Source organism: Pseudomonas sp. TH49 (assembly GCF_016650625.1).
GTDB classification, from domain to species: Bacteria; Pseudomonadota; Gammaproteobacteria; order Pseudomonadales; family Pseudomonadaceae; genus Aquipseudomonas; species Aquipseudomonas fluorescens_H.
Genome location: NZ_JAEKFL010000002.1, coordinates 56,334 through 112,620, shown reverse-complemented (window position 1 = coordinate 112,620; position 56,287 = coordinate 56,334). Strand labels below are relative to the sequence as shown.

The 56,287-nt window shown below is 56.7% G+C and carries 56 protein-coding genes, 5 tRNA genes and 1 pseudogene (1 of these 62 running past the window's edge); 20 read left to right on the top strand and 42 right to left on the bottom strand.

What is annotated here, in order from left to right; genetic code table 11:
• Positions 1-60: 60 nt before the first annotated feature.
• The 9 genes from JFU48_RS17860 to thrS form a co-directional block, all read right to left on the bottom strand.
• A tRNA-Pro gene (locus tag JFU48_RS17860) sits at positions 61-137 on the bottom strand.
• Between the two features lie 88 nt (positions 138-225).
• Positions 226-582 carry a MerR family transcriptional regulator gene (locus JFU48_RS17855; protein ID WP_003179985.1) on the bottom strand — a complete coding sequence of 119 codons (357 nt, stop codon included), beginning with the start codon at positions 580-582 and terminating at the stop codon, positions 226-228.
• The gene (gene ihfA / locus JFU48_RS17850; RefSeq protein ID WP_002553164.1) at positions 563-865 is read right to left on the bottom strand and encodes an integration host factor subunit alpha; all 303 of its coding nucleotides are present in this window, start codon (positions 863-865) and stop codon (positions 563-565) included. Before ihfA ends, JFU48_RS17855 begins: the two co-directional genes overlap by 20 nt.
• A gap of 3 nt (positions 866-868) precedes the next feature.
• On the bottom strand, positions 869-3,247 hold the full coding sequence (pheT, locus tag JFU48_RS17845; protein ID WP_201137153.1) for a phenylalanine--tRNA ligase subunit beta: 2,379 nt from the start codon (positions 3,245-3,247) through the stop codon (positions 869-871).
• 26 nt (positions 3,248-3,273) lie between these two features.
• A complete protein-coding gene (gene pheS / locus JFU48_RS17840) occupies positions 3,274-4,290 on the bottom strand; it encodes a phenylalanine--tRNA ligase subunit alpha (protein WP_003226365.1) in 1,017 nt (338 codons plus the stop codon).
• A gap of 109 nt (positions 4,291-4,399) precedes the next feature.
• Positions 4,400-4,756, bottom strand: a complete 357-nt coding sequence (gene rplT / locus JFU48_RS17835; protein ID WP_002553161.1) for a 50S ribosomal protein L20 — start codon at positions 4,754-4,756, stop codon at positions 4,400-4,402.
• A gap of 28 nt (positions 4,757-4,784) precedes the next feature.
• Positions 4,785-4,979, bottom strand: coding sequence for a 50S ribosomal protein L35 (rpmI, locus tag JFU48_RS17830; protein WP_002553160.1), 195 nt, complete (start codon positions 4,977-4,979; stop codon positions 4,785-4,787).
• Positions 4,980-5,039: 60 nt separating this feature from the next.
• Positions 5,040-5,591: a translation initiation factor IF-3 gene (infC, locus tag JFU48_RS17825; protein ID WP_170929410.1), complete on the bottom strand. Its 552-nt coding sequence runs from the start codon at positions 5,589-5,591 to the stop codon at positions 5,040-5,042.
• Complete coding sequence (thrS, locus tag JFU48_RS17820; protein ID WP_003226368.1) at positions 5,591-7,513, bottom strand: threonine--tRNA ligase; 1,923 nt, start codon at positions 7,511-7,513, stop codon at positions 5,591-5,593. The genes infC and thrS overlap by 1 nt, the downstream gene beginning before the upstream one ends.
• A gap of 381 nt (positions 7,514-7,894) precedes the next feature.
• Between thrS and JFU48_RS17815 the strand changes: the two genes are divergently transcribed.
• On the top strand, positions 7,895-8,194 hold the full coding sequence (locus tag JFU48_RS17815; RefSeq protein WP_003226370.1) for a hypothetical protein: 300 nt from the start codon (positions 7,895-7,897) through the stop codon (positions 8,192-8,194).
• Positions 8,195-8,486: 292 nt separating this feature from the next.
• The gene (locus JFU48_RS17810; RefSeq protein ID WP_003179963.1) at positions 8,487-8,699 is read left to right on the top strand and encodes a cold-shock protein; all 213 of its coding nucleotides are present in this window, start codon (positions 8,487-8,489) and stop codon (positions 8,697-8,699) included.
• A gap of 72 nt (positions 8,700-8,771) precedes the next feature.
• On the opposite strand, the gene JFU48_RS17805 is transcribed toward JFU48_RS17810, so the two are convergent.
• The gene (locus JFU48_RS17805) at positions 8,772-9,089 is read right to left on the bottom strand and encodes an I78 family peptidase inhibitor (RefSeq protein ID WP_103519852.1); all 318 of its coding nucleotides are present in this window, start codon (positions 9,087-9,089) and stop codon (positions 8,772-8,774) included.
• A gap of 168 nt (positions 9,090-9,257) precedes the next feature.
• A complete protein-coding gene (locus tag JFU48_RS17800) occupies positions 9,258-9,563 on the bottom strand; it encodes a hypothetical protein (RefSeq protein WP_007961247.1) in 306 nt (101 codons plus the stop codon).
• A 132-nt stretch (positions 9,564-9,695) separates the two neighbouring features.
• Here JFU48_RS17800 and JFU48_RS17795 point away from each other — a divergent pair, with 132 nt between their 5' ends.
• Positions 9,696-9,908 carry a hypothetical protein gene (locus tag JFU48_RS17795; protein WP_201137152.1) on the top strand — a complete coding sequence of 71 codons (213 nt, stop codon included), beginning with the start codon at positions 9,696-9,698 and terminating at the stop codon, positions 9,906-9,908.
• A gap of 33 nt (positions 9,909-9,941) precedes the next feature.
• Here the strand turns inward: JFU48_RS17795 and JFU48_RS17790 are convergent, their stop codons facing one another.
• From JFU48_RS17790 to JFU48_RS17755, 8 genes are all read right to left on the bottom strand, one after another.
• Positions 9,942-10,970: a nucleoside hydrolase gene (locus JFU48_RS17790; protein WP_003226378.1), complete on the bottom strand. Its 1,029-nt coding sequence runs from the start codon at positions 10,968-10,970 to the stop codon at positions 9,942-9,944.
• A gap of 45 nt (positions 10,971-11,015) precedes the next feature.
• Complete coding sequence (gene rbsD / locus JFU48_RS17785; RefSeq protein ID WP_201137151.1) at positions 11,016-11,420, bottom strand: D-ribose pyranase; 405 nt, start codon at positions 11,418-11,420, stop codon at positions 11,016-11,018.
• Complete coding sequence (rbsK, locus tag JFU48_RS17780) at positions 11,417-12,334, bottom strand: ribokinase (protein WP_201137150.1); 918 nt, start codon at positions 12,332-12,334, stop codon at positions 11,417-11,419. The genes rbsD and rbsK overlap by 4 nt, the downstream gene beginning before the upstream one ends.
• 24 nt (positions 12,335-12,358) lie before the next feature.
• Positions 12,359-13,378: a LacI family DNA-binding transcriptional regulator gene (locus JFU48_RS17775; protein ID WP_201137149.1), complete on the bottom strand. Its 1,020-nt coding sequence runs from the start codon at positions 13,376-13,378 to the stop codon at positions 12,359-12,361.
• Between the two features lie 3 nt (positions 13,379-13,381).
• Positions 13,382-14,359, bottom strand: a complete 978-nt coding sequence (locus JFU48_RS17770; protein ID WP_003226385.1) for an ABC transporter permease — start codon at positions 14,357-14,359, stop codon at positions 13,382-13,384.
• Positions 14,356-15,909: a sugar ABC transporter ATP-binding protein gene (locus JFU48_RS17765; RefSeq protein WP_103483617.1), complete on the bottom strand. Its 1,554-nt coding sequence runs from the start codon at positions 15,907-15,909 to the stop codon at positions 14,356-14,358. The genes JFU48_RS17770 and JFU48_RS17765 overlap by 4 nt, the downstream gene beginning before the upstream one ends.
• A 57-nt stretch (positions 15,910-15,966) precedes the next feature.
• Positions 15,967-16,923 carry a sugar ABC transporter substrate-binding protein gene (locus tag JFU48_RS17760; protein WP_003226388.1) on the bottom strand — a complete coding sequence of 319 codons (957 nt, stop codon included), beginning with the start codon at positions 16,921-16,923 and terminating at the stop codon, positions 15,967-15,969.
• Positions 16,924-17,125: 202 nt separating this feature from the next.
• Entirely contained in the window at positions 17,126-17,581 is a 456-nt protein-coding gene (locus tag JFU48_RS17755) for a hypothetical protein (protein ID WP_201137148.1), read from the bottom strand.
• 348 nt (positions 17,582-17,929) lie between these two features.
• On the opposite strand from JFU48_RS17755, the gene JFU48_RS17750 reads away from it, so the two are divergent.
• From JFU48_RS17750 to JFU48_RS17740, 3 genes are all read left to right on the top strand, one after another.
• Positions 17,930-19,018 (top strand): asparaginase, encoded by a 1,089-nt coding sequence (locus JFU48_RS17750; protein WP_201137147.1) that lies wholly within the window; start codon positions 17,930-17,932, stop codon positions 19,016-19,018.
• 178 nt (positions 19,019-19,196) lie between these two features.
• Positions 19,197-19,487, top strand: coding sequence for a DUF1654 domain-containing protein (locus JFU48_RS17745; protein ID WP_003226395.1), 291 nt, complete (start codon positions 19,197-19,199; stop codon positions 19,485-19,487).
• A 4-nt stretch (positions 19,488-19,491) separates the two neighbouring features.
• Positions 19,492-20,181 (top strand): endonuclease, encoded by a 690-nt coding sequence (locus tag JFU48_RS17740; RefSeq protein WP_064588319.1) that lies wholly within the window; start codon positions 19,492-19,494, stop codon positions 20,179-20,181.
• A gap of 55 nt (positions 20,182-20,236) precedes the next feature.
• Here the strand turns inward: JFU48_RS17740 and JFU48_RS17735 are convergent, their stop codons facing one another.
• Positions 20,237-21,148, bottom strand: coding sequence for a siderophore-interacting protein (locus tag JFU48_RS17735; RefSeq protein ID WP_201138492.1), 912 nt, complete (start codon positions 21,146-21,148; stop codon positions 20,237-20,239).
• A gap of 86 nt (positions 21,149-21,234) precedes the next feature.
• On the bottom strand, positions 21,235-21,603 hold the full coding sequence (locus JFU48_RS17730; protein WP_201137146.1) for an SPOR domain-containing protein: 369 nt from the start codon (positions 21,601-21,603) through the stop codon (positions 21,235-21,237).
• Positions 21,604-21,853: 250 nt separating this feature from the next.
• On the opposite strand from JFU48_RS17730, the gene csrA reads away from it, so the two are divergent.
• Positions 21,854-22,048 (top strand): carbon storage regulator CsrA, encoded by a 195-nt coding sequence (gene csrA, locus JFU48_RS17725; protein ID WP_003179932.1) that lies wholly within the window; start codon positions 21,854-21,856, stop codon positions 22,046-22,048.
• A gap of 233 nt (positions 22,049-22,281) precedes the next feature.
• On the opposite strand, the gene JFU48_RS17720 is transcribed toward csrA, so the two are convergent.
• Complete coding sequence (locus tag JFU48_RS17720) at positions 22,282-22,737, bottom strand: DUF2214 family protein (protein ID WP_201137145.1); 456 nt, start codon at positions 22,735-22,737, stop codon at positions 22,282-22,284.
• Between the two features lie 626 nt (positions 22,738-23,363).
• Between JFU48_RS17720 and JFU48_RS17715 the strand changes: the two genes are divergently transcribed.
• The 10 genes and pseudogenes from JFU48_RS17715 (at position 23,364) to JFU48_RS29985 (ending at position 33,585) form a co-directional block, all read left to right on the top strand.
• A complete protein-coding gene (locus tag JFU48_RS17715) occupies positions 23,364-24,320 on the top strand; it encodes a tyrosine-type recombinase/integrase (protein WP_201137144.1) in 957 nt (318 codons plus the stop codon).
• A gap of 641 nt (positions 24,321-24,961) precedes the next feature.
• Positions 24,962-25,498, top strand: a complete 537-nt coding sequence (locus tag JFU48_RS17710; RefSeq protein WP_201137143.1) for a KilA-N domain-containing protein — start codon at positions 24,962-24,964, stop codon at positions 25,496-25,498.
• A 13-nt stretch (positions 25,499-25,511) separates the two neighbouring features.
• Positions 25,512-25,898: pseudogene (locus tag JFU48_RS17705) on the top strand (hypothetical protein); the annotation flags it as partial.
• Positions 25,899-26,241: 343 nt separating this feature from the next.
• Complete coding sequence (locus tag JFU48_RS17700; protein ID WP_201137141.1) at positions 26,242-27,081, top strand: hypothetical protein; 840 nt, start codon at positions 26,242-26,244, stop codon at positions 27,079-27,081.
• A 1,783-nt stretch (positions 27,082-28,864) separates the two neighbouring features.
• Positions 28,865-29,410 carry a hypothetical protein gene (locus tag JFU48_RS17695; protein WP_201137140.1) on the top strand — a complete coding sequence of 182 codons (546 nt, stop codon included), beginning with the start codon at positions 28,865-28,867 and terminating at the stop codon, positions 29,408-29,410.
• On the top strand, positions 29,407-29,580 hold the full coding sequence (locus JFU48_RS17690) for a hypothetical protein (protein ID WP_201137139.1): 174 nt from the start codon (positions 29,407-29,409) through the stop codon (positions 29,578-29,580). Before JFU48_RS17695 ends, JFU48_RS17690 begins: the two co-directional genes overlap by 4 nt.
• 518 nt (positions 29,581-30,098) lie before the next feature.
• Complete coding sequence (locus tag JFU48_RS17685; RefSeq protein ID WP_201137138.1) at positions 30,099-30,572, top strand: hypothetical protein; 474 nt, start codon at positions 30,099-30,101, stop codon at positions 30,570-30,572.
• 537 nt (positions 30,573-31,109) lie between these two features.
• A complete protein-coding gene (locus JFU48_RS17680; protein ID WP_201137137.1) occupies positions 31,110-31,664 on the top strand; it encodes a tyrosine-type recombinase/integrase in 555 nt (184 codons plus the stop codon).
• 313 nt (positions 31,665-31,977) lie between these two features.
• The gene (locus JFU48_RS17675; RefSeq protein WP_201137136.1) at positions 31,978-33,303 is read left to right on the top strand and encodes a hypothetical protein; all 1,326 of its coding nucleotides are present in this window, start codon (positions 31,978-31,980) and stop codon (positions 33,301-33,303) included.
• A gap of 63 nt (positions 33,304-33,366) precedes the next feature.
• Positions 33,367-33,585: a hypothetical protein gene (locus JFU48_RS29985; RefSeq protein WP_242486681.1), complete on the top strand. Its 219-nt coding sequence runs from the start codon at positions 33,367-33,369 to the stop codon at positions 33,583-33,585.
• Positions 33,586-33,662: 77 nt separating this feature from the next.
• On the opposite strand, the gene JFU48_RS17670 is transcribed toward JFU48_RS29985, so the two are convergent.
• Positions 33,663-34,256 carry a Swt1 family HEPN domain-containing protein gene (locus JFU48_RS17670; protein ID WP_201137135.1) on the bottom strand — a complete coding sequence of 198 codons (594 nt, stop codon included), beginning with the start codon at positions 34,254-34,256 and terminating at the stop codon, positions 33,663-33,665.
• Between the two features lie 3 nt (positions 34,257-34,259).
• Positions 34,260-34,913 carry a DUF5343 domain-containing protein gene (locus JFU48_RS17665; RefSeq protein ID WP_201137134.1) on the bottom strand — a complete coding sequence of 218 codons (654 nt, stop codon included), beginning with the start codon at positions 34,911-34,913 and terminating at the stop codon, positions 34,260-34,262.
• A gap of 351 nt (positions 34,914-35,264) precedes the next feature.
• On the opposite strand from JFU48_RS17665, the gene JFU48_RS17660 reads away from it, so the two are divergent.
• Together JFU48_RS17660 and JFU48_RS17655 are read left to right on the top strand one after the other, a co-directional pair.
• Positions 35,265-35,954 (top strand): hypothetical protein, encoded by a 690-nt coding sequence (locus tag JFU48_RS17660; RefSeq protein WP_201137133.1) that lies wholly within the window; start codon positions 35,265-35,267, stop codon positions 35,952-35,954.
• A gap of 93 nt (positions 35,955-36,047) precedes the next feature.
• Positions 36,048-36,887 (top strand): hypothetical protein, encoded by an 840-nt coding sequence (locus JFU48_RS17655; protein WP_201137132.1) that lies wholly within the window; start codon positions 36,048-36,050, stop codon positions 36,885-36,887.
• Between the two features lie 138 nt (positions 36,888-37,025).
• Here JFU48_RS17655 and JFU48_RS17650 read toward each other — a convergent pair.
• Positions 37,026-37,102: transfer RNA gene (locus JFU48_RS17650), tRNA-Val, on the bottom strand.
• 184 nt (positions 37,103-37,286) lie between these two features.
• Between JFU48_RS17650 and JFU48_RS17645 the strand changes: the two genes are divergently transcribed.
• The gene (locus JFU48_RS17645; protein WP_003226404.1) at positions 37,287-38,570 is read left to right on the top strand and encodes an NAD(P)/FAD-dependent oxidoreductase; all 1,284 of its coding nucleotides are present in this window, start codon (positions 37,287-37,289) and stop codon (positions 38,568-38,570) included.
• A 147-nt stretch (positions 38,571-38,717) separates the two neighbouring features.
• Here JFU48_RS17645 and JFU48_RS17640 read toward each other — a convergent pair whose 3' ends face one another.
• The 17 genes from JFU48_RS17640 to JFU48_RS17560 form a co-directional block, all read right to left on the bottom strand.
• The gene (locus tag JFU48_RS17640) at positions 38,718-39,689 is read right to left on the bottom strand and encodes an XdhC family protein (RefSeq protein WP_201137131.1); all 972 of its coding nucleotides are present in this window, start codon (positions 39,687-39,689) and stop codon (positions 38,718-38,720) included.
• A 1-nt stretch (position 39,690) separates the two neighbouring features.
• Positions 39,691-40,926 (bottom strand): c-type cytochrome, encoded by a 1,236-nt coding sequence (locus tag JFU48_RS17635; RefSeq protein ID WP_201137130.1) that lies wholly within the window; start codon positions 40,924-40,926, stop codon positions 39,691-39,693.
• A 2-nt stretch (positions 40,927-40,928) separates the two neighbouring features.
• Positions 40,929-41,468, bottom strand: a complete 540-nt coding sequence (locus JFU48_RS17630) for a (2Fe-2S)-binding protein (RefSeq protein ID WP_003226408.1) — start codon at positions 41,466-41,468, stop codon at positions 40,929-40,931.
• A complete protein-coding gene (locus JFU48_RS17625) occupies positions 41,461-44,292 on the bottom strand; it encodes a xanthine dehydrogenase family protein molybdopterin-binding subunit (RefSeq protein WP_139055549.1) in 2,832 nt (943 codons plus the stop codon). The genes JFU48_RS17630 and JFU48_RS17625 overlap by 8 nt, the downstream gene beginning before the upstream one ends.
• A 487-nt stretch (positions 44,293-44,779) precedes the next feature.
• Positions 44,780-44,856: transfer RNA gene (locus JFU48_RS17620), tRNA-Asp, on the bottom strand.
• Between the two features lie 94 nt (positions 44,857-44,950).
• Positions 44,951-45,027 (bottom strand) — tRNA-Asp (locus JFU48_RS17615).
• 55 nt (positions 45,028-45,082) lie between these two features.
• Positions 45,083-45,158 (bottom strand) — tRNA-Val (locus JFU48_RS17610).
• A 216-nt stretch (positions 45,159-45,374) separates the two neighbouring features.
• Positions 45,375-46,151: an SDR family oxidoreductase gene (locus JFU48_RS17605; protein WP_003226413.1), complete on the bottom strand. Its 777-nt coding sequence runs from the start codon at positions 46,149-46,151 to the stop codon at positions 45,375-45,377.
• Positions 46,148-47,359, bottom strand: coding sequence for an O-succinylhomoserine sulfhydrylase (locus tag JFU48_RS17600; protein ID WP_003226414.1), 1,212 nt, complete (start codon positions 47,357-47,359; stop codon positions 46,148-46,150). Before JFU48_RS17600 ends, JFU48_RS17605 begins: the two co-directional genes overlap by 4 nt.
• 80 nt (positions 47,360-47,439) lie before the next feature.
• A complete protein-coding gene (purF, locus tag JFU48_RS17595; protein ID WP_003226416.1) occupies positions 47,440-48,945 on the bottom strand; it encodes an amidophosphoribosyltransferase in 1,506 nt (501 codons plus the stop codon).
• Between the two features lie 41 nt (positions 48,946-48,986).
• Positions 48,987-49,547: a CvpA family protein gene (locus JFU48_RS17590; protein WP_045122548.1), complete on the bottom strand. Its 561-nt coding sequence runs from the start codon at positions 49,545-49,547 to the stop codon at positions 48,987-48,989.
• Between the two features lie 98 nt (positions 49,548-49,645).
• Positions 49,646-50,299: an SPOR domain-containing protein gene (locus tag JFU48_RS17585; protein ID WP_201137129.1), complete on the bottom strand. Its 654-nt coding sequence runs from the start codon at positions 50,297-50,299 to the stop codon at positions 49,646-49,648.
• The gene (gene folC / locus JFU48_RS17580; protein WP_201137128.1) at positions 50,283-51,590 is read right to left on the bottom strand and encodes a bifunctional tetrahydrofolate synthase/dihydrofolate synthase; all 1,308 of its coding nucleotides are present in this window, start codon (positions 51,588-51,590) and stop codon (positions 50,283-50,285) included. The genes JFU48_RS17585 and folC overlap by 17 nt, the downstream gene beginning before the upstream one ends.
• A complete protein-coding gene (accD, locus tag JFU48_RS17575) occupies positions 51,587-52,507 on the bottom strand; it encodes an acetyl-CoA carboxylase, carboxyltransferase subunit beta (RefSeq protein ID WP_027611535.1) in 921 nt (306 codons plus the stop codon). Before accD ends, folC begins: the two co-directional genes overlap by 4 nt.
• 201 nt (positions 52,508-52,708) lie before the next feature.
• Positions 52,709-53,353 (bottom strand): phosphoribosylanthranilate isomerase, encoded by a 645-nt coding sequence (locus JFU48_RS17570; RefSeq protein ID WP_103520452.1) that lies wholly within the window; start codon positions 53,351-53,353, stop codon positions 52,709-52,711.
• Between the two features lie 65 nt (positions 53,354-53,418).
• Complete coding sequence (gene truA, locus JFU48_RS17565) at positions 53,419-54,243, bottom strand: tRNA pseudouridine(38-40) synthase TruA (RefSeq protein WP_171061913.1); 825 nt, start codon at positions 54,241-54,243, stop codon at positions 53,419-53,421.
• Positions 54,244-54,510: 267 nt separating this feature from the next.
• A protein-coding gene (locus tag JFU48_RS17560; RefSeq protein ID WP_201137127.1) for a FimV family protein crosses the window boundary here: on the bottom strand, positions 54,511-56,287 show its 3' portion. The gene runs 866 nt beyond the window's last position; the window shows 1,777 of its 2,643 coding nt (coding positions 867-2,643); the start codon falls outside the window, past its right edge; the stop codon is at positions 54,511-54,513.

The window sequence follows — 56,287 nt, the reverse complement described above, 5'->3', positions numbered from 1 at the left end:
CAGGCACAAAAAAGCCGATCTGGATGATCGGCTTAACTGTCTGACTTTACTCAGGAAATATGGTCGGGACGGAGTGATTCGAACACTCGACCCCTAGCACCCCATGCTAGTGCGCTACCGGACTGCGCTACGCCCCGACTGGTTTGAAACCTGCCCTTCATCTCGAAGAGCGCTCAAGAATATAGCGCAAGCTTTTGAAAACTGGAAGTATTCAAACGCAGCTTTTTATTTCTTGAGAACCACCAGTACATCTTCAAGCTCAGCGATCATCTGGCGGATCATTTGCTTGTATTGGGTGGTGTCGTCTTTGGCTTCATCGCCGGACAAACGCAGACGCGCACCGCCGATGGTGAAACCCTGATCGTAAAGGAGCGCGCGGATCTGCCGGATCATCAGCACATCCTGGCGCTGATAATACCGGCGGTTTCCGCGGCGTTTGACGGGGTTGAGTTGAGGAAACTCCTGCTCCCAGTAGCGCAGCACGTGTGGTTTTACTGCACACAGCTCGCTGACTTCACCAATGGTGAAGTAGCGTTTGCCCGGGATGACGGGTAGTTCGTCGTTATGACTTGGTTCCAGCATAAGCCTCAACTCGGGCCTTCAACTTCTGCCCTGGACGAAAGGTGACCACACGGCGAGCCGTGATCGGGATTTCTTCCCCCGTTTTCGGGTTGCGGCCAGGCCGCTGGCGCTTGTCCCGAAGGTCGAAATTGCCGAAACCGGACAATTTGACCTGCTCGTTGTCTTCAAGAGCGTGCCTGATTTCCTCGAAAAACAGTTCAACCAATTCCTTGGCTTCCCGCTTGTTCAGGCCCAGCTCTTCATACAGACGTTCCGCCATCTCAGCTTTCGTCAAAGCCCCCATACGTCACTTCCTTAACGTGGCGTTCAACCTTTGTTCGAGCGAGGTGAGGATATTTTGCGTCGTCGAATTCACCTCATCGTCATTAAGAGTGCGCGATGGATGCTGCCAGGTCAAGCCAACTGCAAGGCTTTTTCTATCAGGATCAATACCTTTACCCTGATACACGTCAAACAGCCTGAGATCCGTGAGCCATTCGCCTGCATTTTCTCGGATTACGCCCAATACCGCCGAGGCCGCGACGTCTTTGTGCGCGATCAGCGCAAGGTCACGACGCACTTCAGGAAAACGCGACAACTCGTGGAATTGCGGCATTTTTCCGGAAGCGACTTCAGCCAGAACCAGCTCGAAGACGAAGACCGGACGATCCAGACCCAGGGCCTTGGACAGCTCCGGGTGAATCGCACCGATAAAGCCGACTTCACGCCCGTCACGTTCGATGCGCGCGGTTTGCCCCGGGTGCAGCGCCGGGTGTTTGCCCGGAGCGAAAGTGAAGGTATCCAGCGCACCGGCAAAGCCCAGCACCGCTTCAACGTCAGCTTTTACATCGAAGAAATCGACGGTGTCGCGACCTTGCGCCCAACCTTCCGGCAGACGGCTACCGCAAACCACGCCCGACAGCATCGGCTCCTGCTTCAGACCTTCCAGCTGACCGACGAAGCGCAGACCGCTTTCGAACAGACGCACGCGATCCTGCTGGCGGTTCAGGTTGTGCTGCAACGCCTTGACCAGACCCGGCCACAGCGAAGAACGCATGGCAGCCATGTCATTGGAAATCGGGTTGGCCAGCAACAGCGGCTCGACGCCCGGATTGAACAGTTCGAACTGCTTCGGATCGATGAAGCTGTAAGTGATCGCTTCCTGATAACCACGGGCTACCAGCAGACGACGCAGCTCAGGCAATTCGCTGCGCGCTTCAGCCTTGGCCTGTGGCGCCAGACGCGCTTGCGGGTAACGAACCGGCAGACGGTTGTAGCCATACAGGCGAGCCAGCTCTTCGATCAGATCGACTTCCAGGCTGATGTCGAAGCGATGGCTTGGCACTTCTACGCGCCACTGCCCTGCTCCGTCAGTGGAAATATTCAGACCCAAGGCGCTGAGCAGACGCTCGACCTGAGCCGAATCCATTTCCATCCCCAGCATCTGGGTGATGCGCTGCGCACGCAGGGTGATCGGCGCGATCGACGGCAGGTGCTGCTCGCTGACGGTCTCGATGATCGGGCCGGCTTCGCCACCGGTGATTTCCAGCAGCAGGCCAGTGGCGCGCTCCATGGCTTCACGGGCCAGTTGCCAGTCCACGCCGCGCTCGTAACGATGCGAAGCGTCGGTGTGCAGGCCGTAGGAGCGAGCCTTGCCAGCCACAGCGATCTGGTCGAAGAAGGCACTTTCCAGGAAAACGTCGCGAGTGGTTGCGGACACACCGCTGTGCTCGCCACCCATCACGCCGGCAATCGCCAGAGCACGGGTATGGTCGGCAATCACCAGCGTATCGCTACGCAGGCTGACTTCCTGACCGTCGAGCAGCACCAGCTTCTCACCCTCTTCCGCCATGCGTACGCGGATGCCGCCATTGATCTCGGCAAGATCAAAAGCGTGCAGCGGCTGACCCAGCTCGAGCATCACGTAGTTGGTGATGTCGACGGCAGCGTCGATGCTGCGCACATCGGCGCGGCGCAGACGCTCAACCATCCACAACGGGGTTGGTTTGGACAGGTCGACATTGCGGATGACGCGGCCCAGGTAACGCGGGCAAGCGGCAGGCGCCAGCACTTCTACCGAACGCACTTCGTCGTGCGCAGCCGGGATGGTCATGACCACCGGGCGAGCGACCGGCGTGTCGTACAGCGCCCCGACTTCACGGGCCAGACCGGCCAGCGACAGGCAGTCGCCACGATTCGGGGTCAGGTCAACCTCGATGCTGGCGTCTTCCAGATCCAGATACACACGGAAATCTTCGCCCACCGGCGCATCGGCCGGCAGCTCCATCAGACCGTCATTGCCTTCACCGACCTGCAGCTCGGTTTGCGAGCACAACATGCCGTTGGACTCGACGCCGCGCAGCTTGGCCTTCTTTATCTTGAAGTCGCCCGGCAGTTCGGCACCGATCATGGCGAACGGAATCTTCAGGCCCGGACGCACGTTTGGCGCACCGCACACGACCTGGAAGGTTTCCGCGCCATTGCTGACCTGGCATACACGCAGCTTGTCGGCGTCAGGGTGTTGCTCGGTGCTCAGCACCTCGCCCACTACTACGCCGCTGAATACACCGGCGGCCGGGGTCACGCTATCGACCTCCAGACCCGCCATCGACAGACGAGCAACCAGCTCGTCGCGACTTACCTGCGGGCTAACCCAGCCACGCAGCCATTGTTCACTGAATTTCATCCTGCTCTCCTAAGAATTCGTTACGACTAGCGAAATTGCGCGAGGAACCGCAAGTCGTTGTCGAAGAACAGACGCAAGTCGTTCACGCCGTAACGGAGCATCGCCAGACGCTCGACGCCCATGCCGAAGGCAAAACCGGAGAACTCTTCCGGATCGATGCCGGACATGCGCAGCACGTTCGGGTGCACCATGCCGCAGCCCATGACTTCCAGCCAGCCGGTCTGTTTGCAGACGCGGCAGCCTTTACCGCTGCACATCACGCATTCCATGTCGACTTCAGCGGATGGCTCGGTGAACGGGAAGTACGAAGGACGGAAACGTACGGCCAGCTCTTTTTCGAAGAACACCCGCAGGAACTCTTCGATGGTGCCTTTGAGATCGGCGAAATTGATGTCGCGATCGACCAGCAGGCCTTCGACCTGGTGGAACATCGGCGAATGGGTGATATCGGAGTCACTGCGGTACACACGGCCTGGGCAGACAATGCGGATCGGCGGCTGCTTGGACTCCATGGTGCGGACCTGTACCGGCGAGGTATGGGTGCGCAGCAACATGTTCGCATTGAAATAGAAGGTGTCATGCATCGACCGGGCCGGGTGGTGGCCTGGGATGTTGAGCGCTTCAAAGTTGTGGTAGTCGTCTTCGACCTCAGGGCCTTCGGCGATGCCGTAGCCGATGCGGGTGAAGAACTGCTCGACTCGTTCCAGAGTCCGGGTCACCGGATGCAGACCACCGGAGGTCTGACCACGGCCCGGCAACGTCACGTCAATGGATTCGGCAGACAGTTTGGCAGCCAGTTCGGCTTCTTCAAACAGAGCCATGCGCGCATTGAGAACGCCTGTGACACGTTCCTTGGCAACGTTGATCAGGGCGCCGACTTGCGGACGCTCTTCTGCCGGCAAATTCCCCAGGGTCTTCATCACCTGAGTCAATTCACCTTTTTTGCCAAGGTATTGAACCCGGATTTGCTCCAGGGCATTGATATCTTCAGCGCTTTGCACAGCCTCTAGTGCTTGAGAGACCAGCGCATCCAGGTTTTCCATGTACAGACTCCAGATACAAAATAGGGGAAGAGCTTGAAGGCTCTTCCCCTATTTATGACGTTTAACACCTGGCCCCACAGAGGTGAGGCCGGGTGACTGTCGGGGGTACTTAAGCCAAGGTGGCTTTAGCTTTCTCGACAATCGCAGCAAACGCCGCTTTTTCGTTCACTGCCAGATCAGCCAGAACCTTACGGTCGATCTCGATGGACGCTTTTTTCAGGCCAGCAATGAAACGGCTGTAGGACAGACCGTTAACACGAGCACCAGCGTTGATACGAGCGATCCACAGAGCGCGGAACTGACGTTTTTTCTGACGACGGTCACGGTAGGCGTATTGGCCTGCCTTGATTACCGCTTGCTTGGCAACACGGAATACGCGGGAGCGTGCGCCGTAGTAGCCTTTAGCAAGTTTCAGAATTTTTTTGTGACGCTTACGGGCAATGACGCCACGCTTTACACGAGCCATGAGTTACTTCCTCTATTCTTGACTAAAATTAACGAAGGCGCAGCATGCGCTCGACTTTTGCCACGTCAGACGGATGCAGCAAGCTGCTACCGCGCAGTTGACGCTTACGCTTGGTCGACATTTTGGTCAGGATGTGGCTCTTGAAAGCGTGCTTGTGCTTGATACCGTTAGCAGTTTTCAGAAACCGCTTAGCAGCACCACTTTTGGTTTTCATTTTTGGCATGTTCGGATACTCCGCATTCAGTTGATAAACATAATCAGAAGGCCTGCCGTGCCCTGTTGATTACTTCTTCTTTTTCGGGGCGATGACCATGATCAGCTGGCGTCCTTCCATCTTAGGATGCTGTTCGACCGAACCGTACTCGAGCAGGTCAGCTTCAACCCGCTTGAGGAGTTCCATCCCCAGCTCCTGGTGGGCCATCTCACGGCCGCGGAATCGCAAGGATACCTTGGCCCTGTCCCCGTCACTCAGGAAACGTACCAGGTTGCGCAGTTTTACCTGGTAATCCCCTTCCTCCGTCCCTGGACGAAACTTGATTTCTTTTACCTGAATCTGCTTCTGGTTTTTCTTCGCTGCTGCAATCTGCTTCTTCTTTTCGAAGATCGATTTGCCGTAGTCCATCACCCGGCAAACCGGTGGGACTGCGTCAGCAGAGATTTCTACCAGATCAAGCTTTGCTTCTTCAGCAATACGAAGCGCTTCATCAATCGAGACGATGCCAATCTGCTCGCCATCAGCGCCAATTAACCGAACCTCGCGTGCCGAGATATTCTCGTTGATCGGGGCTTTCGGTGCAGCTCGTTTATCTTGTCTCATTTCACGCTTAATAATAATTACTCCGAATCTGGGCGACCACGCCGGGAAACCGCTTGCGCGAGAAACTCAGCGAACTGGGCGACGGGCATCGAGCCCAGGTCAGCACCTTCACGAGTACGCACAGCGACAGTCTGCATCTCGACTTCCTTATCTCCGATAACCAAAAGATAGGGAACCTTGAGCAAAGTATGCTCGCGGATTTTAAAGCCGATCTTTTCATTTCTCAAGTCGGACTTGGCACGAAATCCGCTTTCGTTGAGAGTTTTTTCCACTTCAGCAACAAAATCTGCCTGTTTATCAGTGATATTCATGATCACTGCCTGGGTTGGCGCGAGCCACGCAGGGAATGCACCTTCATAGTGCTCGATCAGAATCCCGACGAAACGCTCGAACGAACCGAGGATCGCCCGGTGCAACATCACTGGGTGCTTGCGACTGTTGTCTTCGGAGACGTATTCGGCGCCAAGACGGACAGGCAGGTTGAAATCGAGCTGCAAAGTACCACATTGCCACACACGACCGAGGCAATCTTTCAGCGAGAATTCGATCTTCGGCCCGTAGAACGCGCCTTCACCTGGCTGCAGATCGTACGGCAGGCCAGCACTGTCAAGGGCTGCAGCCAGTGCCGCTTCGGCGCGATCCCACAACTCGTCGGAACCCACACGCTTTTCCGGACGAGTGGACAGCTTCATCTCGACGTCGGTGAAGCCGAAGTCGCGGTAAACGTCCATGGTCAGCTTGATGAACGCTGCGGATTCGGCCTGCATCTGCTCTTCGGTGCAGAAAATATGGGCGTCATCCTGAGTGAACGCACGCACACGCATGATGCCGTGCAGCGCACCCGACGGCTCGTTACGGTGGCAAGCACCGAACTCGGCCAGACGCATCGGCAGCTCGCGGTAGCTCTTCAGGCCCTGGTTGAATACCTGCACGTGGCACGGGCAGTTCATCGGCTTGATGGCGTAGTCGCGGCTTTCCGACTCGGTGGTGAACATGTTGTCGGCGTAGTTGGCCCAGTGCCCGGATTTCTCCCAGAGGCTGCGATCGACCACTTGCGGGGTCTTGATCTCCAGGTAGCCGTTGTCACGCTGCACCTTGCGCATGTACTGCTCGAGCACTTGATACAGGGTCCAGCCGTTCGGGTGCCAGAACACCATGCCTGGCGCTTCTTCCTGGGTGTGGAACAGGCCCAGGCGCTTGCCGATCTTGCGGTGATCGCGCTTTTCCGCTTCTTCGATGCGCTGGATGTAAGCCGCCAGCTGCTTCTTGTCAGCCCAAGCTGTGCCGTAAACGCGCTGCAATTGCTCGTTCTTGGCATCGCCGCGCCAGTAGGCGCCGGACAACTTGGTCAGCTTGAAGGATTTCAGAAAACGCGTGTTCGGCACGTGCGGGCCGCGGCACATGTCGACGTATTCTTCGTGGTAGTACAGGCCCATGGCCTGCTCGTTCGGCATGTCTTCGACCAGACGCAGCTTGTAGTCTTCGCCGCGGGCCTTGAACACTTCAATCACTTCGGCGCGCGGAGTGACTTTCTTGATGACGTCGTAATCTTTATCGATCAGCTGATGCATGCGCTGTTCGATGGCGGCCATGTCGTCCGGAGTGAAAGGACGCTCGAAGGCGATGTCGTAATAGAAGCCTTCATCGATGACCGGACCGATGACCATTTTCGCAGTCGGGTACAGCTGCTTGACCGCGTGGCCAACCAGGTGCGCGCAAGAGTGGCGAATGATCTCCAGCCCCTCTTCATCCTTTGGCGTGATGATTTGCAGCGTCGCGTCACTGTCGATGATGTCGCAGGCGTCGACCAGCTTGCCGTTGACCTTGCCGGCCACGGTGGCCTTGGCCAGACCTGCACCAATGGATGCGGCGACCTCGGCTACGGAAACCGGGTGATCGAATGAACGTTGACTGCCGTCGGGAAGAGTAATAGTTGGCATGGCGCCTCCTCTCCTAGTGGTGACCCCTACCAAAGGTCACGTGGGTTGGGATGAGCCAGTACAAGATCCGATCCAGGCCATTCAATGACGAACGCCTGCCTTACAGCGGCAGGAGCCTTGCGGCCAACCGGAAAACCGAACCAGAGTGACTGGGATTCAAATCAGAATATTCGCACGCTGACCGCTGCCGGGGCTGAAGGCCGTCCGGAGCCTGAGAACGCTTGAGCCCGGCATGCTAGCACAGATGAGCGGTCATCGACGTCATCGAATTGAGGTGTTGCTGATTTGCGCATTTTTGCGGCGCGAAGTGAACTTGGGATATACGCTTTGCCTCAAATAAGCTGAGAATCGTCGCCGATATCAACCCAAGGAGTTTCCGACATGCGCCTTATCCGACTTTTTGCTTTCGCGGCCCCGCTGGCCCTGCTGCTGCCGCTGAGTGCCAACGCGGCCTGGCCTGCCGGCGTCAAAGCCCAGTACATGAACGACTGCACCGCCGCAGCCAGCAAGAGCGTCAATCCGGCCGAAGCCAATAAGCACTGTGCTTGCGGTGCCGACGTTCTGGAAAAGAAATTCACCACGCAAGAGATCGCACAGCTGATGGACAAGAACACCCCGCCGAGTGGTGAACTGGGTCAGCGCGCACTGAAAGAAATCTCGGTTTGCCGAGTGCAGAAATAAGCGCTGACGAATGTTTTTTTGGGCGTCCAGCAGGCTAAAAACCGCCAAAAAGACCCCGAAATCGATAATTTACGCAGGTTTTATAGCTTTTTTTACACCCTCTTCTTTCGGCTGAAAGCCACTGAAACCGGGGCTTGCAGACATTTCAGAGGTTGAAATCGATGCAATATGAAAGCAAACAGCACGTCCGGGGGGCTACCAAAGCGAACATTTCGACTATGATACTCCGGTGTGCCCAGTTGGCCTGAGCAGCACAGTACTACTGAAAATATATGTTTCTTGGAGATACACCATGTCTAATCGCCAAACCGGCACCGTTAAATGGTTCAACGATGAAAAAGGCTTCGGCTTCATCACTCCTCAAGGTGGCGGTGACGACCTGTTCGTACACTTCAAAGCTATCGAATCCGACGGTTTCAAAAGCCTGAAAGAAGGCCAGACCGTCTCTTTCGTGGCTGAGAAAGGCCAAAAGGGTATGCAAGCTGCACAAGTTCGCCCAGAGTAATTTCCCGGCGCACTAAAAAAACCCCGTCCATGTGACGGGGTTTTTTATGCCTGCAACAAAAGCGCTCTGCAATCAGCCGCAGTTGACGCGGGTGACTACCAGGTTGTTGTCGGTATTCAGATTCAAGCGATCGGAACGATACTCCAGAGTAATCATGTCCGTTGGCTTGAGGAATCGAGCGTTTTGCGCGCCAGCCTTGGCACGAGCCTGATCGAGCAATTCCGGCGAAGCTTTTTTACCGATGGCAAATTCCGCTGCCTTTGCTTCACAGCGGCTATGACCGGCATCGGTCGCCACAGAATCCTTTGCCGACTCGCTGGAGGTTGTGCTGCAACCGGCCAACATGGCAACGGCCATAAGTGCACCCAGAGACGCGAACTTCAAAGGCATGAAGCCTCCTTTTTTCAAATGGTTAAGCTGAGATCGTGCGACCGCCAATCTGGCGTTTGGTTTCACAACAAGTGCTGCCACCCTGCCCCACAATCCGGAAAAACGCCGAGTCTGCCTGAAGTGCGCGCAACGCATCCTCACGCAATCGTCACCGAATATTAACGAAGCTCAATAGACGTCGATGTAATCGAGCGGCGGATTCGGCCAGTTGTCTTTCAGCGCGTTGAAAATCTGCATCACCCAGACTTCATCGCTGGCCGCGACGTTGCCGACATACCCCGACCCCTTGGCCCAGGTCTCCAGGCGAAACAGCAGGCCATCGATGTCCTGCCCGCCCGTCACGCCAGAAGAAATATAGGCAATCCCCCCCTTGGTCACACGCAGCTGCGTGTGCACATCATCGCTGGCCGACGCCAGCAACTGGCGCACAGCGTCGAGTGTGAGGCCGTCGGGGGTGTTCAAATCGATCTGCACAGCACATTCCTTGGATCAGCCGGAAAAGACCAAGTGTCGCATAGCGTCGCGCTCATGCCTAAGTCGCAGTGCCAAACGCCCGACAAAGTGGTTAACTCAGGTACAGACATTCCCGACTTTTCGAGCGCACTCATGAGCACCGTAAGCATTTCTGCCGACATCAAGGTTCTTTGGCCGAAGGGGCACAGTTCGTATAGCCCGGGCAGTTCGGAGGAGCTGGCTTTGATCAGCATCGATCTGCTGGTCAAGACGATGGGCACCCAAGGCGCACAAGCGTTTATCGCCCAGGTGTTTGAGCGGTACCAGCATGAAGGCAAGAGCACGCAGGACACCGAGAGAAAATAAAAACCCGCAGGCTGGCACCTGCGGGTCCATGCCTTATTTCAAGCGCTTCAGACGCTCGGTCAGCAGATCGAAAAAGCCCTGGGCATCGCCGTTCTCGACCCAGAATGCATTCTTCGGTTGTTTCAGGCCGTCGTACCAGTCGACGACAGTCTGGCCAAAGGTGATCCCTTCACGGCTGTCGATGGCCACGTTCACCGAGCGACCGGTGAACAGCTCAGGCTTGAGCAGGTAAGCGATGACGGTCGCGTCATGCACCGGGCCACCCGGAATACCGTAGTGCTCCATGTCACCCTTGATGTACTCGTTGAGGATGTCGCCAACGATCTTGCTCGCGTTGTTGTTCAGCGCAGCAATCTGCTTCAGACGTGCGTCGCTGGTGAGGATCTTGTGGGTCACGTCCAGCGGCAGGTAGGTCAGCTTCACGCCACTCTTGAGCACCACTTCCGCCGCTTGCGGGTCGGCGAACAGGTTGAATTCGGCCACCGGGGTGATGTTGCCGCCATTGAAATGCGCGCCACCCATGATCACCACTTCCTTGATGCCATTAACGATCTCAGGCTCCTGGATCAGCGCCAGCGCAAGGTTGGTCTGCGGGCCGAGCATGGCGATGGTGATGCTGTGCGGCTTGGCTTTTTTCAAAGTGTCGATCAGGTAGTTGACCGCATTGCCTTCGGCCAGGCCCTTTTTCGGCTCATGCACGGTGACACCCGACAGGCCTTCCTTGCCATGGATGTTCTCGGCGTAGATCGGCGTACGCATCAGTGGCTTCGGCGCACCGGCATAGACCGGAACATCTTCGCGCCCTGCCCACTCGCGAGCCAGGCGCGCGTTACGCGAAGTCTTGTCGAGACGCACGTTGCCAGCCACGGTGGTCAGTGCGCGAATGTTCAGTTCATCCGGCGATGCCAGGGCGAACAGCAAGGCGACCACGTCGTCAGCACCCGGATCGGTGTCGATGATCAGGTCGATCTTTTCAGCAGCCTGAGCGCCGGTGGCGGTAATAAAAGACAAAAGCAGCAGACTCCGAAGCAATTGGTGGAGTTTTTGAGCATAGCGGTGCATGGCGCATTCCTTGTGCTGATGAAAATGAAAGGGTCGAAAACCCGATTAGAACGTTACCCCGGCCACCAGCACGATGTTGCAGTACGGCTGACATTCGCCTGTACGAACAATCGCCCGTGCCTGTCGGCTGAGAACCTTGAATTGCTCATGAGTCAGCAGATCGCGCCGACCGAGAGCGCCCTCTTCTTGCAACTCGTCCAGCACGGCCAGTGCAGTCGGCCGCTTGTCGAGGATTTCATTGGCCAGCACATGGCGCTCCACCTGCATCTCACTGAGCACGACTTTCAGCGTGCTGATGAAATCCGGGACACCGTGGGTCAGCGCCAGATCGATCAACTCGACACCTGGCGGCACCGGCAGTCCGGCATCACCGATGACTACCATGTCGCCATGGCCCAGGGAGGCGATCAGCCGCGACAACGCGATGTTGAGCAGTGGAGTCTTTTTCATGCGGGTTTGAACGCCTGTACGTCGGACATCGTTGGAATGGAAGGTTGTGCGCCGGCCCGGGTCACAGACAATGCTGCCGCGATCTGCCCGTAACGAATTGCCTCGGCCTCGGATTTGCCACTGGCGAGCGCCGCGGCAAAACCGCCGACGAAGGTATCGCCCGCAGCGGTGGTATCGACGGCCTTCACCTTTGGCGCCGGGAAATGCTCGAACCCTTTGCCGCTGGCAAACAGTGAACCTTGCGCACCGAGGGTAATGATGACCTTGCCCGCGCCCATGGTAATCAGATGGCTGGCCGCGCTTTCTGCGGTTTCCAACGAATCGACTGGCAACCCGCTCAACGCAGCGGCTTCACTTTCGTTGGGGATCAGGTAGTCGATGGCGGCAAACCAGTCTGCCGGCAGCGGACGACTGGCCGGCGCCGGATTGAGGATCACGGTCTTGCCCAGCGCACGTGCGCGCTTGAGCGCATGACCCACCGTCGCATCCGGGATCTCCAGCTGACAGATAACCACGTCGGCCGCCTGCAGCACCGCATCAAAGCGGTCAATCACGGCCGGGGTCATTGCACCGTTGGCGCCGGCGACGATCACGATGGCGTTCTGACTGTTGTCATCCACCACGATCAGCGCCACACCACTGGAATCTTCAACCGTGCTCACCGCGTGACAATCGATCTGCTCGGCCAGCAACGCGTCGCGCAATTGCACGCCGTAGTCATCGTTGCCAACACAGCCGACCATCGCCACTTGTGCACCCAGACGCGCAGCAGCGACTGCCTGATTGGCGCCCTTGCCGCCGGACACGGTGGCAAAGGAATGACCGATCAGCGTCTCCCCGCCTTTGGGCAGCCGTGGCGCCCGGGTGACCAGGTCCATGTTCAGGCTGCCTATTACCACTACATTTGCTGGCATACATCACTACTCGTCAATTCGGTTTCAGCGGTACTCGGTGAACACGCCAGATAGCGGCGCAGTCGATTCGCGCAAGACAATACTCGGGGTCACGATCCGTTGATCGGTGACCAGGCTCGGGGTAGCAATCCTTCGCAGCAGCACTTCGGCAGCCATTTCGCCCAACTGCAGGATCGACTGGCCGACGGTGGTCAGCGCCGGGTACACATAGCGGCTCATCTGGATATCGTCGAAACCGATCACCGACAGTTCGCTTGGCACGCGCACATTGCGCTCGGCCGCCGCACGCAGCACACCGATACCGATCATGTCGTTACCGGCGAAGATCGCGCTCGGCGGATTGCTTTTGAGCAGGACCGCCGCTGCGTTGTAGCCGCCGGTACTGGTGAAATCGCTTTCCAGCATGCGCTCGGGACGCACCGTGACTCCCGCCTCCTTCAGCGCCCGACAAAAACCGGCCTGACGCATTTGCGCCACGCTGGTACTCGACGGACCACCGATGGTGGCGATGTCACGATGCCCCAACTCCAGCAGGTGACGGGTCGCCAGATAGGCGCCATATTCATGATCAATGCGCACCAGATCCGCATCCACGCCTTCAAGCCCGCGGTCGACAATGACCATCGGCGTTTTCACGCCCGCCAACCCTTGTGCCAGACCGGTATCGCCACCCGCGGAGGCGACGATCAGACCGTCGATGCGCTTTTCCAGCAGCACACGCAAATAGCTGCGCTGTTTTTCCGGGTTGTCATCAGAGTTGCAGAGGATCACGCAGTAGCCGTTACGCTCGCAGTAATCCTCGATACCCCGCGCCAACTCGGCAAAATACGGGTTGAGGCTGTTGGGCACCAATAAGCCAATGGTCGCAGTAGTCTTGGCCTTCAGCGAGCGCGCCACCGCACTCGGCACGTAGTCGAGGGTTTTGATGGCCGCCTCGACCTTCAGCCGCACTTCCTGACTGACCGGGCGGGTCTTGTTCACTACGTGAGAAACCGTGGTGTAGGAAATCCCCGCGAGCGCCGCCACATCCTTGATCGTTGCCATTTCTTAGCCCCGTCGACTGGCGCGCTGGCTGCGATAGGTATCGAGCACCACCGCAATGACAATCACCGCGCCGGTGATGATGCGCTTGGTTGGCTCGGTGGCACCGATCTGCGCCAGACCGGCGGCCAGTACCGAAATGATCAACACGCCAAAGAAGGTGCTGATCACCGACCCACGGCCCCCCATCAGACTGGTGCCACCGATCACCACGGCGGCGATCACTTGCAGCTCAAGGCCAGAACCGGCATTCGGGTCCGCCGCTTCCAGACGGGAAATCTGGAACAGCGCGGCGATACCAGCGAGCAGGCCCATCAGGCTGAACACCAGAATCTTGTACGGCTTGGGGTTGATCCCGGCCAGACGCACCGCTTCTTCGTTGGTGCCGATACCGATCAGGTAACGACCGAACACGGTGCGGGTCAGTACAGCTTGCGCAATGAAGATCACCAGCAAGGCAATGATGAACGACGGCGAAATGCCGAAGGCGATCGGGTTAGACAGCCAGGCAAACGAATCACCGATGTAGGCGGTGCGCGAACCGGTCATCTGATACGCCAGGCCACGGGCCATTTCCAGCACACCGAGCGAAACGATGAACGACGGTATACGCCACGCCACGGTGATCGAACCGGTCACCGTACCTGCCAGTGCCGCCACCGCCATGCCGAGCAATGCGGCCGGCAACACGCCCCAGCCCCAACCGAGAATCGCCACGCTGACCGTCGAGGCGGCAAGCGCCAGCACTGAACCGACCGACAGATCGATGCCGCCGATGATCAGTACAAAGGTCATGCCCACCGCCAGCACCATCAGATCGGGGATCTGGTTGGCCAGCGTGCTGAAAGTGTCATAGGACAGAAAGTGGCTGCTCATCATCGAGAACAGCGCCACCATCGCCAACAAGGCCCCGGCCAGGCCCAGATAGGTGCCCAGACCGTAGAAATTGCCACTACGTTTGCCGGCAGAAGATGCAGTTTTCATGGGAGATCCCTAGGCGCCGCTTCATTGAGCAACGCATCACGTTTTTGGTAGCCGGCGAACGCGGCGGCAAGCAAATCATCCTGGGTCCAGCTGTCGCGCTCGAAGGTGTCGATCAAACGCCCTGCCGACAGCACACCGATCCGGTCGCAGATCAGCATCAGCTCGCGCAGGTCACTGGAAACCACCACCAGCGCCTTGCCCTGACGCGTCAACTCGCCCAGCAAGGCATAGATATCGAACTTGGCACCGACGTCGATACCGCGAGTTGGCTCGTCGAACAACAGCACCGAGCAATCGCGCTCCAGCCAACGGCCGATCACCACTTTTTGCTGATTGCCGCCGGACAGTTCCGACACCAATTGTGTCGGGCTCGAACTGCGGATGCGCATGGCGTCGATCTGACGCTGCGCCAGGGAAATTTCGTCGCTGGCATTGACGATTCCTGCCCTGGAAATCTCCGGCATGTTGCCCAGCGCGATGTTGGCGCTGATCGATTGACTGAGCAGCAGGCCTTCGCCCTTTCGGTCTTCGGTGATCAAGGCAATGCCATGCTTCACCGCATCAACCGGCGAACGCACATTGACTACCTGCGCCGGCGAACCCAGCGCAATCGTGCCGCTGTCGGCCAGATCGGCGCCGAAGATCAGTCGCAGCAATTCGGTGCGCCCTGCCCCGATCAGCCCGGAAATCCCGAAGATCTCGCCAGCACGCACTTCGAAGGAAACATCACGCACCTTGTCGGAGCGGGTCAGGCCCTTGACCGTCAGTGCCGGGGCGCCGATCTTGCGCGGGCCCATGTCGATGTGTTCGCCCAGTTCGCGGCCGACCATCAAGGTGACCAGTTGCTCACTGTTGTAGTTGGCCATCGGCTCGACGCAGACCAGATTGCCATCACGCAGCACGGCAATGCGCTGCGCGACGCGCGCCAGCTCTTCGAGACGGTGGGAGATATAGATGATGGAGACGCCACGCGCCTGCAAACGAGTGATCTGCTCGAAGAGCATTTCCACCTCGCGGGCGGTGAGCATCGCAGTCGGTTCATCGAGGATAAGCACATGGCAATCGCCGATCAGGTTGCGTGCGATTTCGACCATCTGTTGATGACCAATGCCCAGTTCGCCGACCAGGGTGTCGGGGTCAATGGCGTCGAGGCCGACCTGTGCCATGGCTTCGATCGCGGCTTTGCGCAATTGCTTGCGACTGATCCAGCCGCCGTTGCTGGGCAGATTGTCGAGAAACAGGTTTTCCGCCACCGACAGGGTCGGCAGCAGATTGAGCTCTTGCATGACCATGCGCACGCCAAGCTCTTCGGCCTGGGTGCGACTGCCCGGACGGTAGTCCTTGCCCTGGAATTGCATCTGACCGGTGGTGGGCGTAACCAGCCCCCCAATGATCTTCGACAGCGTGCTTTTACCGGCGCCATTCTCGCCGGTCAGCGCCAGCACTTCACCGCGCATCAGCGTCAAGTCGATGCCCGTGAGCACCGGTTGCGCATAGGTCTTACCGATACCGCTGACCGAGAGGACAGCGTTCGGGGCGGAAACTGACATAAAAAACTCTCCATGCGCTCGTCCGGACGGACGAGCGCCGTTGTGTCGCCGGAAGACTTACTTAGTGACCAGCTCGACTGGCGTTTCGATCACGCCATTGACGCCGCTGTCGACTTTTTCGCCCTTGAGGATTTTCAGCGCAGTCTCGATACCGAACACGGCCTGCTTGGCAGCGAACTGATCGGCCGTCGCCAGCACACGACCATCCTTGAGCATCGGCTTGATCGCATTGATGTTGTCGTAACCGACCACTTGGACCTTGCCCGCCTTGCCGGCAGCGCGCACAGCGGAAACAGCGCCAACGGCCATGCTGTCGTTACCCGCCAGCAGCGCCTTCACATCCGGGTATTCGCTGAGAATCGACGCGGCAACCTTGTTGCCCTTGTCGATCTCCCAGTCGCCGGATTGCAGCGACACTACCTTGATCTGCGCCGCCTCCATCGCATCCTTGAAGCCTGCGGTGCGTTGCTGGGCGTTGGTGGTGGTGGACACGCCTTCGATGATGCCGACTTCATCACCGGCCTTCAGTTGCTTGGCCAGGTATTCGCCGACCAGACGTGCACCTTTACGGTTATCCGGGCCGACGAAAGGCACGCTGATGTTTTTGCTTTTGACGATCTGCGGATCGAGCTGGTTGTCGATGTTGATCACGGTGATGCCGGCATCGACGGCTTTCTTGATCACCGGCACCATGGCTTTGGAATCGGACGGTGCGATGACCAGCGCGTTGACCTTGGCCAGAATCATCTGCTCGACGATGCGGGTCTGGCCGGCGGTATCGGTCTCGTCCTTGATGCCGTTGGAGATCAGGTCGAAGTCGGCGGAGTGTTCTTTCTGGTAGGCCTTGGCGCCATCTTCCATGGTCAGGAAGAATTCGTTGGCCAGGGATTTCATGACCAGTGCGACTTTGGGTTTTTCCGGGGACTCGGCGAAGGCCGAAGAGACAGGTAGCGCGGCGGCTGCGGCAGCCAGCATAGCGACAGCAAGAAGACGTCCAGCGAATGGCAGCTTCATGGGTTCACTCCGATCTTATGATTATTGTGAGCAACGCTCGCGCTGGCGTAAGCTTCAGCGCTGTCGCCGGAGCAATAGCGCACCGGAAAAGCCGCGCAAACGTTTGCGTAGACCGAACTATGCGAATCCCGCCGACATTTGTCAACAATCAGAAATCGTCGTTGTATTGCGGGGCGCAATCGTCTGATTCGCCCCTTACCGCTCAGGCCGTGGTGCTGACCAGGTTGCCGCTGGTGGAATCCTTGGACATTTCCTTGACCAGCGCCGCCGCCACTTGCATCAGCTCCCCACTGGTTTGTGCGATCTGTCCCTGGACGGACATGACCGCCTGTGACTTGGCCTCGGGCGTCGGATAGCTCGCCGCCTGAGCCGCCGCCAGTTGCTGTTGCTGCTCCTGCAGTTGCTTCTGCAATTCCTGCATGCGCTTGAGCAACATTTTTACGGTGACGCTCAGACTGTCGCCGCTGTCAGCGCTCTCCGCCTTGCTCGCTTCTTGCGCGGGACCACCAGTGCGGACTTGATTGCTCGGTTCTTTTTCAACGCCAAGGGCCTCGTCAGCCGCATCTGCTTCCGCCTTGTTCATTGCATTGATTGTCGCTGCGGTTTTACCGCCAATGGTGACTGAGCCGGGATTTGAAAAACCGATCGTCAGTGACATGTGAACTCCCTAAATAAACGTTTCCTTCAACAGCCATCGGCCTGCTGACGGGTTTCTTTAGCAGAAAACCTGAACCGGCAAGCCGTTGCGGTCGGCAGGAGATGTAGTCCCTTTCGGTGAACCGAACACGAAAGCTTCCTTTGTTCGGAAACCCGGCCATGTCATTCGCCGCATCATTGGCTAATCCATAAAATATTGATGTAAATCATGAAGTTAAACATTTTTCTAAAGCAAAGTAGCGCTGGTACAGATCCTGCTCCCTAGCCTGCACCCCGGGCATTCAGATCGGCACGGGGTGCATCTAGATGAACCTGCATCAGCACCGTCTCACTACTAGAGAGAAAAATAATGAAATCTGCTTTCAACACCTTCATTCCGGGCGCTTTGGCCCTCCTCCTGCTCCTGCCCACCGCCCTTCAGGCAAAAGAAGTCGAAACCCAGACCAAACTCGCCAACGTCGTAGTGCTTGCCACGGGCGGCACCATTGCCGGTGCCGGCGCCAGCGCCGCCAACAGCGCCACCTATCAGGCGGCCAAGGTCGGCATTGAACAACTGATCGCCGGCATCCCCGAGCTGAGCAAACTGGCGAACGTGCGTGGCGAACAGGTCATGCAGATCGCTTCGGAAAGCATCACCAACGACAACCTGCTGCAACTCGGGCGCCGCGTATCCGAACTGGCCGACAGCAAAGACGTCGATGGCATCGTCATCACCCACGGCACCGACACCCTGGAAGAAACCGCGTACTTCCTGAACCTGGTGGAAAAAACCGACAAGCCGATCATCGTGGTCGGCTCGATGCGTCCGGGCACCGCCATGTCGGCGGACGGCATGCTCAACCTGTACAACGCCGTCGCCGTCGCCAGCAGCAAAGATGCGCGCGGCAAAGGCGTACTGGTGACCATGAACGATGAGATCCAGTCCGGTCGCGACGTGAGCAAGATGATCAACATCAAGACCGAGGCGTTCAAAAGCCCTTGGGGCCCGCTGGGCATGGTGGTCGAAGGCAAATCCTACTGGTTCCGCTTGCCAGCCAAGCGCCACACCATGGATTCGGAATTCGACATCAAGAACATCAAGAGCCTGCCTGACGTAGAAATCGCCTACTCCTACGGCAATGTCGACGACACCGCCTACAAGGCTCTGGCCCAGGCCGGCGCCAAAGCCATCATCCACGCCGGTACCGGCAATGGCTCGGTGTCCTCCCGCGTTGTGCCATCCCTGCAAGCCCTGCGTAAAGATGGCGTGCAGATCATCCGCTCTTCCCACGTCAACGCCGGCGGTTTCGTCCTGCGCAACGCCGAACAGCCTGACGACAAGTACGACTGGGTGGTCGCTCACGACCTGAACCCGCAAAAAGCCCGCATCCTGGCTATGGTCGCCCTGACCAAAACCAACGACAGCAAAGAGCTGCAACGGATGTTCTGGGAATACTGATTGGCCTTCGCCTGACCCTGTCCGGGTCGGGCAACCTGCTTACCACTCGCCCACACGGCGGGTGGTGCTGCCGCCTACGCTGAGCGCGAATTTTTCGTACAAAATAATCGACCCGACCTACACCAAAATCGGAAAAGCGCTGTCAGAGGATTTTCTTGAATTTTAAGCAGTTGCGAAAATGCTTACAGTTAAATACTGTATGCACGTACAGCTTAATAAGGATAACCTCGTGGCCACCTCTCCTGATGCTCCTGACGCTTACGAACGCATGGGCATGCGCGTTCAGAAAATCATCAATTCCCCTACCGCACAAAAAGCCAAAGCCGCACTGATCTTCCGTCTGCCGGACGAGCCTGTGGATGCATGGGAGCAACTGCTCGAGGAAATCGACGAGAACGACAACGTCACACTCGCCTATCGCGACGATGGCGGCGTGCAGATTTTTTGGGTTGTGCCGAAGGAAGATTGATTCAATGAGTGTCCGCTGTTTTGCTTTGCTGTTGCTGTTCATCGCTTTTGGCGCCCAGGCTGGCGCACCCCGCACCTTTACCGAGGCCAAGAAGGTCGCCTGGAAACTGTATGCACCGCAGTCCACCGAGTTTTACTGCGGGTGCAAGTACACCGGCAACAAGGTGGACTTGAAGGCTTGCGGCTACGTACCACGTAAAAACGCCAAGCGCGCTTCGCGCATTGAATGGGAGCACATTGTTCCGGCGTGGGAATTCGGTCACCAGCGCCAATGCTGGCAGTCGGGCGGACGCAAGAACTGCACCCGCTATGACCCTAGCTATCAGAAAGCCGAAGCCGATCTGCACAACCTGGTGCCGAGTATTGGTGAGGTCAACGGTGATCGCAGCAACTTCAGTTATGGCTGGCTGCCGGTGCAATCCGGACAGTACGGATCGTGCCTGACCCAGGTCGACTTCAAGGCCAAGAAGGTCATGCCTCGCCCGTCGATTCGCGGCATGATCGCTCGTACCTATTTCTACATGAGCAAGCAGTACGGCTTGCGCCTGTCGAAACAGGATCGCCAGCTGTATGAAGCGTGGGACAAGACGTACCCGGTGCAGGATTGGGAGCGCCAGCGCAACCAAAGCGTGGCGTGTGTGATGGGACGCGGCAATGAATTCGTCGGCCCGGTAAACCTGAAAGCCTGCGGCTGATCCTGCTGCCCAAAAGAAAAGGCCTCGAACGTGGTGTTCGAGGCCTTTTTGGCTTTTAGCTGCCAGCTTTGTTGTAGCGCCAGTAGCCCATCAGATTGAGTGACTCGCGCGGGATACCGCATTCCTTGATCAGGTATTTACGCAGGCGCATGACGGCAGCGCTTTCTCCGGCAATCCAGCCATAGAATCCTGCAGGGGCGGTGTTGGCGATCTCCCAAAGAATGTTTTCGTCGATATCGACCTCGGCCAGTTCAGCGACCTGCCCGAGTGATTGGCCCTCTGTTGGCCGGGCCCCGTGCATCACCGCTTCCACCATCAGCGCTCCAGCCACTGTTGCTGGCGCCTGATCGCGAACCAGCCACTGCACTGTCAGCCCGGGCCAATCCGGCACCGAGAGCATGTCTTGCGCACTGTCCACCTCAAAGAACGCCTGAGTCCGGGGCGGCTCGTACATGGCAGCCAGCTCTTCGAGAATCCCCATCGCAGCCGGCAATGCCGTGGCATCAGCCACCAGCAAAACCTCCTTGAGCACCTGCGGCGGTTTCCATTCGAATCCTCCGGCGTCCTGTGCCGAAAACTCGCTGTCGGGAGCAAGAATCTGCAAAGACGCCCCCGGCTGCGCATGCAGCGCCCAGCGCGAAGCGGGGCCGGTCTCGCCATGCAGGACAAAATCGATGTCGACCTCACCCTGTTCGGCGCGCAAATGACGGATGGTGTAAGTGCGCATTGCTGGTCGACGACTCGCGAGCATCGAGCGAAAACGGGCGTACCAGCCCTCTTCCTGCGCAAGATTTGCGGGTGTTCCATCTTCAGCGGGGAAAAACAGTTTGATCCGCTGATCAGGCGCCCAGGTGGCCATACCACTGATTGAGGGGTCGGTCAGCGTGATCCGCATCAGGTGCGGACTCAAGAGGGTCTTGCGATGCAGAACTGCATTGAAGAGTTTGTAGGGAGCGGCGGAGGCCATGCGGAGCTCCTTCGAGAAATCGTGATTGACTCGTATAAGACGAGTCACCTGCGATGTCCTTTAGGCCGCTCCGCTGAATCTGCTGCTTACGGCGCGAGTGGATGCTCCACGATGACCGACTCGACATTCTGCTTCTTGGCTTTCACCAATGCCGCATCCACTTCTACCTTGCGAGCTTGCGCCTCGGCCTGGGAGTTGAACGGACCGATCAGGATCCGTGTCTTGCCGCTGCTGTCCTTGATCACGGTCGGCACGAATGCATGCTCGATCAACCAGCCACTCAGATCGCTGACAGCCTGGGGCGTTTCGCCGCGTACTTCGAGGTCCCACTGCGGAGCAGATGCCGCAGCAGGCGCGGCCGCGACTGTCGTTTTCGGCTTCTGCACATCTACACTCTTGCCTTCACCACACCCTGCCAATGCCAGTGCCGCGACCATCCAGACCAATTTGCGCACAACGCTTTCCTCGAAAATCACAAAGCGCCGATCTTAACATTCATAAATACTTCGCGAGGCCCGCAAAATGGGCACAAAACAACGAGATTGATGATTGCAGCCTCTGTATAGTTACGCCCTGGGAATTAATGCCACATCTGCGCGTCAGAAAGAGGCACCCAAACCGTGAGACTTCGCACTAATCTATACGTACCACCGACCTCTGCACTGTCTGAATCAGGTGCCCTACAAAGCAATCAAGGAGAAGACCATGCTGATACTCACCCGCAAAGTCGGTGAAAGCATAAACATCGGTGATGACATCACCATCACCATCCTCGGCGTAAGCGGTCAGCAAGTCCGTATCGGCATCAACGCCCCGAAAAACGTTGCCGTGCACCGTGAAGAGATCTATCAGCGCATTCAGGCTGGCCTGACCGCCCCGGACAAGCCACAAACGCCTTGAGCCACCCCGCAGTCAGTAGCCAGTTCGTTTGCCTCTGCGTAATGACTGGCTAAAAATTCACGCGCCGTATTGCCATCCGCTCCCCAGTCCACTCACTGGGCACGGCGCCTGACACATGCCCTTCCTCTCCGCTTCATTCCCTCCCTTGCCTCTCCCCAGCAGCGCGATACTACCTGCGACTGCCAAGCTTGGCTGTCAGACATTTCCGAGAGAACACAGAGAATTGCTCCCTGCTAGCCGAACGTCACGCCGCGTGCCATGCCGGTGGCTGCAATCACCATCAACACCAGCAGCAGCGCCTCGATGTGACTGAGCCGCGCAAACAGCCTTGCGCGCCCGGTATCGAGCGCCTTGCCCCGCGCCGACGCGATCCGCCACTTGATCAGCGTGATCATCGGCGCCAGCTCAATCAGCAGAATCAGTACGAACAACGCCATCTTCAAATGAAACAACGGCTGATGCAGATAGTAGTCAGTGCCCTTTTCAAATCCGCCGAAGGCGCGCATGCCCCCGGTCACCAGCAGAACCAGCGCGGCAATCCCCCACAGATTATCGGCGAGCAAAACACGCCTGGCCTCGCCGACACCCGCCGCCATGCGACTGAACGCCGTACCACGAGTCAATACCGCCCAGAAGCCCAAGGCAAAAGCCAATAGATGAATTGCGGCAAGAAACCAGTGAGCCAGCATCGACGAACTCCTTTGAGAAAGCCCTGGAATGGCCAGTCAGTAGTAGTCGAAAAATCGAGGTTTCGCCCATGCGCGATCGTGGATCGCGGGAGGCTTCGCGCGAAAGCTGGGGGGAACAGAGGCAGGGAATGCCAAATCGCAGGCAAAAAAAATCCCAAGCAGCTGATGGAAGCTTGGGATTTAAAAATGCATAAACCGTGGTGGTGAACGCGGGGCAGATGTTACTGAAGTTCACGAACAGCAACAACATTTTTTTGATAACCGGCCGGTTAAAAATACCGGTAAGCCCTTCAATATCCACACTTTTTCGACGGATCCAAAAAGAGACAGAAAATCATATGCACAGGTCGTGTTATTTCGAAACACGCTAAGCGCTTAAGGTAACGGGAGATGAGAAGTGATCGACGAGGCTGCTTGAGCAGGCTTTTGCAAATCGCAGACAACAAAAAAGGGCCCACCTTTCGGTGAGCCCTTCCAGACCGCCCAGCAGAGCGGATTTTGTTTGGTAGGCGCGATTGGACTCGAACCAACGACCCCCACCATGTCAAGGTCTGCTAGGAGCAAGCTCCAAGCCCTGCTGCTCTTGGATTTCTCAGAACGCCCATTCACATCTTGAGGCGTCAAAAATGGCAAATTTCCGCTTACTCCCATCCGGCAACTGGAATGCTCAGGTACGGGTTAAGGGCAAATCCCCCCAGTCGAAAACCTTCAGCACGAAGGCCGAAGCAGAATCATGGGCGAGACAGGTCGAGGCCGTAACAGTAGATCGAAAGCATCACACTATATATACGCTGGGCATGACCTACTGCGAAACCATGCTCAAGGGGAAAGGTAGCTACAACCACGCACTGAAGATCGTGGAGCACTTGGGCAGACACTTCACCCAGCCGATTCACGAGATTACGCCGCAGATGATCAACGACTTCAAAATTATGCGGCTGAAGAAGGTGAAGCCTTCCACTTGCAGGACGCAGCTTGCATTCATGTCCCGCTTCTACCGGTTCGCCAAACGCGGCTTACTGATCGACATCCATAATCCCGTCAGTGACATTGCTTTACCCAAGCCCGACAAGTCGTCCGACAAGGTAATCCGTGCAAGTGAGCTTGAACGACTTCTGGCGAAACTATCCCCAGCCATGAAGCTGATTGTCGAACTAGCCTATGAGACGGCTATGCGGCGATCAGAAATCCTGAAGCTTACAAAAGACTGCCTGCACCTTGACGAACGCATTGCCGACGTAATCGACGGTAAGAACGGTACAAGGTCTGTCCCCCTCACTCATCGTGCAGTTGAAATCCTTCAGCTTGCTTTGCTCTGTGCAACCGTCGCACGAAACCCCAGCGGTCAGATTTTCACCGTCACTCCACATGCAGTATCTCAGGCTGTCCGACTGGCCCGAGTGAAAGCGGGCTTAGACAGTAGCGTCCGTCTGCACCAGTTGCGTCACACCAGAATCACCAATGTTGCCAAGAAAGGATTCAACAACGCGCAGATAATGATCGTGTCAGGCCATCGGGATACCCGCTCAGTAGCGCGATACTCACATCTTAATGTCAAAGACGTCCTACATCTAATCGACTGATCTCCCCCTTCAGCAACCACTGTTCTGAATATCCCGGCGTTTGAGCTGAAGCCAGCCAACGGGGGACGTTATGACCATGAGCAGCCTAGAGATTGCTGGTCTGACAGATCAGCGTCATGACAAAGTTATTGCCGACATTCGAGCGATGCTTGAGGGCGAATTGGTTAGCCCTCAGTTTTGAGGCAACTACAAAGATCAAAATAATCGGGAGCGCCTGTGCTTCAACCTGCCACGAGATCTCACTGAAACTTTTATTGCCGGCTACAGCATCCCACTACGTCGCACGATTGAGGTTCGCCTGCGATAACTGGAAGAGCAGGTGGCCAAGCCAATCCCTGATGCGAACCTGAACGATCCAGCCGCTCTGCTTTGCCTGCTGCTGGCTACGACCATATTCACGTGAGCATTGAGCGACTGATGGAGCGAGGTGTTATTCAAGGTGTTGCGTTGCAAGACCTTAAAAATGCAAGCGGACAAACGTCGAAGCTCTACGTCTTCTCCGGCGAACAAGGCAAGCGTGACTCTATCGTTGTAGTGGCTCAGAACTGCCCAGAGTTCACCGCTGCCCTGGTGGACCGCTGGCAGGAGCTGGAAGCTCGGTAGTAAAAAACGCCTCGTTCGCCACGATGGCAAGGAAGTAAATGAGTAACGTTGCAAACCTGTCTGACTATCAGACACAAGAAGTTGTAATCGATGGAATCACCGTCAAGCAAGATGCTGAAGGTCGCTATTGCCTCAATGATGTTCATAAGGCAAGCGGAGGGGAGGCGACAAAAGCCCCGGCTCAGTGGATGCGGCACGACGTATTTCACGAGTTCGTGGAGGAAATTGTGCGTTTAAGCACAATTAACCCCGTCGAGTCCAAACGTGGCCGCACTGGTGGCACCTTCGCGGTAAAGGAACTGGTCTACGCCTATGCCATGTGGATCAGCCCGTCGTACTACACCAATGGCAACGGAAGCACTCAATTTGCTGAGTACAAGCTGACCTCTCAAGACTTCGAAAAGATCGCAGATCGGTTGACTGACAAAGAGCTGAACATCGTTCGTCGATACTTCGGAGTCAAGCCAACTGCTGAAGTTGCAGAGCCGGAAGCGACTACACCGGCCAAAGTTACAGAAGTGGTCGAAGTTGCTGATCATGGTGAAACCCTGACAATGAGTAGCTTGGAAATTTGATCTAACAGAGAAGCGTCACGATAATGTGATGGCCGACATTCGGGCGATGCTGGAAGACTTAAATTTGTCAGCCCTGAGTTTTCAGGGCTGCTACAAAGGCGGAAATGGGAAGGAATTGCCATGCTTCAACCTGCCCCGCGACCTTACCGAAACACTGATTACCGGGTACAGCGTTCCGCTCCGTCATGCGGTAGTTGTCCGTCTACGTGAGCTGGAAGCTCAAGTAGCGAAACCAGTTGCACCGGCACTGCCGAACTTCTCCAACCCTGCTGAGGCTGCTCGTGCCTGGGCATCAGAGTTTGATAACACATGCCCCCTCAAGATGGTCAGAGACAAAGACTTGATCTTCATTCCCGAACAAATTGAGTCACACAGTCGTGAACGGTTGAGCGCGTACTAGTTGATTTATCGAGTCACCATCGGATATAACCGCCACAGCATCTTGCTCGGGGGAGTAAAGCTCTGTTTTGTTGACATTTCACCTAGAATGTAGCCACTACTTTTATCTTGACGTCTAAAATCAACGCGTTATCATCCGCACCCCAGCCGCAAAGGCTGACACCCGCAACATCCCAACTTACAGTAGACCACCACCTCGCGTGTTCAAGCCACTAAGCCGCTGAGCAGTGCGGGTTTCGTGCTGTTTGCGAAAAGAGCAACGCGTTCCCGAGCATCTACAGCCGGAACACATCGAGGGTTTGCACATGAGGTGATTAAACAACTAAAACTTTAAGTTATTAATGATGAACGATATTACCGCAACTGTTACTGAAACAACCGCCAAAGAGCAAACCGCTATTGAACTTCGCAAAACAGGCGCAACTCTCGCAAAGATCATAGAAGTTACCGGACTGCCGGAACGACGTGTTAGGCAGCTAGTGAAAGGGGTTGCCAAGCCCGCACGCACCGCACCATCTGTTGCAAAGATTGAAACGCCGTTTGCCAAGTCAATCGAACGAGTATTCCCACTTGCGAGCCGTAAGCAGGGCATCCGCGACTATGAGCTCCGGGACATACTACATGCAGAGTACGGGAGCACCTGGAACACCTCAACGGGTCGATATGACAGCAACTACACCGTCGACCAAATTAAACGTGTGAAGGATAAAGTCAGGAAGCGTGGCGCTCAGGAAGGCTGCAACGTGATGTTCCTGCCAGACTGGATTGACGAAAGCAACCCTCGGGCCAGCAACGACTTCCTGATAAGCGCCGCTTCAGACCTGATGAACAGAGTTGATGAATACGTGGCCGAGTACATGGCGGCACATCGAACAATGCAGGAAAGTGGAGATCAGTTGAGCGACCTGGCTCAGAGAAAACAACGATACGCCGTGCAGCAGCGTTTGTTGAAATTGGCCGTGCCCGGTTATGGTGCGGAGCCGTTGGAAAAGCTGTTAGAGAGAACAGCCAAGCTAATCGGTGAGCTGGAAGGTAATCCTGATATCCAGGCGCCTGAGGCCGTTGATCACGCTGGAGACGGTGCACCCGCTCAAGCAGCCAAGTACTTTCCCGAACCGTCCCGGAAAGACGCGTTCCTCGACTTCGTGCACGCACAAGGATGGACGAAACCTAGACTGACGTGACGCAGGCAAGAATAAATCTCGTTTGTCCGAGAAATCCAGATTCACGCCCACCATACTAAGTGTACGGCAGATGTCGGACACGCAACTGTATCAGGGAAGGACTCTCTCCCAATATATTAGTGGCGTTTACGCCACAGCTAATTGACCTGTGCCTGTAGGCACGAATATCAATCTTGCAGGGTTAATAGGGAGATGGGGCGGGCAGCCCTCCCTGCTCTGCTCTTGTTCTGAACCTTACTTAGTTCCTTGTGGCCTCAGCCACGATTAGCCAACTCAACAATATCAACTGCACAAGTAATGCTGGGTAGGTAGTTAACCTGTTCCTGTGGGCACCGTTATAACTTTAGCAGTTCAAAGCAAGAGCAGGGAGGGGGTCACCCCCTATCCTCCCTAAAGAACTGTTGATTTGTTAATCATGCCCGAAGGCACAGGTTCGAGATTACAAGCGTCAACTTCAGCAGTTGAGTCAACCGTGACTAACAGTCACATTACACTGCACAAATTAAGATCAAAAGCATGTAGGGCTTATGCTCTGCCCTGCCAAACTTCTTATATCACTTACCGCCAAGCAATAAAGCAGCACTATAAACTAGTGCCCTACTTAACTACCCTGCACCAACTTGCAACATGTAATAGGAAATAAAGCCCCTCATCTATGGTGGCTACGCCACAGATCAACCTGCACTAGGTTTTTATCTTAAAGGCATGACAATCAGCCTAGTAAGATGACGCACAAAGATGAAAAACAGTCAACTTATTCAGCATGAAGGTATTGACTTTGACAGGAAGTTTGGTATCATTGAATAGTGAAAGAAACAACTACCAGACCCCCCCCATTATTCCTACCCTCAAGAATCTAGACTGCGGCAACTTAGTGCGGATCATTCCTTTCCCACTGGGTTGCATCCTGCTGTTTCCGATCCAGAGCAGATGATCGGTAATTACATTGGGTGATAGCTGTGCCGGTTAGGTTTGATGCGAGCCTTCAAGGTAACCCCTGGCCAGGGGGTGCAGCGATTACTGGCCACTAATCCAACTCTTGCTTCGCAATGGAGCGACTTGCACTTGCCCATAACAGGTGCACACACCCAGCAACACAATCCGCCCGTACCCTTATCCCAAGGCCGGGCTTTATTCGCCCCTAATAAACATCAACATGCATTCAGAGGTACACATGACGAGACAACGTCGCCCACTTCGCCTGCGGACTTGTGAGTCTTGCAGTCGTAATTTTTACAGCCGCTCCAGCCTTAGCAGGTTCTGCTGCATTGCACACCAAGTAAAAGAGTGGAGAGCCGCCAATAAATTTACCCAACAGGAACTTGAACAACAGTTCATCACCCAGGAACTTGAGAAAACCAACCAACTAGTGCAGAAATCCGTTTAATGAACAGCAACACTATATATCTAGAAGTCGATAAGACTAACCAAGCCATCCTGTCGTACTTCTTGGAACAACCAACCAGCTCATCCAGTAAGTTTGACTACGTTCAAGCCACCCAAGATGAACTAACGTTCTTGAACGCGTTGGAAGACACTGTGTTCCCGCCGGGAGTGGTGGCTACACTCAGCGACCTACAAGCCCACCGGGCACGAGTACAGGCCGTTAAGAAGGCACAGGCGACCAACTTGGCTACAGTCAAGTCTAAGACCTCACAGCAGCCACCTAAGCCCTTCAATACATCTTTAGCCACTAACGCGCCAACTAACAGCGATAACGCTAGGGCGAGCCTTAAAGCCACCATGCGTAAGAACCGCTCAAGCAAGTAAACTCGGAACACATATGACTACTACAAACATCGAATATGGCATTACAGTCGTCGAGTTCTTCAAGCACTCGGAAGAAGAACTTCAGAAAATTATCAAAGAGAAAGAGACCGCGTACTTCCGCCACTGTATGTCGCCTGCTTACCCAGAACTTGGGGTGAACGTGGATTGGTTCTCTGACCGTCCATTGGCCTTGGCCCTCAATGACCTGACAGAGTGGGTGCTAAAGGGCTACACCGTCGCAAGCGCCCTTAACCGGCCTCTCTACCTGAAGATTCAACTTAGAAAACCACAGGCGATTATCGATGCGGATCTTATTGATGTTGCAGAACAAGCTATAACCGAATATGAGCAACACCGTTATGAGCGGAATCTCGCAGAGCAAGTACGTCAGATCGAATTTACCGTAGCACGGAAAGTGCGAGAAGCTGAAGCAGCCGCAGCCCAAGCCGCTGCTGATAAGTCGGCCACTATTCATGATGCCGCTCTATCAGACCTTCTCGCTGCCTACGCGAAACCTACCAAGCCCAAGACTAAGAAGGCAGACGAGGTGGCAGCGTGAGCAAGGAGAACCCAAAAGGGCTGCTGGGCGTGAACTTCACGGACGATGAATTCCATCTACTTAACGGTCACGCTCGTAAGCACAAGATGCCCGTGCGTGAGTTCGTGGAATACATGGTTCGCTGCTATATCAATTCAATGCAACAGCAACAACAGGGCAAGGCGAGGTAATCGCCCCTCTGGAAGGAACTACGTAGCTGGCCTGTATGTGTATCCCAAGTCCTGGCGGGGAGCATCGCAAAACGCGGCTCCATGGGGAGTAATTAAGAGTTACTGTGGCAGAGTAGGTTCAACATCAGGAGGTGGGAACCGAATAATTTAGCGAGCAGGCCATGGACCGGCGTGGGTGAGGCACCACCTGCAAACACACCAGAGGCATCCAACAGCGATAATTGTGAATTTTACTGGTCTCTGGCATAGAACACGACACGGTCAGATTCTCAACAGTTTTGATATCAGAACCGTCAACTTACTCTTACTCACCCCATAAAAAATCTCTCACACTAGAAGATCCTCGGCACAAGATAAACTAAGACACTAACTAAAAAGCAACTTTTTACTAGTGTAGGAGAAAGCACGTTAGCTATATATAAACATTAGTGCACGAGAAAAAAGTTGCCACAAATCCCTTGACTCCAATGCCAAGCCCTGCTCTTCTGGAAAGCACTTTAGCATTTGGAGAGCCAGAAATGTTTGCCGTTAAACCACCACGCAACGCCCCTAAAGATGTCTGGCATGAGAAAGCTAAACATGGTGCGGCACATCTCATGTCTCATCTTACGCCGCTCCTGATGGCGAATTTCGGTTACACAGAGCGATGGGTGAAGCAGCACTCAAACATAGGCCTTGGGGCAACACTTAATGCGTTCACATTAAAATACGATCTTTACTTTCGTCTGTTCCCGAACCCCGAAGCTGGCTGGCCAAGAGAGACCATTGTCATTGCTCGAATTGGTTTCAAAGATACACGCAAAGGACATGGTCGCCGCTTATTAACGTTGATTGCCGAGCTTGCCTCTGAGATTGGTTATCAGCATATCGCTATAGAAAGTGCAAACGATAGCTCAAGCGCCTTTGGCAAACGCTTTGGTCTCCAACCAATGGATGATCGCGGCAGTAATTGGATCGCCTCTGTTGGCGATGTCCGGAGAGCACTGGGGTAGTCTGTGTAGCTTAAAGGACGGGGACTTCGGCAAGTGGAAACCAATTCCAAGTTGTAACTGGCCACTGAGCAGAACTATCAAGAAGCTAATCGAGTAGCTATTCCGCCTGAGTGGCCCAGCAACATGTGCCGGCATATCGTAGCACGTCAAAGCCCCATTTCTGGGAGCTTAGTCAAGGCAGGGTTAAACAATGTCCCCCCCCCTTCGCACGCAATTTTCTGACGTAGACGGAGAATTTATCGGTAGCCGCTTTCTCGTACCAATCATCGCCAACCTCCTGCACTACAGGGGTTGAGGCGACCCAATGACCACCCACATAACTCAACCCTGTTCGTTAGAGATCACCCGCCAGTTACTTTCGCCTTCAATTCTCGCCATGAGCAGATGATGTGGGCCGCAGCGGTGTAGCAGCAGCCTTTCTAATTAACAGAATAGGATTGTGTAAATTAGCCACCCCTCGAAAACACTGGACTTCACCTGAAGGGACATGATCTAATTAACACATTATCGAATAACACTACGGAGTGTTAATTAGAGGTGAACATTGTAGAAGCAGTGAAAACAGAGGGTGAAGCCGAAACCATCTCTCGCAAGCTGACGAAGAACGCCAGGGGTAATCCTCTGTACGCGGACATTTGGCGGTTTGGTGTTAACACCGCCCTTCGTATCAGCGATCTGTTGAGTCTTACCTTCGAAGATGTGCAAGGCGACAAGCTCGTGATCAAGGAAGGCAAGACCGGTAAGACTCGCATCATTGACCTGAACAGTTCTGTTAAAACCATCGTAGGCCGCCGCAGGGCTGCTCACCCGACGCACACTTACCTGTTCGAGGTGGACAGCAATCGGGCCAAGGGTAAGCCAGTAAGCCGCGTCTCTGTGGCCAACGCCTTCAAGGCCGTAGGTGAGGAGATGAGCTTGCAACTTGGTACTCACTCGATGCGAAAGACTCGTGGCTGGCTGATGTACAAAGGTGGCGTGTCCATTGAGAAGATTTGCAAGGTACTGAACCACTCCAGCCCTGCTGTCACTATGGCGTACATCGGCATTACACAGGCAGAGGTCGATGCGACCTATCACGAGTTCGTTTTTTAGCGCTGTAAGCGTACTGGTGACATGAGCTGCCTACGGGCGGCTTTTTTTTACCTGATATTTTCCGATTCTGGTCACTGAACGCGAGGTGGTACGGCAATTGCTCTTAACCTCGACTCAGCCTAGCCGCAAAAACCGTCCCCACTACTGATATTTACTATCAAAGAAGCAAAAAAAGATTTGTAGGGCAAGGTGCTGCTTTAAAAAAGTCAAGTACCGTCGAATTATAAAAATGCCTCGATCGCGGAAGTCCATATGCATCGCTAGACACGCGCTATACTGAGCCATCATTGGCCGAGCAGTTCATGGGAAAAGCATGAGCAACCAAGCGTTGGACCTATTAATTGAATGCGAGCTTCTTAAGTCTAATGGCAACACTATAAATTTAGACAGGGTATCTACCGAGGAACTGACGCGACGGTTCTCATATTTTGTTAATGCTAGACAGACTGCCATTTACGCAGAGGTTGAGAAACACCCTTTTGACACGAAGCTAAACGCTCAATTCAGCACTTGGTCTTCAAAGTTCTCTAAAGAAAACACCCTATCCTCTCTACTCATCTATAATAGTATTATTTTAAATGATCCTCTAGTATCCTCGCGACAGGGCATCAACATTGACGACTTGAAATCTGGCTTAGAGTTTTATAGTTGGCTCCACCCACTTATAAGAGCCGGTTTTGTAACCGTTTACCCTATCAGCTATTACGAAAGACCTACTGAAGAAATCAAACTATTCCACTCAGAAGATTCATTCAGATCATCTATCGCACCAGCGATCCATGATTATGCTCACGCTAACGCAACTCTCAAGTCAGTAGTTATAGACGATGAGGGCAGGACATTTGTGCTGAACGAGAACGCAAGCATCAAGCGTCGCACAGCACTGAATGTGAGTTTCGCAAAAGATCAACTATATTCCGGCGTTGGCTTGTTTAAGTTTACAACATTGGAAGACGTTAAATTTGACGGCAACAAAGTCAGTTATCACCAGCACTGGGACAAAGATGGAGTACTCTCTGAAGAACAATTTGAACATTGGGCTTACCAGGCTACAAATCAAGCTATCATGGCTCGTACGAAAGCAATTTGTAACCAAGTAACACTCGCCCAAGAGTTAGGATACACCTACGTTACCGAATCTGAGTTTGAGTCTACACTTCTATCCTTATCCAACACAAAGGGAGCAAAGCAAATATCACCATGCGTTAAATTCCTTAACATTAATGACAACTTCTTAAATATTGAGTCGCCACACACCATTATTAAATTGCGCGACAAATATCCTAGAGCTTTCGAGCGTTTCAACAGCTCCCTTATCTCAGTTAGCGAGGAGCTTCACGGGATCGAAGATGTAAACTTTGAGAACAAATCTCGCACTCTCTTTCAAAAAGAAATCATGCCTCAGGTAGATGAAGTTAGAAGTGCAATAGGACAAATCAGTTCGGGATTCGTAAACGGCACGGTAACTTCGTTTTGCGGAGTAGGATTAGCGATATGTACCGGATCAGTACTTCCTCTAATTTCTTCACTGGTGATTTCAACAGTACAAGGAGTAGGTGCGAGCTTTCCCGCACTTCGAGAATTTCAACTTACGAAAAAGCGCCCAAGCTATATCTGGCATCGTTTGACGAAGCGTTGAGACTGCCATTCACTTACTGTACTAATTTAGGGTTACACGCACTATCAATCAGGGAAGATAACCATGTCAATTAGCTCACAAGCCAACATCGCTACAGCAGACGCTCTAACCCTTCTTTTACATAATCAGCACGCTTTAGCTGCCTCGATGGAAGAGATAATCAGGTGGCTTTCAGAGCACGGCGTAGGAATTGTGGCCGACAACGCATTGACTGCCATGGAAGCTTTGGATAAGAACGCACAAGCAATCTCAGATGCTATAACACGCCTACGTCAACTGTAGGTATCAGTTGGTGTCCTTTTGACCGAGCAAGCCTGCAATGGCTAAACTGTATATAACTTGAAAAGCGTGCGGAATCTCTACTCCGCAAGCCGGAACCAATCACGAAGGCTCAGGTCAAGGCGAAGTCGTTCATCCTCGGCAAGGACGCTACAGTGAGCTATAGGATTTCTAAGCGAGTTTAAATTAGACATTACCTTTTCTACAGCCTTTATATTATTAAAAACACTCGCAAAGATACTCCAGTTAGTTTTAATTATCTCACCAAGCTCTCCAAAATTTGTATAATCAAGCTGATCTGTAGAGCGGGGTGTAATCCCAGACTCTCGTTCTCGCAGAATTCTTTTTTTCACCTCCCCGAAGATATGCGGCGGCACGACTTTGTCATTCCACCAATCCTCTCCTTTGTTTTCTTTAAGCAGCTCCGTTATTTGAAGCCTTATAGTTTTCTCTAGACAATAGAAGAGCTCATAGCTCCGCGCCATATCTGCGGCTTCCAAGCGGAGAGCCTCGGTAAACTGGGGAAAGTAAGCCTTCTCGATTTCATTTTGCGCGTCATCTTTAGCCGACTCGTTGCGGAGTTTAAAGCCGAGCTTTTGTTCAAGCTGATCAATTTCGGACTCAATCAGCATATTAGTCATCCCAAATGATTTTACATCGCGTTCAAATGCCATAATCTAATCTCCAAGAATATGCTCTTTAAGGCTTTTGAAAATCGCGTTGAAGACTTCAATATCTTTGGTCGCCGGCAGATTGAGATTTATAGTGTAAGCAAGATTTATACCTTTGCCAGCATGGTGCTGGAGAGGGACTTGAATCTGGCTAGGTATTGGTAAAACCGAATCTGAAGATATGTTTTTTCCGGCGCCAGATACTGAGTTCTCCATCTCATCATTAGACTCGGTATCAAAATCTGATATTTTTCTTAGGGCATTTAAGGTTGAAAGCGTTGATTTTGTAACGGTAGAGTCCTTCTCTCCCCCCGTACACTGTACAATCATGCCGAGGATCTCTTGATCTGGAGCATCATGAACGTACTCATTCATTTCATATAGTTTTTGATACAGTTTTTTAAATGCTTTACCTACGGCTATTCTTGATTTGTGCGGATTCCTGAATTCCTTATAGAGCTCTGTAGGCGAGCCATCGCTGGCGACGAAGCCCATCTTTTTTAAGAATGGAATACATGCGGCTGCTGTTCCACCTTTCATCGTCAGCTTTGAGGAGACAAAATCTTGAGTGAATCGCTCAGGAACGGATGCTGATTTTATTTTCTCCAGCATGTTGATCAATGTACTAACCGATGTACTGTAGGGCAGATTTTCAGCCATGAGTAATTTCCTTTAGTTCACACTTTAATAGCCCTTCACCCGATGGCACCGAAGCATGCTAAAAAGGTGTCAGCACTACCTATAATTTGAAATTTCTCTCGAAACCCGTCACACCTCGAATCACCTTCAGAAGAACTCTACTATTCGGTCGTTTCATAAGGACCTACCGGTAGAGCATTTTTGAGTTGGTATCGCGAATTTATCCTACAAAGGCGCTATTGCCCCCTTTCGAAGCCGATTTTGATCATAGTCATAGATCTGCTCTAACGTATATACCAGACAGAATAGCCCCTGATTGCGGAAACACCTCAAACCTCAAGGCAAGACGCTGAGTACGGAGCATGAGCTGCAATGATAGAGCCTCGTAAATGGAAGCACGGCTGGGCCGATGCGTACGCCTACCGTAATGGCGCCATCGCTGAAGAGTTCCTAGAACTCGTAGTGAGGCCGTCAATGACCGCCCTGGAGCAGAAGCATCTCGAGCTCCTAAGCGCTGATGACATAGCCCTTAGCGGTTTTGCTGCCACTGACCACCGCGACCTGATCAATAAAACAAAAATGGCGTTCTGCCTGTCGATCCAGTCGCTCTGGGAACAACAAATTCGGCGGTACCTGATTGCCTGTGTCAAGACGCTGAGCATGGAAGGAGTATCAGTTGCGAAGCTGGAGAAGGAGCCTTGGGGGAAGGACTTCAATCGTCTATTTTTTAGAGTGAGGGAAGTCCACTTGAACGATTTCACTTCCTATAAGATGTTGAGCCTCTTGCACTTACTTGGGAATGCCTGTCGGCACGGGGACGGGCCGTCTTGTCGGGACTTGTTTGCTTCTCACCCATATTTATGGCCCGACTGGATGAGTCACGAAGCATCAATTCAGCTTCTGCAAATCCCCTCAGAGCTTCTGGCAAGTTTCGTCGATGCCATCGTTTTGTTCTGGATGGACATGGAGATTCTGGGGTTGGAGAGTTTCGCTAATGAAGATGCCCGCGTGGTCGCTCGTATTGCTCACCTTCGCAACAGCCGAGAGTCGAGAATCACATAAGCAATGCGTTCGCCCTAGGACTCGAGGCTTCTCGCGTTTCGAGCAATCGCCTTAGTAACGAACCACTCATCGACTAGCAGCACGGTGCCATAAATGTCGGATCTTATCTTCACTTCTTCATTCACTAACAACGCCTTGGTGATCCTTGACGGCCTTGGTGACGACGACCAGCAGAACGGACGCTGGCTTGAAGAGACGGTGAACGACTTCTCCGCGACGCTTCATAGACCCGGATACTGCACTCGATACCGCGTGAAAGACACCAAACAGCTTTATGCAGTCCTCAAGATGGTTGAGACAGGGTGTAAAACAGGCGTCACCAAGCCTGTGCTGCATTTCGAATGTCATGGAGATGCGGAGAAGGGATTATTCCTCGCCCGTAGCGGCGAGTATATGGACTGGCAAACTCTGTTGCGTCTGATTTCAGGGATAAATGCAGCCAGCCGAAACAACACAGGCCTGGTGCTCGCTTCTTGTCACGGGTTTCAAATTACGAAGCTGGTACGAATCAATGAGCCGTGCCCCTTTCACTTTGTCTTGGGGCCGGACAGTGCTGTGACTGCTGGAGAGCTGAAAAACGAGATGACTGCATTCTACAGAATGATTATGGCAACGGACGACTTGACCGCTGCATTAGGCGAGCTTGACGTGCAGTACAAGCACTTCCTTTGCACTGAGTGGTTTTATCGCGAGCTTGCCATCTTCGTGATCAAGAATTTTTCTGGGAAAGCAAAGGCTGCCATGACCGAAGATATTCTAGGCAACCTCATTTCCATGGGAGGAAACAGGCGACTCAAAGACCTTCGCAAGAGAGTGAAGGAGCACATCAAAACCCCAGCAAACACGTTTCGCGATGCGTCAAAGATGTTTCTTCATAACAAGCAGCCAGTGAGCTATGCACAGTTTGAAGCGTTCGTGAAAAGCCATCCATAGCCTTTCTTTCCGGCGTTCACATTGCCCAGTGTGAACGAACCCTATATTTTGTGAACGTTCTGAAGAAACCCCAGACAACAAAAAAGGGCCCACCTTTCGGTGAGCCCTTCCAGACCGCCCAGCAGAGCGGATTTTGTTTGGTAGGCGCGATTGGACTCGAACCAACGACCCCCACCATGTCAAGGTGGTGCTCTAACCAACTGAGCTACGTGCCTGCTGTGAGGCGGCATTCTACGGAATTCCGGAGGGGTGTCAACACCTTTTTTTCACCTAACCCTATGAATATGCAAAATATTTAATTTCGGGCCGGTAGAGAAGATTTTTCCGGTGGCTGGCGGAGGTTTTTCAACTCGGGTAGGATCGACGCACTCGTAAAATATATTAAACAGAGGCTGCAGGATGGCGAACACCCCTTACCCAGAGTCTTATTACGCTGCGTCGGCCAATGCCGTACCGCCACGTCCGGCCTTGCAGGATGATGTGGAGACGGATGTCTGTGTGATCGGCGCCGGGTACACCGGGCTGTCCTCGGCGTTGTTTCTGCTGGAGAACGGTTTTCGCGTGACGGTACTGGAAGCGGCCAAGGTCGGCTTCGGTGCGTCGGGGCGTAATGGCGGGCAGATCGTCAACAGCTACAGCCGCGACATCGACGTCATCGAGCGCAGCGTTGGCCCCAAGCAGGCGCAACTGCTCGGGCAGATGGCCTTCGAGGGGGGCCGGATCATTCGTGAGCGCGTCGCCAAGTACAACATCCAGTGCGACCTGAAGGACGGCGGCGTGTTCGCCGCGCTGACGACCAAGCAGATGGGCCATCTGGAATCGCAGAAACGCCTGTGGGAGCGTTTCGGCCATACCCAACTGGAACTGCTCGACCAGCGCCGCATTCGCGAAGTGGTCGCCTGCGATCAATACGTCGGCGGCATGCTCGACATGAGCGGCGGCCACATTCATCCGCTGAACCTGGCCCTCGGCGAAGCCGCTGCAGTGGAATCCCTCGGCGGCACGATCTATGAGCAATCTCCCGCCGTGCGTATCGAGCGCGGTGCCAACCCCGTGGTGCACACGCCGCAAGGCAAGGTCAGGGCCAAATTCATCATCGTCGCCGGCAACGCCTACCTCGGCAATCTGGTGCCGGAACTGGCGGCGAAATCCATGCCGTGCGGCACCCAGGTGATCACCACCGAACCGCTGGGCGATGAATTGGCGAAAACCCTGCTGCCGCAGGACTACTGCGTCGAAGACTGCAACTATCTGCTCGACTACTACCGCCTGACGGGCGACAAGCGCCTGATCTTCGGCGGTGGTGTGGTTTATGGCGCGCGGGATCCAGCGAACATCGAAGCGATCATCCGCCCGAAAATGCTCAAGGCATTCCCGCAACTCAAGGACGTGAAGATCGATTACGCCTGGACCGGCAATTTCCTGCTGACCCTGTCGCGTCTACCGCAGGTTGGGCGCCTTGGCGACAACATCTACTACTCGCAAGGCTGCAGCGGCCATGGTGTGACGTACACGCATCTGGCCGGCAAGGTGCTGGCCGAGGCGTTGCGCGGACAGGCCGAGCGTTTTGATGCATTTGCCGATCTGCCGCATTACCCGTTCCCGGGCGGGCAGTTGCTGCGTACGCCATTTGCGGCGCTGGGTGCGTGGTATTACGGACTGCGTGACAAGCTGGGTTTCTGATCAGTTTTCTTGACTGGCAAACAACTGTGGCGAGGGAGCTTGCTCCCGCCGGGTCGCGAAGCGGCCCCTCTTTTATCTAGAAAGAAGGCCTGCTACGCAGTCCAGCGGGAGCAAGCTCCCTCGCCACAAATATTTGCAGAATTCAGATCAAAGTTGGTCTCGGGTAATTCCACTACGAATCCGCAAGATATCCGCCAGCACCGCCAAGGCGATTTCCGCGGGTGTCTTGCTGCCCAGGTTCAGGCCGATCGGCGCATGAATCCGCGCCAGTTCAACCTCCCCTAGCCCACCAATCCTGCGCAAGCGCTCGAAGCGTTTCTGCGAAGTCTGCTGCGACCCCATCACGCCGATGTAAAACGCCTCGGTGCGCACCGCTTCCATCATCGCCAGATCGTCGATGCGCGGATCATGGGTCAGCGCCACCACCGCGGTATCGCGATGACAACCGCCGTCAGCGATGAACACCGACGGCAGTTGCCGACGAATCTCCACACCATCCAGCACCACGCCTTCGAGCACTTCATCACGCGGATCACAGAGAATCACCTCAAAGCCGAGCCCCACCGCGAACTCGGCACAGGCCTGCGCCACGCTGGAGTAACCCGCCAGCAACAAGCGCTGAGCGGCACCGATGCGAATCCGCACCCGATCGATCTCGCGCTCGATGCGTGCGCCCTGCTCGCGATCCGCGAACAGACTGCGCGCACCGCTGGCCAGATCGACTTCGCGAATCAAACGGCGCTGACCGAGCAACGCTGATTCAAGCTCACGCAGATGCGCCTGCACCTCGCAGTCGGCGTCAAATTTCTCTACCAGCACGTCGAGAATGCCGCCACAGGGCAGGCTGACCCGCGAGCGCGGATCATCCCCTTCACCGTAACGCACGACGTTGACCGCATCGAGAAACGCGCCCTCAGCCACGCGCTCGAGAAAATCTTCCTCGACGCAGCCACCGGACAGCGACCCGATCCACTGGCCGGTTTCGTTCACCGCCAGCAGCGAACCCGGCGCACGCGGCGCCGAGCCGTAGGTGGTCAGCACGGTGCAAAGCCAAATGCGCTGCCCCGCCACCGACCACTCCAGTGCGCGCCGCACAACCTGTAGATCGAGATGCTGCATGTCAGTGCGCCTTGTGCTCGACGGCCGGAGCGTCAGCCTGCAGTTTCTGCACGTCGCTCACCGCCAACGCTGCCGATTGACCGCCCCAGCCTTGCCGCAGGTAGTTCAGCAGATCGGTCAGCTGTTCAGCGCTGAGCTTGTCGGCGAAACCCGGCATCGGTTGCATGTGTTCGAACCCGGCGAATTTCTGCTCGCCGATGCCGTCCTCGATCACCCGCACCAGGTTGCGCGGATCTTCCAGACGCAGCGTGGTGTTGCCGCGCATGGCCACGGCGATGTGCGGTTTGCCTTCGCCACCGGCAGCATGACAACCGGCGCAGACGTTCAAATATTCCTGACGGCCGCGCTGGGCGCTCGGGCTGAGTTTGTCCAGCGACACTTCAGCCAGCTCTTTGGCTACTGGTGGTTTGTCGCCGAGCAGGAACGTCGCCATCGCCGCCAGATCCTGATCGTTCAGGCCCTGGGTGCTGTTGTGGAACACCGGGAACATCTCGTTGAACATCGTGCCTTGGGCGCTCATGCCGTGCTTGAGGAACGTGCTCAGGTCCTGCTGATTCCAGCCGCGCGCCGCCAGATCGGCGGCGAGCAGGCTCGGTGCCAGATAACCGTTGAGGATGCCGCCGGTCAGGCGCTTGTCCAATTGCATCGCACCCGGCAGGCCGCGTGGCGTGTGGCATTCGCCGCAGTGGCCGAGCACCTCGACCATGTACTGACCGCGCTTCCAGGCTTCGCTTTTGCCTTCGCCCGACTCGAGTTTCAAGGCCTTGCCATACATCATGTTCCAGCCGATCAGGCCCGGACGCACGTTGAACGGAAAACTCAGGCTGGTGACCGGCGCGGCGCGCTCGATCGGCTCGATGGTTTTCAAGTAAGCGTGGATTGCATCCGAGTCTTCCCGAGGCACCAGGTGATACGAGGTGTAGGGCATCGCCGGATACAGATTCGCCCCGTCGCGACGCTTGCCTTCGGTCAGCGCAGCGAAGAATTCGTCATCGCTGTACAGACCGATGCCGTGCTCTTTGCTCGGGGTGATGTTGGTGCCGTAGATCGTGCCGAACGGCGACACGATCGGCAGCCCGCCGGCAAACGGCGCGCCACCGGGTGCGGTATGGCACGCCATGCAGTCGGCAGCGCGAGCGAGGTATTCGCCGCGCTTGACCTGATCATCAGCGTGAGCAAACAACACCGGTGCAGCCAGCCCGACCGCCAGGGTCAGGCGGGTCAATAGATGCTTCATGCTCAACCCTCCTTGACCAGGCCGAGATCGGTCAGCACGTTGCGCGTGGCGTTGTAGTAACGCACGTACCCGGTGCAACGGCAGATGTGGTGGCCGAGGCTGTCCTCAATGACTTTTTCCAGTTGGCTTTTGACGATCGGCTGGCGCTGCAGCTTCTCTACCAGCACCGTCGCGGCGTTGACGAAGCCCGGCGCGCAGTAGCTGCACTGGAAGGCGAATTCGTCGACGAAGCGCTGCTGGATCGGGTTCAGCTCGGTGACCTGACCGCTCTCATCACGCTTGGCGTGACTTTCGATGGTGCGGACTTTCTTGCCTTCGAAGTAATGCGCGCCAGTGATGCAGGTGCGCACTTCTTCGCTGGTGCCGTCCGGGTTGTCGACGATCACCACGCAGGCGTGGCAGATGCCCTGGCCGCAGCCCAGGCGCGAACCGGTGAGGTTCTTGTATTCGTGCAGATAGTCGATCATCGGCAGGTCATCAGGGATGTCCACCGGGCCGACGGATTGACCATTGAGGGTCAGTTGAAGCGGACGGTTAGCCATTGAGGGCCTCCTTGATGCGCGCAGCAGTGATTGGCAGATCGCGAACACGTTTACCGATGGCGTGCGCCACGGCGTTACCGATGGCACCGACCACCGGGATCATCACCACTTCGGCGATGCCTTTGGACGGATCGCTTGGCGACAGCGGCGGCAGAATCTCCGCGGTCTGCTTCCACACCGCCACGTGACGGGCCATCGGCAGGCGATAACGGTTGAAGTTCCAGTCACCCTCCCCCGGCCCGCCTTCGTACAGCGGCATCTCTTCCATCAGCGCGTGACCAATGCCCATGGCGATCCCGCCTTCGAGCTGGCCCTTGACCAGTTCTTCGACCAGCACCCGACCGCACTCGACCCACGAATGGTGGTTGAGCACTTCGACTTCCGCCGAGCCTTTGTTGACCTTGAGCTCTACCAGCGTCGCCACCGGGCTGTAGTAAGTCACAGCAGCGTTGTTCAACTGGACCACCGGGTAGTTGATGTTCTGACGATCCAACAGGTGGAAACCCGCTGTGCTCATCAGCGCTTTCTTCGCCTTCGGCGCGCCATCACCGTACTTCACTGCCAGACCGTCGAGCGGCAGACGCTCGCGCACGCCGTCGATGCTGTATTCAGCCTCGGCCCAGCTCCAGCGGTTGAATGCGTGAACGGTGGCACCGGTCACCAGACCACGCTCGTGAGCATGCTTGGCCAGCTCTTCGAAGCTCAATGGCTGCATACCGTTGGCAGTGAGTTTGCCGTCGACCCAATGCGCATCTTCACGACGCACGACATAAGGGTTGGCTTGACCGCCGTAAGGGCCCTGACGCCAGATTTCCATGGCCGCCGGCCACAAGCCGTTGTTGAACAGCACGCGCGCCGCTTCACGGGTTGCGTGGCTGAAATAGTAAGCCGAGTTGGTCGCGGACGATGCCGAGGCCAGCTTGCCGACCCAGCGCGGGTTGCGCAGCAGGTTGTCCTGCTCGGCCTGGCTCATGATGTAAGGGTTGCCGCTGGTGATCAGCTGCATTTCCTTCCATTCGGTTTCGCCGGTCTTGACGTCGTGTGCCGGGCTGCCGAGGAAATCCGCCACGACCAGCGCTTGCGAAGTGGACATGCCAGTGCCGATTTCGATACCGATGTGACGCAGGGTGATGCGCCCCTCGGCGGTGAATTCGATACTGGCCATCGGCGCTTCGGAGCCAGTGCCAAAGTCTTTCTGGCAAATGGCGAAACCCACGCCGTACCAGTTGTCCGGGTCGGCGGCTTCGCGCTGTTTCTTGATCGCGTCGCGGTTTTTCCAGACTTCGTGCACCGAGGCCTTGTCGAGAATCTCGTGCAGGCGCAGAGCACCGGCCGGAATCGCGCCCTGGGTGTTTTTCATGCCCGAACGCAAGGCGTTCTTGCGACGCAGATCAATCGCGTCGACACCGAGGCGATTGGCGATTTCGTCGACCATCATTTCGGTCGAGGCCATGCTTTGCAGGGTGCCGTAACCGCGCATCGAACCCGCTTCAACACCACGCGAGTGGTAAGCGGTGACCTGCAGATCGTTCTGCGGCATGTAGTAGATCGACTGCGCCGCCGTGGCACCCACTGCCGCTACCGACGGGCTGTAGTTGATACGACCGCCACCGTCGACGCTCATCTCGGCACGGAAAATCTTGAAGCTGTAGTCGTTCTTGTCCACCGCCAGTTGGTAGCGGATGTCGAACGGGTGGCGCTTGATGCCGCTCTGGAACTGCTCGTAGCGGTCATTGGCCAGACGGATCGGCACACCGGCGCCATACAGCGCAGCGAGGGCCGCGTAGTAGACGAAGATGTTGTGGTCTTTGGAACCGTAGCCCACGGTGTAGCCCGGGTGCATGTTCAGGTTCGCCAGGCCGAAGCGCGATGGCGCGATCATTTTCGCGGTTTCGGTCGCGGCTTCCAGCGGGCACTGAGTGGCGACCACGAAGTGCAGGGTCTTGGTTGCCGGGTCGTACCAGCCGTTGCCGTTGTCTGGCTCCATGGCGGCCGGTTCGATCGACGGGGTCTTGTAGCGCTCGTCGAACACCAGCCAGTTGTCCGGCGGCGTGTCGATCTGCTGCTTCATGCGATCGGCGTAGAACAGGCCGCGCTCGGTCAGGTTGCCGTGCAGGTTCGGCTGGGAATTCCATACCGGGCGACGGTTCTTCAGCATCGGGAACAGGATCGAGTCCTTGAGGCTGGCGAATTCATCTTCGTCGGCCGAGGTCGGGCCGCCCACACGCACGTAGCGGAAGCTGCCATAGGGGTCGCCTTCGTAGTACGGCACTTGTGCACCGTAACGAATCGCCTTGTCATTGAATTTGAGTTTGTTCTTGGCCTGGCGGAAACGCTCGAAATCGTTCCAGATCAGGATCGCCACCGGGTGACCGATGAACATCGGCACTTTGCCTTCCGGCAGCAATGGGTCCGGCGCGTGCTCTTCCGGGAAGACGATGCCGTCCTTGTCCAGATCGGCAGCGGTGACGATACGGTCAGGTTGCAAGTCGGCACCAAGCCACGACAGGTCGTAGCCGGCGTAGATACGGTCAGCCTTGATGGTTTTCAGCAGCATGGCGTGGCCTTGCTGTTCAGGCCAGCCCGGCATGTCCTTGGAGCGAATGTCGCGGGCAAACACTTTGCTGCCGCAGACCTTGGACAAGGCGTCGTTACGTTGGCGTGCCTTGCCGTTGTGGCCGAGCCACTTCTCGGACGGCACGGTTACGCTGTTTTCCATCAAGGCAGCCAGCGCCTGACTGCTGAGCGGCGTGAGCGTGACGCTCACACCCGCCACCAGCCCGCCCTGGAGGAACGAGCGCCGGGATATATCACGGTTGGACATGGATCATCCTCTGGGCGGTTATGTGTCCGCCCTTCTGGTTATCTACTGGGAATCTCGAGTCTTGCAGAAGCCCTTCTTGGCGAAACAAAGGGCGTGTTGACAGTGCAAAGCTGACCGAAAGGTTAACTTTAAAGGTTTCTGAGCGTCCGGCAAACAACCAGTTACAAAAATTTGACTAAAGAATCAAAAAATCAATGCGACGTGGCACCGCAGCAGATCGCTGAACATATCGACACCCCTTGTGGGAGCGAGCCTGCTCGCGAAAGCGTTCTTCCAGCCAATACTGATTTTGAACGTGCCGACGCCTTCGCGAGCAGGCTCGCTCCCACAGGGATTTGCGCTGGATTGAGGAGGAAGGAAGAGAGAAAAGCCAAATTTCAGACACAAAAAACCCCGGTCTTTCGACCAGGGTCTTTGCTATCGATTCCGAAACAACCAACGGTTGCTTTCGGTGTTTCAAGGCGTTCAGTGGTCCTTGAAACAGATATGGCGCAGCGGACGGGACTCGAACCCGCGACCCCCGGCGTGACAGGCCGGTATTCTAACCGACTGAACTACCGCTGCGTATCGCTTTGAGCTTGCGCTCAAGTAACTCGTTTTGACTGAAAGCTTCGGTGCTTTTCAATCGCGAACCAGACAATGCCTGACTCGTAAAATATGGCGCAGCGGACGGGACTCGAACCCGCGACCCCCGGCGTGACAGGCCGGTATTCTAACCGACTGAACTACCGCTGCGCGTCGGTGGAGGCACTTTCAGCCTACCTCTTGCTTGCGCAAGTTTCTCGGGGAGTGGTGGGTGATGACGGGATCGAACCGCCGACATTCTGCTTGTAAGGCAGACGCTCTCCCAGCTGAGCTAATCACCCGTTTGCATCTCCGAGGCCGCGAAATTTACGCAGGTAGCGAACCTAAGTCAATAGCAGGATTGAAGTTTTTCTGAAAAAGACAAAATTGCTTCCTACCTGCGAGACCGCCTTCGCGAGCAAGCCCGCTCCCACAGGGAAATGCATTCCTCATGTGGGAGCGAGCTTGCTCGCGAAGACGGCAGCCCATTTGACGCAAATTCAGGAGAAGAACGCGATCTACTCGGTGTAAATCATCTTCTTGGTCATGCCACCATCAACGACGAATTCCTGCCCGGTGACAAACCCGGCATTGCGCGACAACAGCCACGCCACCATCGCCGCCACATCCTCGACCGTCCCTACCCTGCCCGCCGGATGCTGCGCATGATCGGCATCGGCAAGCGGCTCGGCACGTCGTGCGGATGGATCCCGTGCATCGATCCAGCCCGGACTGACCGCATTGACGCGAATCTCTGGCCCGAGACTGATCGCCAACGCATGGGTCAACGCCAACAAGCCGCCCTTGCTCGCCGCATACGCCTCGGAATCAGCCTCCGACTGCCGCGCACGGGTCGAGGCCAGATTGACGATCGAGCCGTTATGCGCGCGCAGATACGGCGCACAGTGCTTGGCCAGCAACATCGGCCCACTGAGATTCACCGCCAGCACCCGGTTCCAGTAAGCCAGATCAAGACTTTCCAGCGTGATGTTGTGCGGATCAGCCACCGCCGCGTTGCACACCAACGCATCGAGACGACCAAACTGCCCAAGCACTTCGGCGACACCCAGCGCGACCTGGCTCTCATCCGCCACGTCCATGGCGATGAACCAGGCATTCTCGCCCAGCACCTTCGCCACTTTCGAACCGCGCACACGATCCAGATCGGTCAACACCACTTGCCAGCCTTCGCTGATCAGCCAGGCAGCAATACCCAGACCGATGCCACGCGCGGCACCGGTGACCAGCGCCACGCGGCCATGGGTGCCCGCCTTCGGAGTAGACAATTCGATCACAACGCCGCCAGACCGCGCGACAGGTCGGCCTGCAGGTCCGCCACGTCTTCCAGACCGACCGCGATGCGGATCAGGCTGTCACGAATCCCTGCGGCTTCTCGCTCCTGTGGCGCCAGACGGCCGTGGGAAGTGGTGCTCGGGTGAGTGATGGTGGTTTTGCTGTCACCGAGGTTGGCGGTGATCGAGATCAAGCGAGTGGCGTCGATAAAGCGCCACGCGCCCTCTTTGCCGCCCTTGACCTCGAAACTCACCACCGCACCGAAGCCCTTCTGCTGACGCTGGGCCAGCTCATGCTGCGGATGGCTCTTGAGACCGGCGTAATGAACCTTCTCGATACCGTCCTGCTGCTCCAGCCATTCGGCCAGTTGCTGGGCGTTGGCGCAGTGCGCTTTCATCCGCAGATTCAGGGTTTCCAGGCCCTTGAGGAAGATCCAGGCGTTGAACGGGCTCAGTGTCGGCCCGGCGGTGCGCAGGAAGCCGACAATTTCTTTCATCTGCTCGCTGCGACCAGCCACCACACCGCCCATGCAACGGCCCTGGCCGTCGATGAACTTGGTCGCCGAGTGCACGACGATGTCCGCGCCGAGTTTCAGCGGCTGCTGCAAGGCAGGCGTGCAGAAGCAGTTGTCGACCACCAGCATCGCGCCTTTGGCGTGAGCGATTTCCGCCAGCGCGGCGATATCCACCAGCTCAGCCAGCGGGTTGGACGGCGACTCGACGAACAGCAGCTTGGTGTTCGGCTTGATCGCCGCATCCCAACCCGACAGATCGGCCAGCGGCACGTAGTCGACTTGTACACCGAAACGCTTGAAGTACTTCTCGAACAGACTGATGGTCGAACCGAACACGCTGCGCGACACCAGGACGTGATCACCGGCGCTGCACAGGCTCATCACCACAGCCATGATCGCGGCCATGCCCGTGGCGGTGGCGACCGCTTGTTCGGCGCCTTCCAGCGCGGCGATACGCTCTTCGAACGCGCGCACGGTCGGATTGGTGTAGCGCGAGTAAACGTTGCCCGGCACTTCCCCGGCAAACCGCGCAGCCGCGTCGGCGGCGGTACGGAACACGTAGCTGGAAGTGAAGAACATCGGATCACCGTGTTCGCCTTCCGGCGTACGGTGCTGACCGGCACGTACGGCCAGGGTATCGAACGCTACGCCTTCGAGGTCGCTGTCCAGCCGACCGGCATCCCATTCCTGACTCATGCTGTCACTCCTTGCCCTGTTCTGAATAAATGAAAGTCTTTTGCCAGATACAAAACCGGCCCCTCAGGGCCGGTAGAAACTCAGTTGTTGTACAGATCGATGATCGCACTGACCGCCTGGGTCTTGACCTTCGAGGCATCGTTGCGTGCCTGCTCGATCTTGTCCAGGTAAGCCTCGTCGACGTCGCCGGTGACGTACTTGCCGTCGAACACTGCGCAATCGAAGTTTTCGATCTTGATCTTGCCGCCACCGACCGCTTCGATCAAGTCAGGCAGGTCCTGATAGATCAGCCAGTCAGCGCCGATCAGATCCGCCACATCCTGAGTCGAACGATTGTGCGCGATCAGTTCGTGAGCGCTCGGCATGTCGATGCCGTAAACGTTCGGGAAGCGTACCGCAGGAGCCGCCGAGCAGAAGTAGACGTTTTTCGCGCCGGCTTCGCGAGCCATCTGGATGATCTGCTTGCAGGTGGTGCCGCGCACGATCGAGTCATCGACCAGCATCACGTTCTTGCCGCGGAATTCCAGCTCGATCGCGTTGAGCTTCTGGCGAACCGACTTCTTGCGCGCCGCCTGACCCGGCATGATGAAGGTACGACCGATGTAACGGTTCTTGACGAAGCCTTCGCGAAATTTCACGCCCAGGTGGTTCGCCAGTTCCAGCGCGGCGGTGCGGCTGGTGTCCGGGATCGGGATGACCACGTCGATGTCGTGCTCTGGACGCTCGCGCAGGATCTTCTCGGCGAGTTTCTCGCCCATGCGCAGACGCGCCTTGTACACCGACACACCGTCGATGATCGAATCCGGACGCGCCAGGTAGACGTGTTCGAAGATGCACGGGGTCAGGGACGGGTTGGTCGCGCACTGACGAGTGTGCAGCTTGCCGTCTTCAGTGATGTAGACCGCTTCGCCCGGGGCCAGGTCGCGGATCAGGGTGAAACCGAGCACGTCCAGCGAAACGCTTTCGGAAGCGATCATGTACTCGACGCCTTCGTCGGTGTGACGCTGGCCGAACACGATCGGACGAATGCCGTGCGGGTCACGGAAACCGACGATGCCGTAACCGGTGATCATCGCCACCACCGCGTAACCGCCGACGCAACGGTTGTGCACGTCGGTCACGGCGGCAAATACATCTTCTTCGGTCGGCTGCAGCTTGCCGCGCTGGGCCAGCTCGTGAGCGAACACGTTCAACAATACTTCCGAGTCGGAACTGGTATTGACGTGACGCAGGTCGGATTCGTAGATTTCCTTGGCCAACTGTTCAACGTTGGTCAGGTTGCCGTTGTGCGCCAGGGTAATGCCGTAAGGCGAGTTGACGTAAAACGGCTGCGCTTCGGCCGAGGTCGAACTGCCGGCAGTCGGGTAACGGACGTGGCCGATACCCATGTGGCCGACCAGGCGCTGCATGTGACGCTGCTGAAACACGTCACGCACCAGGCCATTGTCCTTGCGCAGGAATAACCGGCCATCATGGCTGGTCACGATACCGGCAGCGTCCTGGCCGCGGTGCTGGAGCACGGTTAGCGCGTCATACAGCGCCTGATTGACGTTCGACTTACCGACGATACCGACGATGCCACACATGCGACGCAACCCCTACTTAATGGATCTGAACTGAACAACACTCACTGAGGCGTTTTGGCCGACGGCAAGAGTTGCTCCTTGAACGGAATATCAGCGGGTACGCTGATTCCGCTGGCAAGCCACTGACTGCTCCACCCGAGAATCAGGTTTTTGGACCAATCGGCGACCAATAGAAACTTTGGCACGAGCTGTGACTCTTTCCACCACCCGTCCTGCTGTACCGGCCCCAGGCTCAACAGCCCGACTGCCACGACCACCAGCAACACGCCACGCGCCGCGCCGAAGGCCATGCCCAGGAATCGGTCGGTGCCGGACAACCCGGTCACGCGAACCAACTCGCCGATAAGATAATTGATCATTGCGCCCACGATCAGTGTGGCGACAAACATGATGGCACAGCCCGCGATCACGCGAGCCGATGGGGTTTCGATGTATCCGGCGAGGTACTCGGACAGAGAGCCACCGAACATCCAGGCAACAGCTCCTGCGATGATCCAGGTCACCAGCGATAATGCTTCCTTGACGAAGCCGCGGCTCAAACTGATCAAAGCGGAGATGGCGATGATTGCAACAATCGCCCAGTCAACCATGGTAAATGGCACAGTGCAGCCTACAGACGGATAAGGCGGCGCATTTTAGCAGAGCGCACCGCTGTCGGTAAGCTGCGATTGTCAGTGCATTTCAATCCGGACGATAGTTTTTAGCCACGCTCAGGCTGGAAGCGCACGACAAAACCCTTAAGGTTCTGCTGACGGCCCAACAGATCACGCAGGCGATCAGCTTCGGCGCGCTCGATCAGCGGGCCGACGAACACCCGATTCTTGCCATCGGCGGAACGGATGTAGGCGTTGTAGCCTTGGCTGCGCAGGGTTTTCTGCAGGCTTTCGGCGCTGGCGCGACTCGACAGACTGGCCAGTTGCACCGACCAGCTGACCGACAGACCGTTGGCGTCGACGCGGCTTTGTGTGGTGTCAGGCTTGGCCGGAGCGGCAGCAATCGGCTGAGCCGGCGCCGGAGCAGGCTTGGCGACTGGCGCAGGCGCAACCGGTTTGGCTACCGGAGCCGGTGCCGGCGCTGGTGCCGCGGCAATCGGCATCGACGGCGCTGATTGCTCCGCCACTTCGTCATCACTCGGGACCGGTTCCTGCGGCAGTGCTTGCGGCTCGGGCACGGCTACCGGCTCAAGCTGCACTTGCGGCACGGCAGGCGCTTGCGGCGCAGCCGGCGCATCGACCGTGACCTGGCGCTGCTCGTCCTGACGGGAAAACAGCATCGGCAGGAAAATCACCGCCAGCGCCACCAGCACCAGGGCACCAACCATGCGCTGCTTGTACGCTTTATCCAGCAAAGCCATTTGCCGCTTCCTCCGTGGAGCGCCGGGCCAGCCATTCAAGGGCCTCGGCGACACAATAAAATGATCCGAACAACAGAATCTCGTCGTCGCTGGTTGCGATCTCGCACTGCCCTTCCAGCGCAGCCGCGACACTGTCATAGGACGTGACAGAGGCGCCAAGGTTCTGCAACGCCGCGTGTAATTCACTGACCGGACGCGCGCGCGGCGAATCCAGCGGCGCTACCGCCCAGTGCTCGACACTAGCATTCAATTCGCCGACAACACCATCCAGATCCTTGTCCGCCAACAGGCCGAATACCGCCAGACGCTTGCCCACCGGTGGCCGACTGGCCAGACGTCGCGCCAGATACTCCGCCGCGTGCGGGTTATGCCCCACGTCCAGCAGCAGGTTCAGGCGCTTGCCGTTGAACTCGAACGAGCGGCGATCCAGCCGGCCGACCACGCGAGTGGCCTGCAAGGCCGCAACAATTTGCGACGCATTCCACGGCAAACCGAGCAGCAGATACGCCTGCAATGCCAGCGCTGCGTTTTCCATCGGCAGGTCGAGCAGCGGCAAATCATGCAATTCGACCGCCTGACCCTGTGCGTCAGTGCCGCGCCATTGCCAGTTGTGATCGGTGATTCCCAGATCGAAGTCGCGCCCGCGCAGAGAGAACGGGCACGCCAGCTCGCGAACCTTGTCGAGCAGAGGTTGCGGAGGATTCAGGTCGCCGCACAGCGCAGGCTTGCCCTGGCGGAAAATCCCGGCCTTCTCGAAAGCCACGGACTCGCGGGTATTACCCAGGTACTCGGCATGATCGACACCAATGCTGGTGACCAGCGCGATATCGGCATCCACCACGTTGACCGTGTCCAGACGCCCGCCCAGACCGACTTCCAGCACCACAGCGTCAAGCTTTGCCTGCTGAAACAGCCAGAACGCCGCCAGGGTGCCCATTTCGAAGTAAGTCAGGGAAGTGTCGCCACGCCCGGCCTCGACCGCAGCGAAAGCTTCGCACAGCTGTGCGTCAGTGGCTTCGACGCCATTGAGCTGCACCCGCTCGTTGTAACGCAGCAGGTGCGGAGAATTGTAGACACCCACGCTCAGGCCCTGCGCCCGCAGCAACGAAGCCACGAAAGCGCAGGTCGAACCCTTGCCGTTGGTGCCGGTGACCGTAATCACCCGAGGCGCCGGCTGGCCCAGCCCCATGCGGGACGCTACCTGTTGCGAACGCTCCAGCCCCATGTCGATGGCCGATGGATGCAACTGCTCAAGGTAGGCGAGCCACTCGCCAAGGGTACGCTCGGTCATACGTTGGCAGGCACCGGTGGAACGACGATTGGCTCGACAGGAGCGGCGACGTAGGTCGGAGTCGGCTGGCCGGTCAGTTGCGCCAGCAGATTGCCCAGACGTGGACGCAATTCACGACGATCAATGATCAGGTCGATCGCGCCATGCTCCAGCAGGAACTCGCTGCGCTGGAAGCCTTCCGGCAGCTTTTCACGCACGGTCTGCTCGATCACACGCGGACCGGCGAAGCCGATCAGGGCTTTCGGCTCACCGACGATCACGTCGCCGAGCATTGCCAGACTGGCGGAAACGCCGCCGTAGACCGGGTCGGTCAGCACCGAGATGAACGGAATGCCTTCTTCACGCAAACGCGCGAGCACGGCCGAAGTCTTGGCCATCTGCATCAGCGAGATCAGCGCTTCCTGCATGCGCGCACCACCGGAGGCGGCGAAGCAGATCATCGGGCAACGGTTTTCCAGGGCGTAGTTGGCGGCGCGCACGAAGCGCTCACCGACGATGGCGCCCATGGAACCGCCCATGAAGCTGAATTCGAACGCCGACACCACCACCGGCATACCCAGCAGGGTGCCACTGACGGAGATCAGCGCGTCTTTTTCGCCGGTCTGCTTTTGGGCTGCGACCAGACGGTCCTTGTACTTCTTGCCGTCGCGGAATTTCAGACGGTCAACCGGCTCCAGGTCTGCACCCAGCTCGTTGCGGCCTTCGGCATCCAGGAAGATGTCGATGCGCGCCCGTGCGCCGATGCGCATGTGGTGGTTGCACTTGGGGCAAACGTCCAGGGTCTTTTCCAGCTCAGGGCGATACAGCACAGCCTCGCAGGACGGGCATTTGTGCCACAGACCTTCAGGCACCGAGCTCTTCTTGACCTCCGAACGCATGATCGAAGGGATCAGTTTGTCTACCAACCAGTTGCTCATGCTTTTTTTTCTCCAGTACCGGCGGCCCGAACGCTCTGGTTCGCAGCCCCGCGTATGCCCTTCAGCTAAATTCATGTGTGTGGCGATGATTGATGGAACGCCGCGGTCAGCGCGAAACATGACCTGCGTGCAACTCCAGAAACCCTCAGCCTCGCCTGCTTTGTGCAAGTGCATTGATGGACGGCGGCAGACTGCCAGCCGTCACATCGAAGTAGACGCTCCCTGCGAGCTTCTACGTACGGCATTGATGAACGCGCGGATCTTCGCATGATCCTTGATGCCTTTGCTCGCTTCTACCCCGCCGCTGACATCGACCGCGTAAGGTTTGACCCGGGCTACGGCGTCGGCGACGTTTTCCGGGGTGAGGCCACCGGCCAGGATCAGCGGCTTGCTCAACGTTTGCGGAATCAATGACCAGTCGAATGCCTCGCCGGTTCCGCCGGGCACGCCTTCGACGTAAGTGTCGAGCAGCACGCCACTGGCGCTCGGATAAGCATCGACGGCAGCCGCGATGTCGTCGCCGGCCTTGACCCGCAGCGCCTTGATGTAGGGACGATGCCAGCCTTCACAGTCGGCAACGACTTCGTCGCCATGGAACTGCAACAGATCCAGCGGCACGGCATCGAGGATTTCACCCAACTCGCAGCGGCTGGCATTGACGAACAGGCCAACGGTGGTCACGAACGGCGGCAACGCCTGAATGATCGCCCTCGCCTGCTGCACGCTTACCGCCCGCGGGCTCTTGGCGTAAAACACGAAACCGATCGCATCGGCTCCCGCCTCGACCGCTGCCAACGCATCTTCTATGCGGGTAATCCCGCAAATCTTGCTGCGAACGGCTGACATGTCGATAAAAACCTCAAGGCAAAAACCGGGAAAGTCCCGGATGGTAACAAAAGCGTTCGGGGGCGTCAGCCGTCAAGACCCGAGAAACCCGTAAGGAAATGTGGCCCGATGAAACGCTCGGGCAACGGGAACTCGTCGTGGTACTCGACTTGCACCAGATACAGACCGAACGGATGCGCCGTCACGCCACCGGAACGGCGCTCGCGACTCTCCAGGACTTCCTTCATCCACTCGACCGGACGCTCGCCGGCACCGATGGTCATCAGCACACCGGCAATGTTGCGCACCATGTGGTGCAAAAAGGCGTTGGCGCGAATATCGAGAACGATCATCTTGCCGTGGCGAGTCACGCGCAGGTGGTGCATTTTCTTGATCGGCGATTTCGCTTGGCACTGCCCGGCACGGAACGCACTGAAATCATGAGTACCGATCAGATACTGCGCGGCCTCGGCCATACGCTCGACATCGAGCGGGCGATGGTTCCAGGTGATTTCTTCATTGAGATGGGCCGGACGAATCTGATCGTTGTAGATCACATAGCGATAACGCCGCGCGATGGCTTTGAACCGCGCATGAAAATGCGCCGGCATCACCCGCGCCCAGCTGACGCTGATGTCGTGGGGCAGATTGATATTGGCGCCCATCACCCAGGCTTTCAGCGAACGATCGACTTGCGTATCGAAATGCACCACTTGTCCGCAGGCATGCACGCCCGCGTCGGTACGCCCGGCGCACTGCAGTGAAACCGGCGAGTTGGCGACTTTCGACAAGGCTTTCTCGAGTTCTTCCTGCACCGTGGCCACGCCGGTCAACTGGCGCTGCCAGCCGCTGTAGCGCGAACCTTTGTATTCAACGCCAAGCGCGACGCGGTAAAAGCCGTCGGGTGCCATTTCGGCGACCGGATTATCTATGTTTGCCAAGGTGGGACAGCCTGCTGATGTGCAAAGGCGGGCATTATAAGGCTGTGGACCGGGGATGCCAGTCAGTTCTGTGTTGACGGATCCGACCTCTTCGCGAGCAAGCCCGCTCCCACAGGAGGAATGTATTCCAAATGTGGGAGCGGGCTTGCTCGCGAAGGCGGTCGATCAGGCACCACAGAAATCCAGCCCAAACAAAAACGGCAGCCTCGATGGGCTGCCGTTTTGTTTACCGCCGAATCACGCCAGGTGCGAAAGCATTTCCTTGGCTTCGCCACGCTGCTTTTCGTCACCCTCGGTCAACACTTCGTTGAGGATGTCGCGCGCGCCGTCGCTGTCGCCCATGTCGATGTAGGCCTGAGCCAGATCGAGCTTGGTCGCGGCTTCGTCGGTACCGGCGAGGAAGTCGAAATCGTCTTCCCCCAGATCACCACCCAATGCCGCATCGTTTTCGGTGAAGGTTGGCTCGGCAATGCTCTGCGACAAGCGATCCAGCTCGGCGTTGACGTCATTCAGTTCCGCTGCGAATGCGTCAGGCTCGGCCGCCGGGTTGCTGTCCATTTCGTCAGCCAGCGACAGATCGAAATCGGCCGGCAGCTCCAGATCGTCCTGCGGCACTTCGCTGACGACCGCAGGCTCGACCGGCGACAGGTCTTTCACGCCCTCGTCCAGATCCAGCAGGAAGTCATCGTCCGCCAGGTCCGCCGCCGGGGCTGGCGCAGGCTCGGCACCCAGATCCAGATCGAGGTCGAAGTCCGACAGGTCGTCGAGGTTCTCTTTGATCTCGGTCTGCTGTTGCAGCACCGATTCGAAGCTCAGATCGTCGTCTGCCGGGAATTCGTCCAGCTCTACCGGCGCTTCAGGTGCGACGACAGGGGCAGGCTCAACCGGGGTGATGTTGTCGAGGTCGTCCAGGCTCAGGTCGAACGCGCTATCCAGATCATCTGCCGCAGGAGCAGGCTCAGGTGCAGGCGCCTCTGGCTCGTCGAGCAGCAGATCCTTGACGTATTGCGCGTCCAGTTCGGCGGCGACCGCCGCTGCGGCCAGACCCGCGACCGCGACGACGGCCATAGCCGGGAAGCGTTTTTTCAGTTCTTCGACCTTGGCGAAGTTATCGCCGTTGGCCACCAGCTGACGCTCCTGAGCGACGAACGCATCGCGGTCGCCTTGTTGACCGTAGACTTCCATCAGCTTCAGGCGCAGGTCGCTGCGTTGTGGCTCAAGACTGACGCCCTCTTCCAGCAGAGCTGCAGCCTGATTCAGGCGACCGGCATTGATGTGCGACTGAGCCTTGTCCAGCACGTCATCGGAACGCTCGGCGGACGGTGCGACCAATGGCGCGGCAATCGGCTCAGCCATCACCACCGGAGCCACTACCGCAGCAGGCGCTGGCGCAGGTGCCGGGGTGTTGAGCTTGACGCTGGCAGCAGGTGTTTCCAGGCCTTCGAAGCTGCTTTCCGGCAGATCCTGCTCGGCGGAGAACTCTTGCTCTTCCGCCAGGGCGCGGGCCATGCGCAGGTGTTTCTCGGCTTCTTGCTGGGCTTTGCGGCGACGAGCCAGCAGCAACAGCAGAAGCAGCAGCACCACCGCACCGCCACCGATCAGACCCAGCAGGATCGGATTGGTCAGCAGTTCGTTGAAGGTTTTATCCTCATCGACAACCGGCTTCGGCGCGACCGCCGGCGTTTCGGCAGGCGTATCGACCGGTGGCGCGATCGCCGACTCTGGCGTTGGCGCCGCTTCTGCAGGAGTGGCTGGCGGGGTCGCGGCCAGTTCGGCGGTGATCGCCGGTACGGCAGCAGTGGCGGCTGGCGCAGCGCCCGGGCCTTCGGCCTGCATCTTCGCCAGTTGATTGTTCTTCAGCTCGATCAGGCGTTGCAGCTTGTCCAGCTGACTTTGCAGATCGGCCATGCGGCTTTTCAGTTCCTCGTTGTCACGACGGGTCGTGTCGAGGCTTTCCTGGGTGACCGCCAGTTTGTTGCTCAAGGCCTTGGCATCGCCTGCCGGGCCTTTGCCA

Bases quoted from the DNA above. Each gene is read 5' to 3' on its own strand.
- JFU48_RS17855 (WP_003179985.1), bottom strand. From the start codon at position 582: ATGCTGGAACCAAGTCATAACGACGAACTACCCGTCATCCCGGGCAAA.
- ihfA (WP_002553164.1), bottom strand. From the start codon at position 865: ATGGGGGCTTTGACGAAAGCTGAGATGGCGGAACGTCTGTATGAAGAG.
- pheT (WP_201137153.1), bottom strand. From the start codon at position 3,247: ATGAAATTCAGTGAACAATGGCTGCGTGGCTGGGTTAGCCCGCAGGTA.
- pheS (WP_003226365.1), bottom strand. From the start codon at position 4,290: ATGGAAAACCTGGATGCGCTGGTCTCTCAAGCACTAGAGGCTGTGCAA.
- rplT (WP_002553161.1), bottom strand. From the start codon at position 4,756: ATGGCTCGTGTAAAGCGTGGCGTCATTGCCCGTAAGCGTCACAAAAAA.
- rpmI (WP_002553160.1), bottom strand. From the start codon at position 4,979: ATGCCAAAAATGAAAACCAAAAGTGGTGCTGCTAAGCGGTTTCTGAAA.
- thrS (WP_003226368.1), bottom strand. From the start codon at position 7,513: ATGCCAACTATTACTCTTCCCGACGGCAGTCAACGTTCATTCGATCAC.
- JFU48_RS17815 (WP_003226370.1), top strand. From the start codon at position 7,895: ATGCGCCTTATCCGACTTTTTGCTTTCGCGGCCCCGCTGGCCCTGCTG.
- JFU48_RS17810 (WP_003179963.1), top strand. From the start codon at position 8,487: ATGTCTAATCGCCAAACCGGCACCGTTAAATGGTTCAACGATGAAAAA.
- JFU48_RS17805 (WP_103519852.1), bottom strand. From the start codon at position 9,089: ATGCCTTTGAAGTTCGCGTCTCTGGGTGCACTTATGGCCGTTGCCATG.
- JFU48_RS17795 (WP_201137152.1), top strand. From the start codon at position 9,696: ATGAGCACCGTAAGCATTTCTGCCGACATCAAGGTTCTTTGGCCGAAG.
- JFU48_RS17790 (WP_003226378.1), bottom strand. From the start codon at position 10,970: ATGCACCGCTATGCTCAAAAACTCCACCAATTGCTTCGGAGTCTGCTG.
- rbsD (WP_201137151.1), bottom strand. From the start codon at position 11,420: ATGAAAAAGACTCCACTGCTCAACATCGCGTTGTCGCGGCTGATCGCC.
- rbsK (WP_201137150.1), bottom strand. From the start codon at position 12,334: ATGCCAGCAAATGTAGTGGTAATAGGCAGCCTGAACATGGACCTGGTC.
- JFU48_RS17775 (WP_201137149.1), bottom strand. From the start codon at position 13,378: ATGGCAACGATCAAGGATGTGGCGGCGCTCGCGGGGATTTCCTACACC.
- JFU48_RS17770 (WP_003226385.1), bottom strand. From the start codon at position 14,359: ATGAAAACTGCATCTTCTGCCGGCAAACGTAGTGGCAATTTCTACGGT.
- JFU48_RS17765 (WP_103483617.1), bottom strand. From the start codon at position 15,909: ATGTCAGTTTCCGCCCCGAACGCTGTCCTCTCGGTCAGCGGTATCGGT.
- JFU48_RS17760 (WP_003226388.1), bottom strand. From the start codon at position 16,923: ATGAAGCTGCCATTCGCTGGACGTCTTCTTGCTGTCGCTATGCTGGCT.
- JFU48_RS17755 (WP_201137148.1), bottom strand. From the start codon at position 17,581: ATGTCACTGACGATCGGTTTTTCAAATCCCGGCTCAGTCACCATTGGC.
- JFU48_RS17750 (WP_201137147.1), top strand. From the start codon at position 17,930: ATGAAATCTGCTTTCAACACCTTCATTCCGGGCGCTTTGGCCCTCCTC.
- JFU48_RS17745 (WP_003226395.1), top strand. From the start codon at position 19,197: ATGCTTACAGTTAAATACTGTATGCACGTACAGCTTAATAAGGATAAC.
- JFU48_RS17740 (WP_064588319.1), top strand. From the start codon at position 19,492: ATGAGTGTCCGCTGTTTTGCTTTGCTGTTGCTGTTCATCGCTTTTGGC.
- JFU48_RS17735 (WP_201138492.1), bottom strand. From the start codon at position 21,148: ATGGCCTCCGCCGCTCCCTACAAACTCTTCAATGCAGTTCTGCATCGC.
- csrA (WP_003179932.1), top strand. From the start codon at position 21,854: ATGCTGATACTCACCCGCAAAGTCGGTGAAAGCATAAACATCGGTGAT.
- JFU48_RS17720 (WP_201137145.1), bottom strand. From the start codon at position 22,737: ATGCTGGCTCACTGGTTTCTTGCCGCAATTCATCTATTGGCTTTTGCC.
- JFU48_RS17715 (WP_201137144.1), top strand. From the start codon at position 23,364: ATGGCAAATTTCCGCTTACTCCCATCCGGCAACTGGAATGCTCAGGTA.
- JFU48_RS17710 (WP_201137143.1), top strand. From the start codon at position 24,962: ATGAGTAACGTTGCAAACCTGTCTGACTATCAGACACAAGAAGTTGTA.
- JFU48_RS17700 (WP_201137141.1), top strand. From the start codon at position 26,242: ATGAACGATATTACCGCAACTGTTACTGAAACAACCGCCAAAGAGCAA.
- JFU48_RS17695 (WP_201137140.1), top strand. From the start codon at position 28,865: ATGACTACTACAAACATCGAATATGGCATTACAGTCGTCGAGTTCTTC.
- JFU48_RS17685 (WP_201137138.1), top strand. From the start codon at position 30,099: ATGTTTGCCGTTAAACCACCACGCAACGCCCCTAAAGATGTCTGGCAT.
- JFU48_RS17675 (WP_201137136.1), top strand. From the start codon at position 31,978: ATGAGCAACCAAGCGTTGGACCTATTAATTGAATGCGAGCTTCTTAAG.
- JFU48_RS29985 (WP_242486681.1), top strand. From the start codon at position 33,367: ATGTCAATTAGCTCACAAGCCAACATCGCTACAGCAGACGCTCTAACC.
- JFU48_RS17670 (WP_201137135.1), bottom strand. From the start codon at position 34,256: ATGGCATTTGAACGCGATGTAAAATCATTTGGGATGACTAATATGCTG.
- JFU48_RS17665 (WP_201137134.1), bottom strand. From the start codon at position 34,913: ATGGCTGAAAATCTGCCCTACAGTACATCGGTTAGTACATTGATCAAC.
- JFU48_RS17660 (WP_201137133.1), top strand. From the start codon at position 35,265: ATGATAGAGCCTCGTAAATGGAAGCACGGCTGGGCCGATGCGTACGCC.
- JFU48_RS17655 (WP_201137132.1), top strand. From the start codon at position 36,048: ATGTCGGATCTTATCTTCACTTCTTCATTCACTAACAACGCCTTGGTG.
- JFU48_RS17645 (WP_003226404.1), top strand. From the start codon at position 37,287: ATGGCGAACACCCCTTACCCAGAGTCTTATTACGCTGCGTCGGCCAAT.
- JFU48_RS17640 (WP_201137131.1), bottom strand. From the start codon at position 39,689: ATGCAGCATCTCGATCTACAGGTTGTGCGGCGCGCACTGGAGTGGTCG.
- JFU48_RS17635 (WP_201137130.1), bottom strand. From the start codon at position 40,926: ATGAAGCATCTATTGACCCGCCTGACCCTGGCGGTCGGGCTGGCTGCA.
- JFU48_RS17630 (WP_003226408.1), bottom strand. From the start codon at position 41,468: ATGGCTAACCGTCCGCTTCAACTGACCCTCAATGGTCAATCCGTCGGC.
- JFU48_RS17625 (WP_139055549.1), bottom strand. From the start codon at position 44,292: ATGTCCAACCGTGATATATCCCGGCGCTCGTTCCTCCAGGGCGGGCTG.
- JFU48_RS17600 (WP_003226414.1), bottom strand. From the start codon at position 47,359: ATGAGTCAGGAATGGGATGCCGGTCGGCTGGACAGCGACCTCGAAGGC.
- purF (WP_003226416.1), bottom strand. From the start codon at position 48,945: ATGTGTGGCATCGTCGGTATCGTCGGTAAGTCGAACGTCAATCAGGCG.
- JFU48_RS17585 (WP_201137129.1), bottom strand. From the start codon at position 50,299: ATGGCTTTGCTGGATAAAGCGTACAAGCAGCGCATGGTTGGTGCCCTG.
- folC (WP_201137128.1), bottom strand. From the start codon at position 51,590: ATGACCGAGCGTACCCTTGGCGAGTGGCTCGCCTACCTTGAGCAGTTG.
- accD (WP_027611535.1), bottom strand. From the start codon at position 52,507: ATGAGCAACTGGTTGGTAGACAAACTGATCCCTTCGATCATGCGTTCG.
- JFU48_RS17570 (WP_103520452.1), bottom strand. From the start codon at position 53,353: ATGTCAGCCGTTCGCAGCAAGATTTGCGGGATTACCCGCATAGAAGAT.
- truA (WP_171061913.1), bottom strand. From the start codon at position 54,243: ATGGCACCCGACGGCTTTTACCGCGTCGCGCTTGGCGTTGAATACAAA.